Genomic DNA, 56,271 nt, shown 5'->3' on the forward strand with positions numbered 1-56,271 from the left:
GCTACATCTCGCCACGCACCCGTTTCAGGCGCAACCTCATGATAATCAATAACAGAAAATCCGTCGTCCGAAGACCATGGATAAAAAGGCAAAAGATGGACATGAGAAAAAGATTGGGAAAGCCATTTGTTATAAAAACGTGTAAAAACCGGCAGCGCCTTCTCCCCTTTCACTGAAAACTGATCGGCATAGGTAATCAGAACAACATCTTTTTCATCCCATCCCGTTTTACGCTTCTCTGTAATAACAGAAGCGGCCTTTCCAATATTTTCCATCAGCACCTTAAACTGGGCTTCAGAAAACGTTTCCCCGTAAACAAGATTAATGAGTTCTTTAATTTTTGTCTTCATTTCATTTCCCATGGTAGCGGTCCCACGAAGTGGCAATCTACTCCCATGAAAAATATCTGTCAACGGACCGGGAAGGAGAAAAAGGTGTTTGCAAAGCAGCTCAGCGCAATATTGTGAGCTGCCGCAAAGAAAGCACGGGGAAAAGAGAAATGCGGTTAACCGTCGCCAGTCCCTCTTCCGGAAGGGAAAGGGCTAACGCCAGCGGAAATTATTGGGATAAGTAGCGGCGAGAAAGCCGTTTTGCCACCTTTTGCAACAGCGGTTCGAGCGCCACGGCCAGCACCATTCTGACCGGCTTGCGGGCAACGGATTTTATTGCCCACCCCGCCACACCTGCCGGTCCGAACCGTAACGCGGTCAGCAGGACCAGTTTACCTGCGATTTTCAGGCCGGGTTTTACCTTCTGACCGGCCTGTTGCCAGTGTTGTTTCATCTCATCTCTCTCTTAAAGCTGACGAAAACGACTTCTCAGCGTAAAGGTATCCGACGTGACATAGCGTTCCATTTCCCGTAGCCGCTTCTCACCGGCGGCGAGTTGCGCATCAACCGCATTGAGAAGATCGCTGCTGGTGGGGGCACCTTCCGCAGCCAGTTCTCCTTCCGGCATCGGGTCAAGGACAAACGACAGGACGATGTATGCCACCAGGGTAATAAACGCCAGTCCGAAGAAGATCGATAGCACCGTGACCACGCGCACCAGTTTTACCGGGACATCAAGATAATGAGCCAGCCCGGCACAAACGCCGCGCACCATGCCCTGCTGCGGAATACGCCACAACTTTTTGTTCAGATTCAGTCCAGACATTAACGGTCCCTCCAGTTTGGATGTTCAGCATCCAGGATGGCTTCCAGCGCCTGAATGCGTTCGCGCATTTTGTTCGCCTCATCGGAGAGCTGAACCAGACGCTGTTGTTCACTCTGGGAAAGTTCGCCCCGTGAAGAACGGTTGCTGTAGTGCAGCCATAGCCAAATCGGCAAAACGAACAGCACGAAAATTGTCAGGGGAATGGCCAGAAAAAGCGCGCTCATGTGTACTCCTTGTCTTACGATGCGGCACGCTCAGGTGCCGCAGGAATTATTATTGGTTGTCTTGCTTCATTTTGGCTTTCAGTGCCGCCAGCTGCTCGCTGATTTCATCATCGGCCTTCAGGTCGGCGAACTGTTGATCCAGTGACTTCTGCTTACCGATGCCGTGGCTTTCGGCTTCCGCTTCCATCTGGTCGATACGACGTTCAAACGATTCAAAACGCGCCATCGCTTCATCAAGCTTACCGCTGTCCAGCTGGCGACGCACGTCGCGGGAAGAGCTTGCCGCCTGGTGACGCAGGGTCAGCGCCTGCTGACGCGCGCGGGTCTCGCTCAGTTTGTTTTCAAGCTCACCAATCTCTTTCTTCATACGGGTGAGTGTGTCATCCACCAGCGTCACTTCATGCTCGAGCGTCGCGACCAGCTCTGCCAGCTTCTGTTTTTCGATCAGCGCCGCGCGGGCCAGATCCTCTTTGTCTTTGCGCAGCGCAAGTTCCGCTTTTTCCTGCCATTCGTTCAGCTGAGCGGTAGCTTGTTCAATACGACGCGTAAGCTGTTTTTTTCCGCCAGCGCACGGGCGGAGGTAGAACGCACTTCAACCAGCGTGTCTTCCATCTCCTGAATCATCAGGCGAACCAGCTTCTGCGGATCTTCCGCCTTCTCAAGCAGTGAGTTGATGTTGGCGTTCACGATGTCGGCAAAACGAGAAAAAATACCCATAATCAAATCCTCATAGTTCTGTTATCGGGCTATGCCCTGCTGCACAGATAATACAAACATCATGCCAACTTTTTATCTTATTGATTTCACTGAGACTGATTGATTTTCATGCAGTAAAGAACTATTCTTGCCTGGTGAATATCGCTAAGGAGTGGTTAATTTCATCATGCCTGGATACAAAGACAATTTACTCGGCGAAGCAAACAGTTTTCTGGAAGTGCTGGAACAGGTTTCTCGCCTGGCGCCGCTCAACAAACCGGTACTGATCATCGGTGAACGCGGAACGGGGAAGGAATTGATAGCTAACCGTCTGCACTATTTATCCGGGCGCTGGGACGGCCCCTTAATTTCCCTTAACTGCGCGGCGCTGAATGAAAACCTGCTCGATACCGAGCTTTTCGGCCATGAAGCGGGCGCGTTTACCGGTGCCCAGAAGCGCCATCCCGGACGCTTTGAGCGCGCCGACGGCGGTACGCTGTTTCTTGATGAGCTGGCCACCGCGCCCATGCTGGTGCAGGAAAAACTGCTGCGCGTGATTGAATACGGCGAGCTGGAGCGCGTCGGCGGTAGCCAGCCGCTGCAGGTCAACGTGCGCCTGGTGTGCGCCACGAACGCCAACCTGCCGGAGATGGTGGCGGAGGAGAAATTCCGTGCCGACCTGCTTGACCGCCTGGCCTTTGACGTCGTTCAGCTTCCTCCGCTGCGCGAGCGCAAAAGCGACATCATGCTGCTGGCAGACCAGTTTGCGATTCAGATGTGCCGCGAGCTCGGACTGCCGCTGTTCCCCGGCTTCAGCGATTATGCACAGGAGACGCTGCTTGCTTACCACTGGCCGGGAAATATCCGCGAACTGAAAAACGTCGTGGAGCGTTCCGTCTATCGCCACGGCAGCAGCGAGACAGAGCTGGACAACATCATTATCGACCCTTTTCAACGCAGCGTACCGTCTCTGACCGTGCCAACGTCTTCAGGCGATCACCCTACTCTCCCCCTTGATTTACGCCAGTTCCAGCACGACCAGGAGAAACAGCTGCTGGAGCAAAGCCTGAAGACGGCGAAATATAACCAGAAACGGGCGGCTGAACTGCTGGGTCTGACCTACCATCAGTTAAGGGCATTGCTTAAAAAGCATCAAATGCGCTGACAATATCAGCACTTACCATAGACATTTTTACGAAGCAGGCGTAAGTGCGATACACTTTGCAGATCGAACCTAAAAACCTTAAAAATTATGCGTCTGGTTTTATCGTCCTTTTTTGCACTTGGTCTGTTTAGCAGCCTGGCCTTTGCCGCGCCCGGGCTAACGCCGCAGCCTGACATTCGTGACAGCGGCTTCGTCTATTGCGTAAGCGGCCAGGTGGATACCTTCAACCCGCAAAAAGCGGGCAGCGGCCTGATTGTGGATACCCTTGCCGCGCAGCTTTACGATCGTCTGCTTGATGTTGACCCGTACACCTACCGTCTGGTGCCTGAGCTTGCGGAAAGCTGGGAAGTGCTGGATAACGGCGCTACCTACCGTTTTCACCTGCGCGATGACGTCGCGTTTCAACGCACACCGTGGTTTACCCCCACGCGCAAGCTGAACGCAGATGACGTGGTCTTCACCTTCCAGCGTATCTTTAACCGCAACCACCCGTGGCATAACGTTAACGGCAGCAATTTCCCCTATTTCGACAGCCTGCAGTTTGCCGACACCGTGAAAAGCGTGCGCAAACTGGACAACCGCACGGTTGAATTCACGCTGACGCGCCCGGATGCCTCCTTCCTCTGGCACCTGGCAACCCACTATGCATCCGTCATGTCGGCCGAATACGCGGCGAACCTGACGAAAAAAGATCGTCAGGAACTGCTCGATCGCCAGCCGGTTGGCACCGGTCCGTTCCAGCTGGCCGAATATCGCGCCGGTCAATATATTCGTCTGCAGCGCCATGAACACTTCTGGCGCGGTACGCCGCTGATGCCGCAGGTGGTGGTGGATCTAGGCTCTGGCGGAACGGGACGTCTGTCGAAATTGCTCACCGGGGAATGTGACGTCCTTGCCTGGCCCGCGGCCAGCCAGCTCACGATTTTGCGCGACGATCCGCGCCTGCGTCTGACGTTACGCCCCGGCATGAATATCGCGTATCTGGCCTTTAACACGGATAAACCGCCGTTGAATAACCCTGCCGTTCGGCACGCTCTGGCGCTGGCCATTAACAACCAGCGCCTGATGCAGTCGATCTACTACGGCACGGCGGAAACCGCCGCCTCAATTTTACCGCGCGCCTCGTGGGCCTATGACGGTGAAGCTAAAATTACGGAATACAATCCGGCAAAAGCGCGTGAACAGCTGAAAGCGCTGGGGGCAGAAAACCTGACGCTGCAGCTTTGGGTGCCCACCAGTTCCCAGGCGTGGAACCCCAGCCCGCTCAAGACCGCCGAACTGCTGCAAGCAGATATGGCGCAGGTGGGCGTGAAAGTGATCATTGTACCGGTTGAGGGCCGTTTCCAGGAGGCGCGCCTGATGGACATGAATCATGATTTAACCCTGACCGGCTGGGCGACCGACAGTAACGATCCGGACAGCTTCTTCCGGCCGCTACTGAGCTGTGCGGCGATAAACTCGCAGACCAACTACGCCCACTGGTGTAACCGGGAGTTTGACGCCGTGCTGCAAAAAGCGCTGGCTTCCCAGCAGCTGGCCTCACGTATTGACGCCTATGATGAAGCGCAGAAGATCCTCGCCCAGGAACTGCCGGTGCTGCCGCTGGCCTCTTCCCTGCGTCTTCAGGCCTATCGTTATGATATTAAAGGTCTGGTACTGAGTCCGTTCGGCAACGCCTCGTTCGCTGGCGTGTCGCGTGAAAAAGAACAAGAGGTGAAAAAACCATGATTATTTTTACCTTACGTCGGCTCCTTTTGCTGCTGGTGACGCTCTTTTTCCTGAACTTTGTCGGCTTCAGCCTGAGCTATTTCACGCCCCATGCCCCGCTTCAGGGTTCGTCGCTGTGGGATGCCTGGCTCTTCTGGTTTAACGGGCTGCTGCACTGGGATTTCGGCGTGTCCAGCATTAACGGGCAGCTGATTTCCCAGCAGTTGAAAGAGGTGTTCCCGGCCACGATGGAGCTGTGCATTCTGGCCTTCGGCTTTGCCCTGATGGTCGGGATCCCCGTGGGCATGCTCGCCGGGATCTACCGCAATAAATGGCAGGATAAGTTTATCAGCGCCCTCGCCCTGTTCGGCTTCTCCATCCCGGTATTCTGGCTGGCGCTGCTGCTGACGCTCTTCTTCTCGCTGACGATGGGCTGGCTGCCGGTTTCGGGGCGTTTTGACCTGCTCTATACGGTTAAAACGGTGACGGGTTTTGCCATTATTGACGCGTGGCTGTCCGATTCGGTATGGCGCCACGAGATGATCGTCAGCGCCCTGCGCCATATGGTACTGCCGGTGCTGACCCTGGCGGTTGCGCCGACAACCGAAGTGATCCGCCTGATGCGCCTGAGCACCATTGAGGTATTTGACCAGAACTACGTCAAAGCCGCCGCCACGCGCGGGTTGTCACGTCTGACCATACTGCGCCGCAACGTCCTGCACAACGCGCTACCGCCGGTTATTCCGCGTCTGGGATTACAGTTTTCCACCATGCTGACGCTGGCCATGATCACCGAAATGGTCTTTAGCTGGCCAGGTCTGGGCCGATGGCTGATTAACGCCATTCGCCAGCAGGACTACGCCGCTATTTCTGCGGGTGTGATGGTGATTGGTTCGCTGGTGATTATTGTCAACGTGTTGTCCGATATTCTGGGTGCTATGGCTAACCCATTGAAGCATAAGGAATGGTATGCCTTACGATAGCGTATACAGTGAAAAGCGCACGCCCGGCGTGCTGCGTACCGTGTGGCGTAAATTCTATGGTGACACCACGGCAATGATCGGCCTTTATGGCTGTGCCGGTCTGGTGTTGCTGTGCGTCTTTGGCGCGTGGTTTGCACCGTACGGCATTGACCAGCAGTTCCTTGGCTATCAGCTGCTGCCACCGTCCTGGTCGCGCTACGGTGAAGTCTCTTTCTTCCTGGGAACGGACGACCTCGGACGTGACGTGTTGAGCCGCCTGCTGAGCGGTGCAGCCCCGACGGTTGGCGGCGCATTTGTGGTGACGCTCGCGGCAACGATCTGCGGGCTGGCGCTCGGTATTTTTGCAGGATCCACGCATGGCCTGCGCTCGGCGGTGCTTAACCACATTCTGGATACGCTGCTGTCGATTCCGTCCCTGCTGCTGGCGATCATTGTGGTTGCCTTTGCCGGTCCGCATCTGTCGCATGCCATGTTCGCCGTCTGGCTGGCTATCCTGCCCCGCATCGTGCGCTCGGTTTACAGCATGGTGCATGATGAACTGGAAAAAGAGTATGTCGTCGCAGCCCGTCTGGACGGCGCGACGACCTTCAACATTCTGTGGTTTGCCGTGCTGCCTAACATCGCCGCCGGGCTAGTCACTGAGATCACCCGCGCTCTGTCGATGGCGATCCTGGACATCGCGGCGCTCGGCTTCCTCGACCTCGGCGCGCAGCTGCCGTCGCCCGAATGGGGTGCGATGCTCGGTGACGCGCTGGAGTTAATTTACGTGGCACCGTGGACGGTTATGCTGCCGGGTGCGGCCATTATGGTGAGCGTGCTGCTCATCAACCTGCTGGGCGACGGTATTCGCCGTGCAATTAATGCGGGGGTGCAATAATGCCGCTTCTTGATATTCGCAACCTCACCATTGAATTCAAAACCGGTGAAGGCTGGGTTAAAGCCGTCGATCGCATCAGCATTACCCTCGCCGAGGGTGAAATTCGCGGGCTGGTGGGTGAATCCGGCTCAGGCAAAAGCCTGATCGCCAAAGCCATCTGCGGCGTGGCGAAAGACAACTGGCGCGTGACGGCAGACCGTATGCGTTTTGATGATATCGATCTGCTGCGCCTCTCCCCCCGCGAGCGGCGTAAGCTGGTCGGGCATAACGTCTCGATGATTTTCCAGGAGCCGCAGTCCTGTCTCGACCCGTCCGAACGCGTGGGTAAGCAGCTGATGCAGAACATCCCCGGCTGGACCTATAAAGGCCGCTGGTGGCAGCGCGTTGGCTGGCGCAAGCGTCGCGCCATCGAGCTTTTACACCGCGTCGGGATCAAAGATCACAAAGATGCGATGCGCAGCTTCCCTTATGAGCTGACCGACGGCGAATGTCAGAAAGTGATGATTGCCATCGCGCTGGCTAATCAGCCGCGTTTGCTGATTGCGGATGAGCCCACCAACGCGATGGAACCCACCACGCAGGCGCAAATCTTCCGCCTGCTGTCGCGTCTCAACCAGAATAACAACACCACCATTTTGCTGATCAGCCATGACCTGCAAATGCTCAGCAAATGGGCGGATAAAATTGACGTGATGTACTGCGGGCAAACGGTCGAAACCGCGCCGAGTGAAGACCTGATCACCGCGCCGCATCATCCGTATACGCAGGCGCTTATCCGTGCGATTCCGGATTTTGGCAGCGCGATGCCGCATAAAAGCCGCCTGAATACCCTGCCGGGGGCGATTCCGCTGCTGGAATCCCTGCCGATAGGCTGTCGTCTGGGGCCGCGGTGTCCCTATGCTCAGCGTAAATGTATCGAGACGCCACGCCTGACCGGGGCGAAAAATCATCTTTACGCCTGTCATTTCCCGCTGAACATGGAGAGAGAGTGAAATGGTCGAAACCTTACTGGAAGTCCGCAACCTGAGTAAGACCTTTCGCTACCGCACGGGGCTGTTTCATCGCCAAACTGTCGACGCGGTGAAGCCGCTGAGCTTTACGCTGCGTGAAAAACAGACGCTGGCGATCATTGGCGAAAACGGTTCCGGGAAATCCACCCTGGCGAAAATGCTCGCTGGCATGGTTGAACCGACCGCAGGCGAAGTGTTAATTGACGATCATCCTCTGACGTTCGGGGATTACTCTTTCCGCAGCCAGCGCATCCGCATGATCTTCCAGGATCCGTCTACCTCGCTTAATCCACGCCAGCGCATTTCGCAGATCCTCGATTTTCCGCTGCGTCTGAACACCGACCTGGAGCCAGAGGCGCGCCGTAAGCGCGTATTTGAAACTCTGCGCATGGTTGGGCTGTTACCGGATCACGAAAGCTACTACCCGCATATGCTGGCCCCCGGCCAGAAACAGCGTCTGGGTCTGGCGCGTGCGTTGATATTGCGGCCAAAAGTGATCATTGCTGATGAAGCGCTTGCCTCGCTGGATATGTCGATGCGCTCTCAGCTGATTAACCTGATGCTGGAATTGCAGGAAAAACAGGGGATCTCGTATATCTATGTCACCCAACATCTGGGAATGATGAAGCATATCAGCGATCAGGTGATGGTCATGCACCAGGGAGAGGTTGTCGAGCGCGGGAGCACGGCGGATGTGATGGCCTCCCCGCTTCATGAGCTGACAAAACGACTGATAGCCGGTCATTTCGGTGAAGCATTAACCGCCGATGCATGGCGCAAAGACCGGTAAACAAACGTAGCACCGCTCAATAAGGATTAAATAGCCTTTACACGCTATTTAATCCTTTAAATTTCCGTCTCCATCCCTGCTCCATCTTTTAAGCAATATCAATCAACAGTTCTTCTCCAGAATATCCGGACATTACGGAGGAGAAGAAATGAACAACGCCACTTACGCTCTCAAATATACCGAGTATCTCATCAGAAAATGCCGTTCATTCTTAATGACGGACCTGCACTTTCATACTGTGAGGCTCAAGAAAACATCCGGGAAAAAACCCGACATTCAATCACCCACGACGTTGAGTGAAAAAATATGTCATCGTCTGGTCTATGACCATAATAACCTCTACACGATGCTTGCCGATAAACTCGCCGTTCGGGCATACGTTTCCTCCAGAACAAAGCGCGTGAAAACGGTGCCATTAATTGGCGTTTATACCAGGGCGTCGCAGATTGATTTTTCCGTGCTCCCTGACAAATTCGTCCTTAAGTGCAACCATGACAGTGGCAGCACTATAATATGTACAAACAAAGCGCAATTTAACGACAAGAAAGCGCGTAAAAAACTGAGCCTCGCGTTAAAGAAAAATTTGTACTACACCACGCGTGAGTGGCAGTACAAAAACATTACGCCGAGTATACTTTGCGAGCCATTCGTCGATCTCTTCGATGATGCTGACAGGAATACGACGCCCGAAATGCTGAGGATCCATTGCTTTCATGGCGTCGCCCACTATGTTGAAGCGGATTTTACGGATGATAACGGCAACGGTTTTATCAACGTTTACGACAGGCACTGGAACTTACAACCCTTCCAGATGGAGTATCCGAATACTTCAGTAAATCCAGACGAACCGGTCTTGTTCCGACAAGCGTTGCTGGCATCCCAGGAGCTGGCGGATGGCATTGACTACTGCCGCGTTGACCTCATGCTAAAAAAAGAAGACATCTATTTCAGTGAAATAACCTTAAGCCCGAGACGCGGTAAACTGACGATTACCCCGCAGGAATGGGATGCTAAGTTAGGAAAAATATGGCATTTATCGCCGGCAGGAGCATTTGACCTGCCGCTGAAACTTACGAGTCGGGCCAGGTAAGTTTAAATATCGAGTGGCTTTGCGTCGATAAGGTATAGGTAACATCGCCACCATGCGCCAGCATGATGGCTTTTACTACCGACAAGCCCAAACCACAGCCTTCCGGGTTCAACTGCCTGGCGCCATTATCGCGCTGAAACGGCTGAAATAAGAAATCATGAAACTCCCTGGGGATGCCCGGCCCCCCGTCCTGAATAAGGATATAATTGCCTTTATCAGAAACGCCATTTTTCACGATGAGTTTGCGCGAGGTTGAATAGTGTAAGGCATTGTCAAATAAAACGGTCAGACACTGATTGATGCGTAACGGATCGAATACGCATTGCTGATCCCTCAGTTCTGTATTGACGGTAAATGCCTTACGGCTGAACTCGGGCATGAAGGTATCGAGCGCGTCCTGTATTGTCCCTTTTAAATCCGTTCTGGACTGGTATAGCGTATATCCCGCCCCGCCATCCGAACTGACAACCCGGAGATCTTCAATCAGGCGGGTTAACCCTTCCGTCTGTTTGAGAAGATTATTAAACAGCACCGGGTCCGGGGTAAAAACACCGTCAACCAACCCCTGAAGCCGTCCGCGCAAGATCGTGACCGGGGTTCTCAGCTCATGCGCAATAGCCGCATTCCAGGATTTCCTCTGAATATCCAGCGTCTGTAATTTTTCCGCCATTTCATTGAAATCCGTCACAAGGTGATTGATCTCACCCAGCCTGGAACTGGCACAGAATGCCCGGGCATCCAGATCGCCCTGAGAAATCTTTTTCAGGCTGGACGCGACCGCGTTTAGCGGGGTGAGTATTCGCGATGACAGTTTGACCGTGAAAAAGAGGGCAATAATCAGGCTGATCGTCGTCGCGGTCCCAATCCATGCCCAGTCCCACATCGTCATCTGTTCATCATCGCCTGCAGCAGGGCCGCCCGGGAGGTGATCCAGAATAAAGGAGTAAAAAAACCAGGAGCCCAGGATGGCGATGGCAATTATCGTAAACGTCAGCAACAGCATATACGTTAAGATCTGACGACTCAGGACAGACTCTTTATTCATTTCTTTTCCCCAAGCCGGTAGCCCATGCCTCTGATGCTCTCGGGAACACCGTAAAGACCGGCAAGCTCCAGTTTTTTACGCAACTTGCTCATATGGCTATCGACCGTTCTGTCGAGCGTATCGCCTTCCGGCAGACACGCGTTGAGTAACTCTTCACGGGAACAGACCTTTCGCGGATAACGCACCAGCCAGGTAAGTAATTTAAATTCGGTCGTCGTTAATACCGGGGAGATAACCTCTTCGCCCACGGTGACTTCCACGTAGAAATCATCCGGATAGACCGTAATAAAGGGCGTTCTGAGCGGCAGGGAACCCGCCTGCTGAAGCGCAGGTTTTGTCCTGCGCAGCACCGCCTCAACCCGTGCGACAACCTCAGAGGGGTTAAAGGGTTTGATTACGTAATCATCCGCCCCGAGCCTCAGACCCATAAGCTTATCGACGTCCTGATCGAGAGCGGAAACCATAATGACGGGGACAGCACTTTCATGGCGAAGCGTAGTAAGCACGCTCCAGCCGTCACACACGGGCAGGTGAATGTCCAGCAAGATGAGATCCGGTTTATGGAGGCGATTAAGCGTTATCGCCTGCTCGCCCTGCCTGGCCCTCAGCGTTTTCATTCCCGAACGCTCTAAGTAGCTCATCAGTATATCGGCGATTTCGTCTTCATCTTCAACAACCAGGATCAGCGTATTTTTGTTCATATTATCTCCGCGGGTGAAATCCCTTTAAGCACGCTATCAGATATCTTTAGCACAATAAGACACAGCCTCCGGGAAAAAGTGCCGTAGTCACGAAAATTTCCCGGTTGATTTAAATGCCCGGTTATTTCTCCACACAGCCTACACATTCAGTCAATAAAGACTCGACAATGTCCGTTCAAAATCGCTATTGAGGCATAACGCGTTGTGCATTGCGCGCTGCAAATTACCACTGTTTCTTAAAGATTTTATGAAGTTGGCTGCAATAATGAACATGGAACTTTCAAAATATTTCTCTCCTAAAAAACTGGGCATATATTCCCTGTTTCTCCTGCTGTCGTGGGGATTACTTTATACCTGGCTGGTGCTGGTACACAGAGTGGATGAAAAAGTCGCCTCGACGCTGCTCTCTTCCCCTATTATCTATGGCTGCATCGCGTTGTCGGTGGTCTCACTGATCATCCAAAATAAAGCTGGTGCGCTAACTGAGCTATTTGTCGTCGCCTTCTGGCTGATGGTGATTTTTGTTTATCTCATTATTACGTTCACCGTGCTGTTAAACGCGATGCCCGATATCGAGGATCTGGTCTTTTATTACGAATGTTATTTGATCATTTTTTTTGGCGGATCACCGCTGTACCTCATTATGAGAATGATTTGAGCCCTTGATCCACACGGCCTCCATAAACCGCCCACTTCCGCTAAACAGGTGCGCGGTAGAGTCTCTATCTCACTCTTTTGCACAAAAATAACTCAATGCCTCATTTTTTTATCGAACGTCCCATTTTCGCCTGGGTAGTGGCGCTGTTTATCGTCCTGACGGGTCTCCTGTCTATTCCTCGTTTGCCGGTTGCGCAGTATCCGGCGGTGGCACCGCCAGGTATCATCATTTCCGTCAGTTACCCGGGGGCCAGCCCCGATATCATGAATACGTCGGTGGTGTCGTTAATTGAGCGAGAAATCTCTGGAGTCGATAACTTGCTCTATTTCGAATCATCCAGTGACACAACCGGCTCAGCATCGATTACCGTCACGTTTAAACCCGGCACGGACATCAAGCTGGCACAGATGGATCTACAGAATCAGATTAAGATCGTCGAGCCTCGTCTTCCTCAGGCGGTAAGACAAAATGGCATTAACGTCGAGGCCGCTAATTCTGGATTTTTAATGATGGTGGGGCTGAAGTCCACCAACGGTCAATTAGAGGAAGCCGACTTAAGCGACTATTTTGCCCGAAGCGTTAGTGACGAGCTTCGTCGCGTGCCCGGCGTAGGGAAAGTTCAGCTGTTTGGCGGCGAAAAAGCGCTGCGTATCTGGCTGGATCCAATGAAGCTCCACAGCTACGGCCTTTCGGTGAGCGATGTGCTTACTGCTGTTGGCCAGCAAAATGCCCTGGTTTCGCCCGGTAAAACGGGAGATGAGCCCGCATCAGAAGGACAAGGGGTAACGTATCCCATCACCGTAAAGGGACAGCTCTCCTCGGTCGAGGCGTTCAGGAATATCACCCTGAAATCTGACGCATCCGGCGCCCGCCTGAAATTATCCGACATTGCGCGGATTGAATCCGGCCTGCAAAGCTACGCTTTTGGTATCCGTGAAAATGGCGTGCCCTCGACGGCGGCGGCAATCCAGCTGTCGCCAGGCGCCAATGCAATGAGTACGGCTTCAGGCGTGCGTGCGCGCATCGACGAGCTTTCCCGGGTGTTACCCGACGGAATGGTGTTTACGGTTCCTTTCGATACCGCACCGTTTGTGAAACTTTCTATCGTGAAGGTTGTTCAGACATTTGTGGAAGCGATGGTCCTCGTCTTCCTGGTTATGCTGCTGTTTCTGCACAAGATACGCTGTACGCTTATACCGGCGATTGTTGCTCCCGTCGCACTTCTTGGCACCTTTACGGTGATGTTATTGAGCGGATACTCCATCAATATTCTGACGATGTTCGGCATGGTGCTGGCGATAGGGATTATCGTTGATGATGCCATTGTGGTTGTGGAGAACGTTGAACGACTGATGGAGGAAAAAAGTCTGTCCCCACGGGACGCTACCCGGCAAGCCATGCAGGAGATCACCCCGGCGATTATCGGGATCACGCTGGTGCTCACCGCCGTCTTTATCCCCATGGGGTTTGCTGAAGGATCAGTCGGGATTATCTACCGGCAATTTTGTATTTCCATGGCAGTCTCCATACTGCTGTCCGCGTTTCTTGCCCTGACGCTGACGCCTGCCCTGTGCGCTACGCTACTCAAGCCGCATCAGGGAGAAAAGAGCGGAGGTGGGCGGTTCGCGGCAAGGTTTAATGCGCGCTTTCATAGGCTTACCACCTGTTACGAAGCCGGGCTGGGTGCCGTTCTGAAGCGAACCGGGCGTATGCTGCTCCTGTACGTTGCGCTTTGTGCTGCGCTGTTTTTGGGTTTGTCTTCATTACCGTCGTCCTTTCTGCCGGACGAAGATCAGGGCTACTTTATGTCTTCAATCCAGCTGCCTTCAGATGCCACGATGCAGCGCACCCTTAACGTGGTTAAAAAGTTTGAAGAGGAAATTGCGGCCCGGCCGGATATTGAAAGCAATATTATGATCCTGGGGTTTGGGTTTTCGGGTTCCGGGCCAAATTCGGCGATGGCCTTTACCACCCTGAAAGACTGGAAAAATCGACGGGGCTCGACGGCCCAGGATGAAGCCGAACATATACAGGCCAGCATGACGAACGTTACTGATGCCGTCACGATGAGCCTGCTCCCGCCGGCCATTTCGGATATGGGTACCTCCTCAGGCTTCACCTGGTACGTGCAGGACAGAGCAGGACTGGGCTACGAGGCGTTAAAGCGCGCTGCCGACGCGCTGGTCCTGCAAGCCAATCAGCGTCCTGAACTGAGTGACGTCTATATAGACGGTCTGCCGGAAGGAACCAGCCTTGCGCTCCAGGTTGACCGGGAAAAGGCGGAAGCGATGGGCGTCTCATTTGATGAAATCAACCAGACGCTCTCCGTTACCCTGGGCTCAAATTACGTTAATGACTATACGAACAACGGCCGCGTTCAACAGGTGATTATTCAGGCCGATGCGCCCTACCGAATGCAGCCTGAGCAGATACTGAAACTATCAGTGAAAAACCGGATGGGTGAGATGGTGCCGTTATCAACGTTCGTGACGATCTCCTGGAACGTTGCGCCGCAGCAGTTGACGCGCTATCAGGGTTATTCTGCTCTTCGCATTACGGGAAATGCGGCGTCAGGAGTATCCAGCGGCACCGCAATGAAGGTTATGGAGAGTTTGTCCAGAGAGTTACCTCAGGGCATGGCGGGCGAGTGGGCCGGGAGTGCATTGCAGGAGAGAAAATCGGAATCTCAGCTTCCGGGCCTTATTGTCCTGTCGATACTGGTCGTATTTATGGTGCTCGCCGCCCTGTATGAGAGCTGGTCTATTCCTTTTGCGGTCATGCTGGTCGTACCGTTGGGTCTTATCGGCGCGGTGATAGCGGTGTTTGTTGCCGGCATGACGAATGACGTTTTCTTTAAGGTCGGCCTGATTACGCTTATCGGCCTGTCGGCCAAGAACGCCATTCTGATTGTTGAATTTGCCAGGCTGCTCCATCGCCAGGGGCAGCCCCTGCTGGCGGCAACCATTCATGCCGCCAGCCAGCGCCTGCGTCCGATTCTGATGACATCGTTAGCCTTCAGCTTAGGGGTTGTTCCGTTGATGCTGGCCAGGGGGGCGAGCGACAGTACGCAGCATGCCATCGGTACCGGCGTATTTGGCGGCATGATTAGCGGTACGCTTCTCGCGATCTTCTTCGTACCGGTTTTCTTTATCGTCATTGCGCGTTTCGTCGACAACATCAGGAAAGCGTGAATACCCTGGTGGAATCACGCTGCCTCTCTGGTTGGATGAGGCGAAGCTGTTGCCGGGTGATATACTGGACGAATGCTGAAATTTTGAGCCCCCGCGAGTCCGCGGTGCATTCTTCGGGGCAGGCGTCTTCGGAGAAGTGCGAGAAATATCGTGACACAAGGGGCTGTGAGTGGGCTATAATTTCGAGCTAATTTCGAATGATTTTGAAATACTGCCTGTAACGCTATGAATTACAAGGCAAAATTAGCAATGAATATAAGGATTAAAGCTATGGGTTTTCTTTCCGGTAAGCGCATTCTGGTGACTGGCGTTGCCAGCAAACTGTCCATCGCATACGGCATCGCACAGGCAATGCATCGCGAAGGCGCTGAGCTGGCGTTCACCTACCAGAACGACAAGCTGAAAGGCCGTGTTGAAGAGTTTGCCGCGCAGCTGGGTTCCAGCATTGTTCTGGAATGTGACGTTGCACAAGACGAAAGCATCGACGGCATGTTTGCTGAACTGGCAAAAGCATGGCCTAAATTCGACGGTTTCGTTCACTCCATCGGCTTCGCTCCTGGCGACCAGCTGGACGGCGACTACGTGAACGCGGTTACCCGTGATGGCTTCAAAATCGCGCACGACATCAGCTCCTACAGCTTCGTTGCGATGGCGAAATCCTGCCGCGCGATGCTGAACCCGGGCGCAGCCCTGCTGACCCTGTCCTACCTGGGCGCTGAACGTGCTATCCCTAACTACAACGTTATGGGTCTGGCTAAAGCGTCTCTGGAAGCGAACGTACGCTACATGGCGAACTCAATGGGTCCTGAAGGCGTGCGCGTTAACGCCATCTCTGCAGGTCCTATCCGCACCCTGGCCGCTTCCGGTATTAAAGATTTCCGTAAAATGCTGGCACACTGCGAAGCGGTTACCCCGATTCGTCGTACCGTTACCATTGAAGATGTGGGTAACTCTGCAGCATTCCTGTGCTCTGACCTTTCCGCGGGTATCTCCGGCGAAGTGGTTCACGTTGACGGCGGCTTCAACATCGCTGCAATGAACGAGCTGGAAATTAAATAAGCTGTGACTCTCTTCCCGCCCGGGAAGAGAGTATTTCCCCCCGCGTCACCCCTTCGTTATTCCGTTCTGCTATTTGTTATCACCTAACAATATTTTTCCCTTTATCTGCCTTACGCCAGGATATTGATCGCCATTTTGAGATCAAGGAACGCACATGGAACAACGCCGTTTTTCCGGCAAAGGCCACTGGTATCACGAAACCCAGTCAAACCACGCGCAGACGGATGTTCTGCCCCTGGTGCCCGAAGCCGCTAACGTCGACGATCGTTTTTTGCTCGATTTAGCCTTGCCTGATGAGATTGTCGCCGCCTGTTCTGGCTGGCTTACCCCTGCCAGAGCCTTATGCCACCAGCTGTTTCCGCTCTCGATCCCCGTGAACCGCCTGCATACGCTCAGCGCTTACGATCGGCTCAGTACCGCGCTAACGGTCGCACAGGCCTGTGGCGTTCAGCGGCTCTGTAACCATTACGCCGCCCTCCTCGCCCCGCTTCCCGGCCCGGACTCCTCGCGCGAAAGCAACCGCCGCCTGGCACAGATCACCCAGTATGCCCGCCAGCTCGCCAGCTCTCCTGATGTCATTGATGATAAAGCGCAGAACCAGCTTGATGAGGTGGGTCTGTCCACGTACGACATCGTGGTGATTAACCAGATTATCGGGTTTATCGGTTTTCAGGCGCGCGTGGTCGCGATTTTTCAGGCGCTGTTGGGACACCCTGTTCGCTGGTTGCCAGGCCATCATATTCAGCCGCACACGCTTCCCGCGAGCCACGATGCATGGGTGCCGCTTTTGCCCGTCGTGGAGCTGCGCTATGCGAGTGCGCATCAGCTTGAGTCGCTGTCTCGCTGGCAGGCCGAACCCGCGCTGGAGGCGCTGACGCCGGTGCTTTGCCATGAGCCGTCGCTGCTCGACCTGACCGGAGAGATCCTGTTAAACAGCCGCGCAGAGATCCCGCAGACGTCACCCGCACTTTCGGCGGCGGTCGAACTGCTGACCCGCTCTCCGGACCGCTTCAGCGCCGCGCAGTTTACCCCGCTCACGGATCAAGGACTCCAGGGCGAATATGCCATCACGCTGCTTACCCAAAGTGCGTTTGATGGCTGGCTCAATCGTCTGAAAGTAGCGTTTGGTAAAGAGGAATAACCACACTCATTACCCAAAGACCGCTTGCTGAGACAGTGAGAATCGCGTAAAACTGTCAGCCGCTCAATGGCTACGAAAATAGAACATTATGTTTCAGGACAACCCGCTGCTAGCGCAGCTTAAACAGCAACTGCATTCCCAGACGCCGCGTGCAGAAGGGGTCGTAAAAGCCACGGAAAAGGGCTTTGGCTTCCTTGAAGTTGACGCGCAGAAAAGCTACTTCATTCCGCCACCGCAGATGAAGAAAGTGATGCATGGCGATCGCGTCATGGCCGTCATTCATACCGAGAAGGATCGCGAGTCCGCTGAACCAGAAGAACTGATCGAACCGTTCCTGACCCGTTTTGTGGGTAAGGTGCAGAGAAAAGACGATCGGCTTTCTATCGTGCCGGATCATCCCCTGCTGAAAGATGCCATTCCCTGCCGCGCCGCCCGTGGCGTTGAGCATGATTTTAAAGAAGGTGACTGGGCCGTAGCAGAAATGCGCCGTCATCCTCTGAAAGGCGATCGCGGTTTTTATGCTGAGTTGACTCAATTCATCACCTTTGGCGCCGACCATTTCGTGCCATGGTGGGTCACGCTGGCACGCCACAATCTTGAAAAAGAAGCGCCGAACGGCGTAGCGACCGAGATGCAGGACGAAGGTCTGACGCGTCGCGATCTCACCGCGCTGGAGTTTGTCACCATCGACAGCGCCAGCACCGAAGATATGGACGATGCGCTCTACGCTGAAGAGAGCGACGATGGCAAACTGCACCTGACCGTTGCCATTGCCGATCCCACCGCCTGGATTGCCGAAGGTAGCAAGCTGGATGACGCGGCGAAAATCCGCGCCTTCACAAACTACCTGCCGGGCTTCAACATTCCGATGCTGCCGCGCGAATTGTCAGACGATCTCTGCTCGCTGCGTCCAAATGAAGTGCGCCCGGTCCTTGCCTGCCGCATGACCATTGCTGCGGATGGCGCGATTGAAGACGATATCGAGTTCTTTGCTGCCACTATCGAATCGAAAGCCAAGCTGGCCTACGATAACGTGTCCGACTGGCTTGAAAATACCGGTAGCTGGAAACCTGAATCAGACGCCATTGCCGCGCAGATCCGTCTGCTGCATCGCATCTGTCTCAACCGCAGCGAGTGGCGTCAAACCCATGCGCTGGTGTTCAAAGATCGTCCGGATTATCGCTTTGTTCTGGGTGAGAAAGGCGAAGTGCTGGATATCGTGGCCGAACCGCGACGCATTGCGAACCGCATTGTTGAAGAAGCGATGATTTCCGCCAACATCTGCGCCGCACGCGTGTTGCGCGACAAGCTGGGCTTTGGCATTTACAACGTCCACACCGGGTTTGATCCGGCGAACACCGAAGCGCTGGCGGCCCTGCTGAAGAATCACGATGTGCATGTTGATCCGGAAGAAGTGCTGACCCTGCCAGGCTTCTGCAAGCTTCGCCGCGAACTGGACGCGCAGCCGTCGGGCTTCCTGGACAGCCGCATTCGTCGCTTCCAGTCATTCGCGGAAATCAGTACCGAGCCGGGCCCGCACTTTGGTCTTGGCCTCGAAGCATACGCCACCTGGACATCGCCAATCCGTAAGTATGGCGATATGGTTAACCACCGTCTGCTGAAAGCGATTATCAAAGGCGAAACCGTTGCTCGTCCTCAGGAGGACACCACGCTGCAGATGGCCGATCGCCGCCGTCTGAATCGCATGGCGGAACGTGACGTTGGAGACTGGCTGTACGCTCGCTTCCTGCAGGATAAAGCCGGGACGGATACCCGTTTCGCCGCGGAGATCATCGATATCAGCCGCGGGGGAATGCGCGTCCGCCTGGTCGATAACGGTGCTGTCGCGTTTATTCCTGCGCCGTTCCTGCATGCGGTTCGTGACGAAATGGTCTGTAGTCAGGAAAACGGTACCGTGCAAATTAAGGGTGAAACAGTTTACAAGGTCACCGACGTGATTGACGTCACTATCGCCGAAGTTCGCATGGAAACCCGCAGTATTATCGCGCGCCCTGTCGCCTGATAACCGGTTCAATTGTCGGTCCTTTCCTTCGCGGAAAGGCCGACAATTTTTCTGTTTATCCCCGCCACAAAATCATTATTTTTCCTTACTATTTTCAGTCTCCCTTCGCCCAAATTCGCCATAATTATCTACAGTAAAAGAGTGTTGTTATATTCGGTTACGTGAATTTTTATACGCTCCGTATCCTTTTTTGCCTGACTCGTTTTATTATAAGAAATTAGGGAAAAACAATAAGTTCACTTCGGTTTTGCCGCTGTTTCTCAACGGAAAAGTCGACTGCAAATGAATAATTTGTGCGCTAATGAAAGCTGCGGGAGAAAACATGATGGACGATCTGGAGCCGAATTTGCTGTTTCGCTACATGGGGACTTACAGCCCGTGGTGGCGCTTGTCAGCTGACAGCAACGCTCTGCACCTTTCCACCAGCGAAAATGCCGATGTCACTCAGGTCGTGGCGCTGGACGATGAACAGGCCGATCTCATCCGTCATTTAACCGTTATTACCTCCAGTATTTCAATGTCGCTCTCCCTCTACGGTGAAGATGTTCCGGTTCATCTTGTGGGCCGTAAAATTACCCGTAACGAGTGGGCCGGAACCGCTTCTGCCTGGAACGATACCCCCTCCGTGGCACGCGATCTGGCTCAGGGGCTCTCTTTCGCGGAACAGGTTGTCTCAGAGGCTAACTCCGTCATTGTTATTCTCGATCGGCACGGCAATATCCAGCGTTTTAATCGGCTTAGCGAAGAGTACACCGGCCTGAAAGAACATGAAGTCATTGGCCAGAACGTCTTTAAGCTGTTTATGAGCCGCAGCGAAGCGGCAGCTTCAAAGCGCAATATTACCGGTTTTTTTCGCAACGGCAGCTCCTACGAAGTCGAACGCTGGATCAAAACGCGTAAAGGGCAACGGCTGTTTCTGTTCAGAAACAAATTCGTACACAGCGGCAGCGGTAAAAATGAAATTTTCCTTATCTGTTCCGGTACCGATATTACCGAGGAGCGCCGCGCTCAGGAGCGGCTGCGCGTGCTGGCCAATACCGATACCATCACCGGCTTGCCAAACCGTAATGCGATCCACGACCTGATTTCTGACGCCATCGCCAACCGCGGGGACACGCAGGTGGGCGTGGTGTATCTCGATCTGGATAATTTTAAAAAGGTCAACGACGCTTACGGGCATATGTTTGGCGATCAGCTGTTACAGGCCGTTGCCCTCGCCATTTTGAGCTGCCTGGATGAGGAACAGGTGCTGGCGCGACTTGGCGGTGATGAGTTTATCGTCATGGCCACCAATACCTCTCAGGGCTCTCTGGAGGCGATGGCATCGCGCATTTTAACCCGTCTGCGCCAGCCGTTCCGCATCGGTTTGATTGAGATTTATACCGGCTGCTCCCTGGGCATCGCCCTCGCCCCTCAGCATGGCAACGACCGGGAAAGCGTCATTCGTAACGCCGATACCGCCATGTACACCGCCAAAGAGAACGGCCGGGGCAAGTTCTGCGTCTTCTCGCCCGAGATGAACCAGCGCGTGTTTGAGTATCTCTGGCTGGATACCAACCTGCGTAAGGCGCTGGATAACGATCAGCTCCTGATTCACTATCAGCCGAAAATCACCTGGCGCGGGGAAGTCAGAAGCCTTGAAGCGCTGGTCCGCTGGCAATCACCAGAACGGGGTTTGATCCCGCCGCTGGAGTTTATCTCTTATGCCGAGGAGTCGGGGTTGATTGTGCCGCTGGGCCGCTGGGTGATGCTCGATGTGGTTCGCCAGGTGGCGAAATGGCGTGATAAGGGAATAAACCTGCGCGTGGCGGTGAACGTCTCTGCACGCCAGCTGGCCGACCAGACTATTTTCAGTGACTTAAAGCAGGCGCTGAAGGATCTGAATTTTGAATACTGCCCTGTCGATGTCGAATTAACCGAAAGCTGTCTTATCGAGAACGAAGAGCTGGCGCTGTCCGTGATCCAGCAGTTCAGCCGACTCGGGGCGCAAATTCATCTGGATGATTTTGGCACCGGCTACTCTTCCCTTTCTCAACTGGCCCGCTTCCCTATCGATGCCATTAAACTCGATCAATCGTTTGTCAGGGATATTCATAAGCAGTCCATCTCCCAGTCTCTGGTGCGCGCTATCGTCGCGGTGGCGCAGGCGTTAAATCTGCAGGTGATTGCCGAAGGTGTGGAAAGCGCAAAAGAAGACGCCTTTCTCACCAAGAACGGCGTCAACGAACGGCAGGGTTTTCTGTTTGCTAAGCCGATGCCCGCTGCCGCATTCGAGCGATGGCTAAAACGATATCAAGCGCGAAATCAACGTTAACTGGCTTTACGCAACCCTGCCGCGTGATGGCGGTTTTGCAGCGTGACCAGACGCTCCATGTAGGCGATATCTTTCGGCTCAAGGCAGAAAGCGGCGTCAACCCAGTCTTCCGTAATATCCATCAGTTCACTGCGGGGCAATTGCAGAACGCGCGTACGGGCGCGCAGCATCGCCCTTACGCCATTCAGTTTTGGCCGCAGCGTATCGATGAAGGTTCGGGTGGAGACATAGCTTTGTCCGGGTTCAAACAAGACATCCACCAGCCCGTGCTGTTCATACCATTCAGCCGTATGGGATTCCCCTTTATAGATGAGTTCCTCCGCCAGCTTCATGCCAGAACGGCGTGCAACCAGGGAATATCCCCCCATACCCGGAAACAGGTTGAAGGCAATCTCCGGAAAACCCAGACGGGCATCGCGCTGAGCCAGGACGAAATGGTGCGCCAGAGCGGCCTCAAACCCGCCCCCTAACGCACTGCCTTCGACCATCGCCAGAGAGATGGCCCCCGTGTCAAACCCCCGTGAGGCCGCATGGACGCAATCAACGCAGGCGCGAGCGTACGCCCGTAACGCCTCCCGACGTCCGTTCTGAATGCACTCGACGAAGAACTGTAAATCACCGCCCACATTGTACATATCGGGAACCAGCGAACCGGTTACCCAAAAATCAACCGCAAAGCCAGACTGGCGAACCAGCCATGAGAAGTTCATGATCTCCTCAATTAACGCATGGTTAAAACAAGGCCGTGGCTGGGCCCGCAACATCATCCAGACGGTGTGACGCTCCGCTTCGTAATACCCTGACAGCTGCGTGAACCGTTCAGTATCGGTAAACAGTGTGCAGGTAGGCTGATTGATAACTGTCATAGTCTAATTCCTCTTATAAAAAAGCGCCTTGCGCGCCGTTTTAGACTAATCCACTCAATAAGCCCACTGCATGAGGGGGAATAAATTTATCACTTACGTTTATGTAATTTAGTTATTGCATTTTTTCCCTTCTCTTTTGATCCTAATTTCTGCATCATTGAAAATATTAACTTTTCGCGCCTGGGGTGAGATTATGTCTACTATTGACGCACAAGCTGTAGCACAACGAATTGATACCGTGCTGGATATCCTGGTGGCGGGCGATTATCACTCTGCTATCCGTAATCTCGAGATCCTGAAGTCTGAACTTCTTGCTCAGAATGGTGCTGACAACGCGCCTGAAAACAGACAGCCAAAAGCGCCGTGGGAAGTTTAACCCCACCGTCTCCGACCTCGTTTCGCTTTATTAAATGGATGCTATGAATTCCCGACAACAACTCATTTTGCAGATGGTCATCGATCAGGGACGCGTAAGCGTAGTCGATCTCGCTAAAACCACCGGCGTGTCTGAAGTCACAATCCGTCAGGATCTTAATCTACTGGAAAAACAGAGCTACCTGCGTCGCGCGCACGGATATGCTGTCCCGCTGGACAGTGATGACGTTGAGACGCGCATGATGAATAACTACGCGCTCAAACGTGAACTGGCGGAATTTGCCGCGTCCCTGGTGAACAACGGCGAGACCGTTTTTATTGAAAACGGCAGCAGTAATGCTCTTCTGGCACGCACGCTTGCCGATCAAAAGGACGTTACTATCATCACCGTCAGCAGCTATATCGCGCATTTGCTCAAAGAGACGCGCTGCGAGGTGATTCTGCTCGGGGGTATTTATCAGAAAAAAAGCGAAAGCATGGTAGGCCCGCTGACCCGTCAGTATGTCCAGCAGGTTCATTTCAGCAAGGCCTTTATTGGGATTGACGGCTGGCAACCGGAGACAGGTTTCACCGGTCGGGATATGATGCGCTCTGACGTTGTGAATGCGGTGCTGGAAAAAGAGTGTGAAGCCATTGTGCTCACCGACAGCTCTAAATTTGGCGCCGTTCACCCGTATACGATGGGCCCCGCTTCACGCTTTAGCCGCGTGATTACCGACGAAAGATTGAGCGACGCGCACCGTAATAAACTGGAAGATGACGGACTGATCGTCAATATTATTAAAACAACCGCCTGAGTTCCCTCCGCGCCCGAATTTCGGGCGCATACGCCCTTCTTTCTCTGAGATGATTCTTAACCCTGCTTTAAGAGTTTTTACCTGTTTAACCCGCCTTAAAGTCGTAAAATTAATGTTAGCGATATAACAGGAAGTGACTATCACCTGCGTGATTACGTAACGCCTGCGCGACCAGCTTTCACGGAGAACAGAATTAAGTATTCGATTCGTCTATACTTAACGTGTACATCTTTCCGTGAATCGATAATTCAGGAGAAAGTATTATGACCTTAACCAGCAAAAAATTAGCCGCCGCTGTTCTGGCAATCACTGTAGCAATGTCCCTGAGCGCATGCTCTAACTGGTCTAAACGTGACCGTAACACCGCTATTGGTGCCGGTGCCGGTGCTCTCGGTGGTGCAGTATTAACGGATGGTAGTACGCTGGGTACATTAGGTGGCGCTGCTGTCGGTGGTATTATCGGTCACCAGGTTGGCAAATAATTATTATCTTAGCCTTCCTCGATATTGCGATATTTAAACGCATTTCAGGTCTGACATACGCACGTATATAACACGAGCCACGGCATCTGCCGTGGCTCATTTATTTTAGCCGCCTGCCAGTTTGACTTTCAGGCCTTTAGCTTCCAGCAGCGATTTTATTAAATCGCGTTTATCGCCCTGGATTTCAATAATGCCATCTTTCACGGCACCGCCGCAGCCACATTTCTTTTTCAGCTCGGCCGCCAGCGTAGTCAGTTCAGCATCATCCAGGTCAATGCCGGAGATCAGGCAAACGCCTTTCCCTTTTCGTCCGCTGGTCTGGCGCTGGATCCGAACGATGCCGTCCCCCTTAGGACGTTCCACTTTCGCTTTCGGTTCGTCTATACGCCCACTCTCGGTTGAATAGACCAGACGACTGTTGGAATCGGTCATTACGCCCCCTTTTTCAGCGATGCGTTGATAGCCTTAAGCGTCTCAGCAGGGTTTGCAGACTGCGTCACTGGACGCCCGATGACCATATAGTCAACGCCCGCCGCCAGCGCCTGCTCAGGCGTCATAATGCGGCGCTGATCGCCCACGTCGCTGCCTGCAGGGCGGATCCCCGGCGTGACCAGTTTAAAATCCCGGCCCAGCGTTGATTTGAAACGTACCGCTTCCTGCGCGGAGCAGACGACGCCATCCAGGCCACACTGCTGCGTCAGACGCGCGAGACGTTCGGCATGTTCCGCAGGTGACAACGTCACGCCAAGGTCGCGTAAATCACTTTCGTCCATACTGGTCAGCACGGTGACTGCGATCAACAGCGGCGCATCTTTACCGAACGGCAGGAGCGCCTCACGGGCGGCGGTCATCATTCTTGCCCCACCCGACGCATGGACGTTGACCATCCATACGCCCAGCTCTGCGGCTGCGGCAACGGCGTGGGCCGTAGTATTCGGAATATCATGGAATTTGAGGTCGAGGAAAACGTCAAAGCCGCGCTGTTGCAGATCGCGAACGATTTGCGGTCCAAACAGCGTGAACATCTCTTTGCCAACTTTCAAACGGCAGTCGCGAGGGTCGATACCGTCGACAAACGCCAGTGCGGCGTCACGCTTATTGTAATCAAGCGCAACAACAACAGGAGAATCCGTAATTACGCGGGAAGTGGAGGATGTAACAGACGTCATGACCAGCCCTTTTCGTCTATGGGCGCGCAGCGGCGCGGAACAGATAAACGGCCAGCATTCTACCTGCCGACGCCGCAAATTGACAGGATCCATTTACGCGCCTGCCAGGCCGGCAAACCGCACGGAGTAAAGGATACGGTAAAAATCATCAGTATGTTGTAACTAAAATGGGGCGTTTTAAAAAATCACTGCCCGTCCAGACCACGAATGGGCTTGATGGTGGACCAGGCACGGCAGGAAGGACAGTGCCAGTAGAGCGTATACGCGGTAAAACCACACTTCTGGCAACGATAGCGCGGCTTGCTGCGCACCTGCTCGCCAACCATGTCGCGCAGGACCATCAGGCTCTCTTTGGCGCGCCCTTCTTCAGCATCGTTCAGGTGGTAATCCATCAACTTATGGAACACCCGCATGGTCGGATGACGCTGCAGCTGGCGCGTAATATACACCTGCGCGGTGTCGCTTCCCTCATACTGCTCAACAACGTCTGAGAGCATCAGTTCAGCGGTGGCGCCGGTATTTTCTTCCACGCAGCGACGCAGGAATGCTACCCACTCTTCCTGCTTGTCCAGCTGTTGATAGCAGGTTTGCAGCATTTCCAGCGTTTCACTGACCAGCTCTTTATCCTGGTCGATAACCCGCAGCAGGCTTTCAACGGCTTTGGCATAGTCGCCATTCGCCATAAAGACGCGCCCCATCATGATGGAGATTCGCGCGCTGTTGCGGTCCGCGGCGGCGCCTTTCTTCAGCAGCGCCATGGCTTTATCCATGTCGTCGTTACCCATCTGCTGAAGCGCAAGCTCACAGTAGAAATGGGCTATCTCAACGCGCTGCTTATCTTTACCCAGCTTCACCAGACGTTCAGCCGTATCAATGGCTTTCTGCCAGTCGCTGGTGGCCTGATAAATCTGCAGGAGCTGCTGCAGCGCGCCGATGCGGAAATCTGTTTCATCCACCAGCTGCGCGAACATATCTTCTGCGCGATCGTACAACCCCGCGGCCATGTAATCACGCCCCAGCTGTTGCACCGCAAGGAGACGTTGATCGTAGGTCAGCGAGGCGCTTTCCATCAGGGTCTGGTGAATACGAATGGCGCGATCGACCTCGCCGCGCGAGCGGAACAGGTTACCCAGGGTGAGATGCGCTTCAACCGTCCCTGTATCCTCTTTCAGCATATCGAGGAACAGGTCTACCGCTTTGTCCTGCTGATTGCTCAGGAGGAAGTTCACCCCCGCAACGTAGTCGCGGGAGAGCCGGTTGGCCTCATCCTGTTTTGTTTGTTGCGCACTTCTGCGGCCCATATACCAGCCATAGGCTGCGGCTACAGGCAAAAGCAGAAACAACAACTCCAGCATAGTCGATTATTCCTTCACGACCGGCACACCAGAGCTTTCCGGGATGTCAGACGCAGGGGCAATGTTATTTTCGAGTCGCTTAATTTTACGTTCAGCGCGCGCAAGAGAAACACGGACTTTCAACCAGAACAGACCGCAAACCAGCCAGCCAATGGCAAAGCCAGCAGCAAATAAGACCGCCAGCAGGCTCGAGACGCGATACTCACCCTGAGCCAGCAGATAGTTAAACGTCACCTGCTGATCGTTTTGTGCACCCAACGTGACTGAAATGACAAAAATCGCCAATACCAGTAAGAAAATGAGTAAATATTTCACATTACTTCCCGTTATGTGGTTCAAGCGAATAAAGTGTGTTCAACTCACCGCAATCAGCCTTATAAACTACCATTTTAGCGACGGGCGCGAAACGGAAAAAGTGACGCGCCAGTCATGTATCTATGGGCATAATACGGTTTATCAACCGTCAGGCGTCCGTTTGGTCCCTTTCGGCTATTTCTTCTTTCTCTTCTGGCGGTGGTGTAAGCGGGCCGCAGAATCGTTCAGCGAGCCAGGTCGCCAGCGTCACCAGCAGCCATGAGATAAGCGTGGCAACGACCAGGTCCCGCGGCCAGTGCATCCCCAGCAGTAAGCGGCTGCCCATAACCCCTGTCGCCCAGACCAGTAAAATCACGAGCGTGACCGTTCGACGCCTTGGCCACAGCAGCCCCACCCCCAGTAACGCCCAGCTGGCCGCAAACATGGTGTGACCGGAAGGAAACGCGAATCCCGTCTCTTTCTGCCAGTGTTTACGCAAGAATTTCGGGATATCCTGCTGTTCCGCAAGCTGTTCTTTCACCAGGGTTCCGCGATCTTTACGCTTTAAATTGTAGAACTCATCCACCGGAACATGATGCGTTTTTTCCAGCCAGACGACAAAAGGACGCGGTTCCTGAACGCGATCTTTTACCCAGGACTTCACGCCCTGACCAACAAGGATAGCGCCTCCGAGGATCGCAAAAAGCATCAGCGCCGCACGCAAACGAAAGCGCAGGCACCACAGAAACCAGGCGCAGAGGAGGACATGGGTAATAATTCCCCACGGCTGGGTGACCGTTTCCGTTATCCAGTATAACGTTTTCAGCCACGTGGCATTCTGCCCCGGCTGCCACATCCAGCCTGAGAGCCATACGGCCAGGGGCATAATCAGTAAAATGGCCGCGCCTGCTGCCGTACGTCTGGCGATTGAAAGCATGTCTTCTCCTTTTTCGCTAAGCCTCACAATCATAACTGAAATTCATTCGATGGGTGGATATGTCGGATCGTGCGTTTAACGTTCATATAGCATGGTGCCTATTAGGCGAACCTGCTGAGCTTGTGGCAAAATGAACTGATACAGAAAGCAAAACAGGGCAAAGGCACGAAACGTGTCAGCCTACTCTGGAGAATCACATGCAGCTTAAACGTGTGGCAGAAGCCAAACTGCCAACCCCATGGGGCGATTTCCTGATGGTGGGTTTTGAAGAACTGGCAACCGGACAGGATCATGTCGCGCTGGTGTATGGCGATATTTCAGGGCAGACGCCGGTGCTGTCCCGCGTCCATTCAGAGTGTCTTACCGGCGACGCGCTGTTCAGCCTGCGCTGTGATTGTGGTTTCCAGCTGGAAGCCGCCCTGTCTCATATTGCAGAAGAAGGCCGCGGCGTGCTGCTTTATCACCGTCAGGAAGGTCGTAATATTGGTCTGCTGAATAAAATCCGCGCTTACGCGCTTCAGGACCAGGGCTACGATACGGTGGAAGCAAACCATCAGCTCGGCTTCGCCGCTGACGAACGCGACTTCACCTTGTGCGCCGATATGTTCAAGCTGCTGGGCGTGGACGAAGTTCGTCTGCTGACCAATAACCCGAAAAAAGTGGAGATCCTGACCGAAGCGGGGATCAACATCGTTGAGCGTGTACCGCTGATTGTCGGCCGTAACCCGAAAAACGCCCACTACCTGGATACTAAAGCTGCCAAAATGGGCCATCTGCTGAAAGAGTGATAAAAAAAGCCCGGCACGCGTGCCGGGCTCGTTCATCAATCCAGCATCTTACGAATCACGTAATGTAAAATGCCGTCGTTCTGGTAGTAGGTCAGCTCGGTTGCCGTATCAATACGACACCGGCAATCCAGCACCTCGGTTTTGCCGTCTGCCCGCGTTAACGTTACCGGCACCGTTTTACCCGGCTGCAGGTTTTGCAGGCCGCTAATGTCAATCTGCTCTTCCCCGGTCAGGCCCAGCGTTTTACGCGTCACGCCCTGCGGGAACTCAAGCGGCAGGATCCCCATACCAATCAGATTCGAGCGGTGAATACGTTCGAACGATTCGGCGATGACCACGCGAACGCCAAGCAGACGCGGACCTTTCGCCGCCCAGTCACGGCTGGAGCCGGAACCGTACTCTTTCCCGGCAATCACCGCCAGCGGCGTACCTGCCTGTTGATATTTGACCGCCGCATCATAAATCGACACCACTTCCGTCCCCGGCAGATAGCGCGTCATGCCCCCTTCCACGCCCGGTACCATTTCGTTACGAATGCGGATGTTGGCAAACGTTCCGCGCATCATGACTTCATGATTACCGCGGCGCGATCCGTAGGAGTTAAAATCACGGCGTTCGACGCCCCGGCTTTGCAGATAACGACCCGCCGGGCTATCGGCTTTGATACTCCCCGCCGGAGAGATGTGGTCAGTTGTGACAGAATCCCCCAGCATCGCCAGGATACGCGCGCCGTGAATATCCTTAAGCGGCGCCGGCTCGGCCAGCATCTCATCAAAGAACGGCGACAGACGAATATAGGTCGAGTCATCCTGCCAGTCATAGGTATCAGAGCCAATGACGTTGATGGCTTTCCATTCCGGCGTGCCTTCAAAGACCTCCGCATATTCTTTGCGGAACATCTCGGTTGAGACCTTTTCAACGGCCAGCGCGATTTCACGCGAAGATGGCCAGATATCTTTTAGATAGACAGGGTCATTCTTGCGATCGTGCCCAATCGGATCGGTCACCAGGTTGATATTCATGTTCCCTGCCAGGGCATAAGCAACCACCAGCGGCGGTGAGGCCAGCCAGTTGGTTTTTACCAGCGGGTGAATACGCCCTTCAAAGTTTCGGTTGCCGGACAGGACCGCACCTACCGTCAGGTCACCCTGCTTAATCGCCGTTTCAATGGGTTCAGGCAGTGGACCAGAGTTACCAATACAGGTCGTACAGCCGTAGCCCACGAGGTTAAAGCCCAGCTCGTCAAGGTACGGCGTCAGTTTGGCCTGCGCCAGGTAATCCGACACCACTTTGGATCCCGGGGCCAGCGAGGCCTTGACCCATGGCTGAGGTTTTAGCCCAAGCTCTACCGCCTTTTTAGCCAGCAGACCGGCTGCCATCAATACGCTGGGGTTGGACGTGTTGGTGCAGGAGGTAATGGCGGCAATCACCACCGCACCATCCGGAAGCTGATACTGATGTCCGTTCAGAACATAGTCGACGGGACGATGGTCCTTCTGCGCCACGTTTACTTCCAGCGCATTGCTGGCGGCAAAGGCTTTTGGCACGTCACTCAGCGCAACCCTGTCCTGCGGGCGTTTCGGCCCTGCGAGGCTCGCTTCGACGCTTCCCATATCGAGTTCAAGCGTGCTGGTGAAAACAGGCTCATCGCCCGGATTGCGCCACATGCCCTGCGCTTTGGTGTACGCTTCCACCAGCGCGACCTGCTCTTCGCTACGTCCGCTAAGACGCATGTATTCCAGCGTCACATCATCAATAGGGAAAAAGCCGCAGGTTGCACCGTATTCCGGCGCCATATTGGCAATGGTGGCGCGGTCGGCCAGCGGCAGTGAATCCAGTCCGTCCCCGTAGAATTCGACAAACTTGCCTACCACACCATGCTTACGCAGCATCTGGGTGACAGTAAGCACCAGATCGGTGGCGGTAATGCCTTCAGACAGCCTGCCGGTGAGCTTGAAGCCCACCACATCCGGGATAAGCATGGATACCGGCTGGCCGAGCATGGCCGCTTCCGCTTCGATACCCCCGACGCCCCAGCCCAGCACGCCCAGACCGTTGATCATAGTGGTATGGGAGTCCGTGCCCACCAGCGTGTCCGGATAGGCGACCCACTCTTTATCCTGCAATTCGCTCCAGACGGCTTTACCCAGATATTCAAGGTTAACCTGGTGACAAATACCGGTACCTGGCGGGACCACGCTAAACCGGCTGAATGCCTGCTGCCCCCACTTCAGGAACACGTAGCGCTCGTGGTTACGCTCCATCTCCAGACGCACGTTCTCGCCAAAGGCGTCGTCATCACCAAAGCGATCGACGGTTACGGAGTGGTCAATGACGAGGTCAACAGGGGAAAGCGGATTCACTTTTGCCGTATCTCCGCCGAGACGCTTAACGGCCTCGCGCATTGCGGCTAAATCAACGACGGCAGGAACGCCGGTAAAGTCCTGCATCAGCACCCTTGCCGGGCGGTAGGCGATTTCTCTGTCGGCATGGGCTTTTTCAAGCCACCCTGCCAGCGCCTGGATATCATCGAGGGTGACAGAGTCACCGTCCTGCCAGCGCAATAGATTTTCCAGTAAAACTTTCAATGACTTGGGTAAACGCGAAATGTCCCCAAGCGTTCTGGCAGCCAGCGGCAGGCTGTAGTAATGCCAGGTTTTGTTTTCTGCCTGTAATGTGTCCTTACTGGCTTCGCGTAGGGTTAACGACATAAGCTCCTCCTTAATCACAGAGATGCCCTGACAATCATCAGGGCCGTAATTAAAGATAACACAAAGATGTCGTAACGTTTTGATAACAACCCAAATTGATAAATTTAGGATTGGTCCAGAACAGGAAAACAAAAAACCCCGCCGTAGCGAGGTTTTACAATTTAGTGGAGGGCCAACCAGATGAGTTGACTCCAGAACAGAATCGACACGGTAAAAACGCCGATCCATGACCAGTATTTGTGAGACGTCATGTTATTCATCATAGGGACACCAGGCATTATTTATAAAACGTTCCGAGGTTTGACCTCAGTGCTATATTGCTGATGTGTATTTATTAAAGAGTACAAAAGTGCAGAGTCGATATTCAGACTATTTGCATCATTACGCAATTTACTAAATTATTGTTTTTTGGGTTCGTCTTCTGCGAACACATCAATAAACGCTTGCTGCTGCGGCGTCAGTTTCCAGGACGCGGGTACAACAGTCGCAGGTGCTTTACGCCCTCTGTGGCCATTGTCACGATGCTGACACATCTGTTTTACCGAAGCTGTACGTACCGTCACTGCCATATTTAACCCCAATATTTCCAGGCCAGGAGAGCAACCACCACCCAAAACAGGGTAGAGACGAGAAAGACCGCCAGCCAGGCTTTACGCTTGAGCGCAGGATCCCTTTGCGGTTCTTCACTTCCTGAAGGCATTGCTAACCTCATACAATCGACATCGCTTATCATTTAGGACCAAACAATTGGTACAATTAATCATCTGTTGAGATAAATCCTAAAGAAACTTTAGCCGAAAAGCCAGTGAATTTACGCACCGGGAGGTATGAAATATTCAATCTTTTGACCAGAAATAAATAATTGAAAAGAAAAATTTGCGAAGGCGTAAATTAGTTTCTACTTTTGTCGCCAATTCACGACATTATAACCTTACGGATTAAATGGATAATGACATTATATGACAGGGGACACGTAGATGATGATAATTCTAATTTAGCTTTGAGGCGTTATTTCGGTATCTTTCCCTGAGGGAAAGATACCGGGTGTGATTATTTTTCGGGGAGTTTGATGTCTTTAAACATCTCTTCAATATCTTCATTTGAGCGTAATGCCACGGCGGTATCAACCACATCACGCGTTAAATGAGGGGCAAAGCGCTGAATAAAATCATACATATAGCTGCGCAGGAAGGTGCTGCGACGGAATCCAATCTTTGTGGTGCTATGACTGAAAACATCGTGCGCATCAAGACGCACCAGGTCAGGGTCTGACACCGGATCCACCGCCATGCTGGCAATGACGCCCACCCCCAGACCAAGCCGCACATAGGTCTTAATCACGTCTGCATCCGTCGCGGTAAAGACAATGCGCGGCGTTAGCCCTGCCCGGTTAAAGGCCGTATCAAGCTCGGAGCGGCCGGTAAAGCCAAACGTATACGTCACCAATGGATACTGGGCCAGCTCTTCGATAGAGACCGAGCCTTTACCCGCCAGGGGGTGATCCGGGGTCACCACGATGGAACGGTTCCAGTGATAGCATGGAAGCATGACCAGATCGTCATAGAGGTGAAGCGCTTCGGTGGCGATGGCAAAGTCTGCATTACCCTTGGAAACGGCTTCAGCAATTTGCGTTGGCGAGCCCTGGTGCATATGCAAAGAGACGCGGGGATAACGCTCGATAAAGCCTTTGATGACACCGGGAAGCGCATAGCGCGCCTGGGTATGCGTCGTGGCAATATACAGCGAACCTTTATCCGGCCAGGTGTGTTCCCCTGCCACTGACTTAATCGCATCGACTTTAGAGAGGACTTCCCGCGCAATGCGGATGATTTCCTGACCCGCGGGCGTCACCTGAGTGAGATGCTTACCGCTGCGGGCAAATATCTGGATACCTAACTCATCCTCCAGCATACGAACTTGTTTGCTGATACCCGGTTGCGAGGTATACAACCCCTCGGCGGTAGAAGAGACGTTAAGGTTATGATTCACCACCTCAACGATATAACGAAGCTGCTGTAATTTCATGCCAGACCATCCGATTTAGCGCATGCGGTCAATCGCTTAAGACGATTTAATAATAAGAAACAGGTTAACTATAACCACTATATCATTTATAGCCTGACTGTATAGTACGGAACAAAAAATAATAACAAGGCAATAAAAAAGGGCCGGAAATCCGGCCCTTTTACAGGTAAGTTACGGTAAGGGAAGATTATTTCTTGCCTTCAACCCATTTGCCATCGACAAAGAAAGCTGACCATCCGGTCGCTTTACCCTCTTTCTCGGCCGCAACATACTGCTGCTTGGTTTTACGGCTAAACCGTACCACGGTTTTGTTGCCTTCCGGATCCTGCTGTGGCGCATCGGCCAGATAACGCAGTTTCTCAGGCAGACGATCGCGGAAGCGATGCAGCTCTTCCACCAGCGGCGCGCGCGTTTCACGCGATTTCGGGAAGGTGTTGGCGGCCAGGAAGACACCCGCAGCGCCGTCACGCAGCACAAAGTACGCGTCAGATTTCTCGCACGGCAGTTCTGGCAGCGGAACCGGATCTTCCTTCGGCGGAGCCACTTCACCATTACGCAGAATTTTGCGCGTGTTTTTACACTCGTCGTTGGTACAGGCCATGTACTTACCGAAACGCCCCATTTTAAGGTGCATTTCAGAGCCACACTTCTCGCACTCTACAATCGGGCCGTCATAGCCTTTAATGCGGAACTCGCCCTCTTCGATCTCATACCCGTCACACGTTGGGTTATTACCGCAGACGTGCAGCTTACGTTTTGGATCGATCAGGTAGCTGTCCATTGCCGTGCCGCATTTTTTGCAGCGGCGTTTGGCACGCAGAGCGTTAGTTTCCGCATCGTCACCTTCCAGCACGTTGAGAACTTCGTTCTCAGGCACCAGGTTGATGGTGGTTTTGCAGCGCTCTTTTGGCGACAGCGCGTAGCCGGAGCAGCCAAGGAACACGCCCGTCGTGGCAGTACGAATCCCCATCTTGCGACCACAGGTTGGGCAGTCGATGCTGGTCAGAACCATCTGGTTAGGCAGCATGCCACCCTCTTCAGGATCCTTCTCCGCTTTCTCAAGCTGGTCGGTAAAGTCGCTGAAGAAGCTGTCGAGGACCTTTTTCCATTCCGCCTGATGGCTGGCAACCTGGTCGAGGCTGTCTTCCATTTGCGCGGTAAAATCGTAGTTCATCAACTCGCGGAAGTTAGCTTCGAGACGATCGGTGACGATCTCACCCATTTTTTCCGCATAGAAACGACGGTTTTCAGCGCGTACGTAACCACGGTCCTGAATCGTAGAGATGATGGACGCATAGGTCGACGGACGGCCAATACCGCGTTTTTCCAGCTCTTTCACCAGGGACGCTTCACTGAAGCGCGCAGGCGGCTTGGTGAAGTGCTGGGCTGGCACGAGATCAACCAGCGAGAGCTCATCCCCTTTGTTCACTGCCGGCAGAGTTCGGTCTTCATCACCTTTACGCAGCGCAGGCATCACTTTCGTCCAGCCGTCGAAACGCAGGATACGGCCACGCGCTTTGAGACGGAAATCACCCGCACCAACGGTCAGCGTGGTGGAGTCATACTGTGCCGGGGTCATCTGGCACGCCACGAACTGGCGCCAGATCAGCTGATACAGCTTCTGCGCGTCGGCTTCCATGTCTTTCAGTGATTCCGCTAACACAGAGACATCAGAAGGACGAATCGCTTCGTGTGCTTCCTGAGAGTTCTCTTTGCTGGCGAACTGGTTAGCGCTTTCCGGCAGGTATTTCTTACCGAAGTTGTCGCTGATGTAGCCGCGCACCATGTTGACCGCGTCCTGGCTCAGGTTGGTTGAGTCGGTACGCATGTAGGTGATGTAGCCCGCTTCATACAGGCGCTGAGCCATCATCATGGTCTTCTTCACGCCGTAACCCAGACGCGTGCTTGCAGCCTGTTGCAGCGTTGAGGTAATAAACGGCGCACCCGGCTTGCTGCTGGTCGGTTTGTCTTCACGTTCCAGCACCTGGTAGCGTGCTTTTTCCAGCAGCGCTACGGCGGCCATGGTCTGGTCGCGGTTTTCTGGACGGAAAGGCTTATCGTTCTGATGGCTGACCTGCAGCGGCAGAGCGTCACCGCCCGGCGTGGTCACATTAGCGTCAACTTCCCAGAACTCTTCCGGCACGAAGGCTTTAATCTCGCGCTCACGCTCAACGACCAGACGCACGGCGACGGATTGCACACGCCCTGCTGACAGGCCACGGGCAATCTTCTTCCACAGCAGTGGAGAAACCATGTAGCCCACAACGCGGTCCATAAAGCGACGTGCCTGCTGTGCGTTTACACGGTCAATATTCAGTTCGCCCGGCTTCTCAAACGCCTGACGAATCGCATTCTTCGTAATTTCGTTAAACACTACACGACTGTAGCGTTTGTCATCACCACCAATCACTTCCCGCAGGTGCCACGCAATGGCTTCCCCTTCGCGGTCAAGGTCGGTTGCGAGATAGATGTGGTCTGCTTTTTCAGCCAGCTGCTTCAGCTCGTTAACGACTTTTTCTTTCCCGGGCAGCACTTCATATTGTGCGTCCCAGTTATGCCATGGGTTAACACCCATGCGGTTGACAAGCGCGCTACGTTCATCCTTTTTAGGCTTTTTAGCCCCTTTGGTGGAGGTAGAGTCTGCGCTCTTTTTGCTGGCTGAGCCACTGGTCGGCAAATCGCGGATATGACCCACGCTGGACTTAACCACGTAGTCATTACCCAGATACTTATTGATCGTTTTGGCTTTTGCCGGGGACTCAACGATGACGAGAGCTTTACCCATATTCACCTTTACCTAATTTAATTCTTCCAGGAATACGCCGCACGTTGATTTCCCTTCCGCTGACGACGAGCCAATGATATTGCGACTGCGTCAGGAGATATCAACCCCTTTGTCTTACCGGGCGTTAAAGAAAAGACGCCCAGGTGATTGAGTTCTCGGGTATTTTTCTCACATCTCGTGTAATTCGTGACGAATTCCCGGTTGAATGTCAAGCAATTCTGTTGCCAGAATGACGAAAGCGCACACTCTACCTGATAAAATTCGTTACGCAACTTTATTAGCATGCAAAAGCAAATCCCGCCAGCCAGGTCCCTGTACCTTATCCCCTCACATTACAGGGAAAATTTGCCCCCAAAGCGCCCTCGGCGTAGACTATTGTCACTGTTTAAGGAGTGGATTATGCAGAATACGACCCAACCTATTGACCGAGCCTCTCTGCTTATCGAAGCAAACAAGCTTATCCGTGACCACGAAGATACGCTGGCGGGCATTGAAGCCACCGGCGTAGAGCAGCGTAATGGCGTGCTGATTTTCAGCGGCGAATACTTCCTTGATGAACAGGGCTTGCCGACCCCGAAAAGCACCGCCGTGTTTAACATGTTTAAATACCTGGCGCATACGCTTTCCGAGAAATATCACCTGGTCGATTAACGCAAAACGCGAGGCATGTGCCTCGCGTTTTTGTTTACAGCAGCGGTTTTTGTCCGCGCTGTAGCCAGCGCAGCAGCAGGCGGTCCGCGCTTTCTGCCGCACTGTTGGTAAAGCGGTCAAGAAGCCGCTTACGCTGGGTAAAGCGCACGCCCACCAGTTCCCGGCCTTCCATCAGGTTGAGCAGCAGATCGTCGCTGGTTCCGACTTCATCCACCAGCCCTTTCTCCTGCGCCTGGACGCCGTACCAGTGCTCGCCTGTCGCGACTTGTTCAATATCGAGCGTCGGGCGCATACGATGTACAAAATCTTTAAAGAGGTGATGCGTTTCGTTGAGATCTTCACGGAACTTTTGACGCCCTTCTTCCGTATTTTCCCCCAGAAGCGTCAGGGTACGTTTATACTGACCCGCCGTGTGAAGTTCGATATCAATCTCTTTATTTTTCAGGAAGCGGTTAAAGTTCGGAATTTGCGCGACCACGCCGATCGAGCCAATAATAGAAAACGGTGCGGCCACAATTTTGTCCGCCACGCAGGCCATCATGTAGCCTCCGCTGGCCGCCACTTTATCCACGGCCACGGTCAGCGGGATCTGTTTTTCACGCAGACGCTGCAGCTGTGAGGCGGCCAGTCCGTAACCGTGAACCACCCCGCCCGGGCTTTCAAGACGCACGACAACCTGATCCTGCGGTGTCGCCACGGCCAGAACGGCAGTCACTTCTTCCCGCAGAGAGGAAACCTCATGCGCATCCATACTGCCTTTAAAATCGAGCACATAGACACGCGGCGTGGCCTTATCCTGCGGCGCATTGAGCTTCGCTTTTGCCTTTGCCGCTTTGGCTTCCTGTTTATGCTTTTTCTTCTGCGCTTTCAGCCAGAGTTTCTGTTGATGACTATCAAGCAGCGCCAGAGACATATCTTCCTGCATCTCTTTATACTGCTCACTCAGGCGGGTGATGCGTAACTCCCCTCGCTGACGCTTGCGCTGCGTCAGGTTGACAATCAGAACGGCAACCACCGCAATGGCAATCACCACCGTCGCGATTTTGGCCAAAAACAACCCATATTGAGAAAGTAATTCCACGCGTTCCACCTTGATTTAACCACGAATCTTTCACGGCAGTGTACATCAGCCCTGCCCATGCGTCTCGCTCGTGACATTACCTCTGCGAGCCGCCTTCAGGAATCCCCATACTGGCGTTTAAATATTTGCAAATTGTTAATTTTACAGTAATGCGTCCTGTAGACTGATTGAATTATTAGGCTAATTCGGGCATAAAGCCGAAAAGTCATCATAAAGGCGCCATTGCATCACCGGTCGCCTGAGGAGTCACCGTGCATTATCAACCGCAAAAAAATCTGCTGCAAAACCGGATTATTCTTGTCACCGGTGCCAGCGACGGGATTGGCCGCGAGGCGGCCCTGACCTACGCCGATTACGGCGCGAACGTTATTCTGATCGGGCGCAACGAAGAAAAACTGAAAAACGTCGCTCAGGAGATTGAGGCTGTATGCGGCACACCGGCCCCGTGGTATACACTCGATTTGCTGACCTGCACGCCCGAAGTATGCCAGGAATTAGCCCGGCGCATCAGCGCCCACTATCCGAGACTCGACGGCGTACTGCATAACGCCGGTTTGTTAGGCGAAGTGCGTCCGATGGATGAACAGGATCCTGATATCTGGCAGCAGGTGATGCAGGTCAACGTCAACGGGACGTTTTTCCTGACCCAGGCACTGCTTCCTTTATTACTCAAATCGGATTCAGGTTCACTGGTGTTCACCTCCTCCAGCGTTGGCCGTGAGGGACGCGCAAACTGGGGAGCCTATGCCGTATCAAAATTCGCGACCGAAGGCATGATGCAGGTGCTGGCGGAGGAGTACCAGAGCCGCCATCTGCGCGTAAACTGCATCAACCCGGGCGGTACGCGCACCAAAATGCGCGCCAGTGCGTTCCCGAGCGAAGATCCGCAGAAGCTGAAAACCCCGGCAGACATTATGCCGCTCTATCTCTGGCTGATGGGCGACGACAGCCGCCGCAAAACCGGGATGACCTTTGACGCCCAGCCGGGCCGTAAACCAGGAATTTCGCAATGAGTGAAGAACGTCATCAGCAGCGCCAGCAGCGTCTGAAAGAACAGGTCGATGCGCGCGTCGCGGCGGCACAGGACGAGCGTGGGATCGTCATTGTCTTTACCGGCAACGGCAAGGGGAAAACCACCGCCGCATTCGGTACGGCGACACGCGCCGTCGGACACGGGCAAAAAGTGGGCGTGATCCAGTTTATTAAAGGCACATGGCCCAACGGCGAGCGCAATTTGCTGGAGCCTCACGGCGTCGAGTTTCAGGTAATGGCAACCGGGTTTACGTGGAATACCCAGAACCGGGAAACGGATACCGCCGCCTGTCTCGCCGTCTGGGAGCATGCAAAGAGAATGCTGGCCGATCCCTCGCTGAATATGGTTCTGCTGGATGAGATAACCTATATGGTCGCCTACGACTACCTGCCGCTGGAAGCCGTGCTGGATGCTCTGAAGAACCGTCCTGTACACCAGACGGTTATCGTCACGGGGCGCGGATGTCATCGGGATATTCTGGAGATGGCCGATACCGTCAGCGAGCTGCGTCCGGTCAAACATGCGTTTGATGCGGGTATCAAAGCGCAAATTGGCGTTGATTACTAAAGAAAAAAGCCCGGTGAGTTCACCGGGCTTTTACATTAACCGTTGTTATTACGGCTGCCGGAGCGGCGACTGCTGCTCACCTGGCTGTGGCGCTTCACCGCGCGACGGATCTGATTCGCCTTCATGCGACGACGATCTTTTTCCACCGCCACTTTTGAGGTGGTTTCCGGCGTCAGGCCGACCAGCTCGCGCAGGTAGTTGGTTTGGGTCAGATCCAGTTCGGTATAACCACCGCGTGGCAGACCTTTCGGCAGCAGGATATCGCCGTAACGGACACGGATAAGACGGCTAACCTGTACGCCTACCGCTTCCCAGAGACGACGCACCTCGCGGTTGCGGCCTTCGGTCAGGGTCACGTTGTACCACTGGTTGATGCCTTCCCCACCGGTAAATTTGATGGTTTTGAACGCCGCAGGACCGTCTTCCAGCTGAACGCCACGCGACAGATCGCGCAGTTTATTCTCATCAACCTGGCCAAATACGCGCACCGCGTATTCACGTTCTACTTCACGGCTTGGGTGCATCAGACGGTTTGCCAGTTCACCATCGGTGGTAAACAGCAGCAGACCGCAGGTGTTCACGTCCAGACGACCAACGGCAATCCAGCGAGCGCCGCGCAGTTTAGGCAGACGGTCAAACACCGTCGGACGACCTTCCGGGTCGTTGCGGGTGCACAGCTCGCCTTCCGGCTTGTAGTAAGCCAGCACGCGACAGATTTGTTCAGCGGACTCTTTCACGGAGATAAGATGACCGTCGATGCGGATCTTCAGCCCCGGTACGATTTCAACGCGGTCACCCAGCGTGGCGATTTTACCGTCCACACTCACGCGACCCGCTTCAATAATGGCTTCGATTTCACGGCGTGAGCCGTGGCCGGCACGCGCCAGCACTTTCTGTAACTTCTCGCTCATTGAGCTTCCTCAGGTGTCGCCTTCACAGGCGTCTGGTGTGCATTCTAAAACAACGAGTTAGCACCAATAACAACTTAACTCACTGATATATAACTATTTCATGGTACACAGCATGGCAAACAATATGTCACACAGGCTGTCACACACAATGATTCGTGGGCGCACATACTACACTAACTTTAGACTAAATGATTCAACAAGTTTTGTTCGTCTGACTCTCGGTACTGATAACCTTCTATTACGAAACGTAGTTTTGCTTATGTCTAATACTTGTTGCGCTTGTAACCATTGCTTGTAAAATTACCGCTACGATTATATCCATAATAAATAGAGGGATTTATGAAGCAGTACACCAACAACCTTACACCAGAGATGCTGGCAGCCTTTGACAAGTCACCATTTACAACCGAACAACTCGCCGGAATGAACGACGAACCCCGTTCTCTCATCGAAAAACAAAACGCCTACAATCTCGCTCATCCCGTTACAGCTGCTTATCTGATCGCTACTGAGGGCAGCTTGACACGTAATGGTGGGAAAGTTTTCAGTGAATATAACGGACAGCAGATCAAACTTGATGACGGCACAATGCTAAACGTGTCTCGTGTTGGCGATGAAGTGCGTTACCCAGATGGAACGACCGCGAAGATCACCAATGGTGCGGGAAAAACTCCAGGTGAATCAATCGCCCTTGTTGGTAGCTCGCTTGATAACGGCGATGAAATTATTAGCTGCCCACAAAATGCCGGAAAAAGGGTAGTCCGAGCAGGGGAATCGTTGCCAGAAAACTTTCTAAAATAAGGCGGTCACTATGGCATCGGTTAACAGAGGCTGCACAGTTCACGGTAAGAACGTTGGTCTGCACGGAGATAAAACTTCTACAGGCGCACAGTGTATTGCCGCCCGCTCCGGTATGTCTGTTATGGGCTTGTGGAAACTCTATATCGGCGATAAGACCACTCCTTGCCCGAAATGCGGGAAAGTGGGGGTACTTGTGAGCGGTGATCCTCGCTGCTCAAATAGTGCCGCGGTCGCCGTGGATGGTGCAGAAATCCTCTGCGGGTGTCCACAGGGTACTAATTTTCTTATCGCTCCTGGTACCATTGAGGTTAATACCCCTTCCTGGGTTATAGCGCCTGTAGAGCCAGTGCAGCACGCACAGGTAGCGAAGAAACAAAACAGCTTTGCTGACACCTGCAAGCCAGAAGATAACCCGTTATTGAACGGCGTTTACATCTGGACTGAAATCACCGACGCAGGACACGCTTTCGTTTCGGTGCATGAGAATAACTCGCTCTACGTTTACACCTACGGGCGCTTTGGTAGGAAAGGCCCCGCTACATTAACGGGCGATGGGATTCTTAACTTCCTAACTGGCGATGATGCGCGTCTTTACTACCGTGAAGAACTCTACAAGTACCATGCGAGAGTATTCCAGATCGATGACGTTACACCTGACGAAACCCGCAGGATTTTTGAATCTCTATGGAACTCAGGTAAAACACCAGTTTTGACTGCTGCGATGGGAGATCGTACCAAGCGGCGCGGAAAAGTGATTGACGTTTACGATCTGACTGGCAGTAACTGCACAACCCACACAGTGCAAGTGATTAGAGAGGCTGGGACTAAAATCTTCGATACCAGTTACACATCAACAACAACGCAACTTCGTATCGATAATGAAGAAGAGTTCACTATTCCTGTATCTTTACAGCGTTACCTTACGGAGAAGAGCGGCGATCTGTCTTCAATGAACGTTATGGAAGTTACCAGCACATTCAGAGAACAGTATCTGAACATCGAACACTTCAAGCCGAACTCTGAAAGTCTCACAGGACGAGTGGAGGAAGGACTTGCTAACAGTGCGTCAACAGTTGGATCATCTACGGGTTATTCTGGTGGCACGATTGGCGGCGTTTTAGGTGGATCGTATGACATTGACGAGTAGAGCAAAGGCGATTTTTCGGTGGGGAGGCATTGCTTTAGTTTTCGCCATCTACGCTATCGCCCTGATGATCCCAGTGCTTGATTTTGGGTTAACCCGGAAATACAACGGCCCCCCTTCAACAGGTGAGATGGAAGCCCGTCTATGTGAAGCGATCATAGATGACTTATCGCGTTCAGTGGATAACCTCTTAATAACAGCATTTTTCGGTAGTGCCATCTGCCTTGTTTTAGTTTTGCTCATCTCCAATAAAGTGAGATAACCGCCAAAGGCTGGAAAGATCCAGCCTCCGCTCTCCCCTTAATGTCAGGCATTAAAAACCTTATTTACAAGAAAGGCTTTACATCACCCACGCCTTCACGAATCACTTCCGGTGCATCTTCGGTTAAGTCGACCACGGTGGTCGGCTGCTGGCCGAGATAGCCGCCGTGAATAATCAGCTCGACCACCTTCTCCAGACGATCTTTGATCTCTTCCGGATCGGACTCGGTAAATTCACTTCCCGGCAGCATTAGCGAGGTAGAGAGCATCGGTTCGCCGAGGGTTTCCAGCAGCGCCTGCGCAATCGGGTTCGACGGCACGCGCATGCCGATAGTCTTACGCTTTTCCTGCAGCAGGCGGCGCGGCACCTCTTTCGTCCCTTTCAGGATGAAGGTGTAGTTGCCCGGCGTGTTGTTCTTAATCAGGCGAAACGCCACGTTATCGACATACGCATAGGTCGACAGCTCAGAGAGATCGCGGCACATCAGGGTAAAGTTATGGCCGTCCGGCAGCTGGCGAATACGACAAATGCGTTCCATCGCCCCTTTATCTTCAATTTTGCAGCCCAGCGCGTAGCCTGAATCGGTCGGGTAGACAATCACGCCGCCTTTGCGGACGATCTCCACGGCCTGGTTGATCAGACGTGGCTGCGGGTTATCCGGATGGATATAGAAAAACTGACTCATACTTCCCTCTCTTCAATTTGCTGCGGCTGTTCCCAGAGCTGCCAGACCGGCTCAACGCCAGCGGGCAGCCAGAGCTTGCGCCCCAGTTCAATCCAGGCGCAGGGCTGATGGAAATCAGACCCCTGTGACCCAAGCAGGCCGAACTGGCGGGCATAGGTCGCGAGCTGCGCGCGCTCGTTGGGCGCCTGCTGACACTGGGCGACTTCCATCGCCTCGCCACCGCATTCGGCAAAGTGCGCCAGCAGTCTTTTCAGCCATTTAGCAGAAAGATTATACCGCCCCGGATGGGCCAGTACGGCCTTACCGCCAGAATGATGAATCACATCAATAGCTTGTTTTATTGTACACCACTGTGGCGGAACGTATCCGGTTTTCCCGCGCGCCAGATACTTTTTAAAAACATCCGCCATGGTCGTCGCTTTGCCTGCTTCTACCAGAAAACGGGCGAAATGACCGCGGGTGACTGCCCCGCCGTTCGCCAGCTTTTGCGCACCTTCCAGCGCGCCCGGAATATGCGCCTTTTCCAGACGCTCGCCGATCATCTCTGCGCGCTGGTTGCGGCGCGTTTTTTGTTCTTGCAAAAAGGCAATAAGTGCCGGATGGTCTATATCGATGTTCAGGCCAACGATATGAATCTCATGGTTTTCCCAGACGGTCGAAATCTCAACGCCGGACACCAGATTTAGCGCCAGCACGCTGCGGGCGATCTCAGCGCGCGCCGCCGGAATGGCATCTGTCGTATCGTGATCGGTTATCGCCAGCGTACCGACGCGCATTTCAACGGCACGATGAACCAGGGCTTCGGGTGTCAGCAGGCCATCAGAGGCCTGAGTATGGCTGTGTAAATCATAAATAATGGCGTAGGTGGTATCGCTCAAAGCACTTCCCATAACAGGTTGGAGACATCCGAAAACCCCATGATACCGACTTCACGCGAAATTCTGAAATCAAGGGTTGACAACACGCCATCGAACTAGTTAACTAGTACGCAAGTTCACACGAGAAAGGTATCTGAAAATGACAGCACATTTCACTCTGCACGGTTGGTGGCGTACTTCCTGATCATCGGGCAGTGTCACGCGTCTGCGAAATGCAAACAGATACCCGCCCGCTACTCAGCGGGCTTTTTTTTGAACAGAATAAATGAGAACACCAACATGCAAACAGCCAAACCTCATCTCGAATTGCTGACCTGCGAGGCGGCCTATCGCCACAACCCCACCGCGCTGTTTCATCAGGTGTGCGGGGCACGTCCGGCAACGCTGCTACTGGAATCTGCAGACATCGACAGCAAAGACGATCTCAAGAGCCTGCTGCTGGTCGACAGCGCGCTGCGCATTACCGCTTTAGGTGACACTGTCACAATTAAGGCGCTGTCAGACAACGGCGCATCGCTGCTGCCGCTGCTGGATGCCGCCCTGCCTTCAGGCATTGAAAACGAACGTCATCCAGAAATGCGCATTCTGCATTTCCCGCCGGTGAGCCAGCTGCTGGACGAAGACGCGCGCCTCTGCTCCCTGTCCGTTTTCGATGCCTTCCGCCTGCTGCAGAACCTGGTTACCGTGCCGGAAGACGAGCGTGAGGCGATGTTCTTTGGTGGGCTGTTTGCTTATGACCTGGTCGCCGGATTTGAAGATTTGCCGGAAACCGAACAGGGTAATCGCTGCCCGGACTATTGTTTCTATCTGGCTGAAACCCTGCTGGTGATCGACCATCAGAAACAATACACCCGTATCCAGGCCAGCCTGTTCACGCCTTCGACAGCTGAGAAAAACCGTCTTGAGCACCGCATCGCGCAGCTCCAGCAGCAGATGACGGAAGCGCCCCCTGCGCTTCCGGTGCAGCGGGTGGAAAAAATGACCTGCGATGTGAACCAGACTGACGATCAGTACGGCGCCGTGGTTCGCCAGATGCAAAAGGCGATTCGCGCCGGGGAAATTTTCCAGGTGGTACCGTCCCGTCGCTTCTCACTGCCCTGCCCGTCGCCGCTCGCAGCCTACGACGTGCTGAAAAAAAGCAACCCTAGCCCGTACATGTTCTTTATGCAGGACAACGACTTCACGCTGTTCGGCGCCTCGCCGGAAAGCTCGCTGAAGTACGACGCCACCAGTCGTCAGATTGAGATCTACCCGATTGCCGGGACCCGTCCGCGCGGACGTCGCGCCGATGGCTCTCTGGATCGCGATTTGGACAGCCGTATCGAACTGGAAATGCGTACCGATCATAAAGAGCTCTCCGAGCACCTTATGCTGGTCGATCTGGCGCGTAACGATCTGGCCCGTATTTGTACCCCGGGCAGCCGCTACGTGGCGGACCTGACTAAAGTCGACCGCTATTCGTTCGTGATGCACCTGGTCTCTCGCGTAGTGGGCGAGCTGCGCCACGACCTCGACGTGCTGCACGCCTATCGCGCCTGCATGAACATGGGCACCCTGAGCGGTGCGCCGAAAGTACGCGCCATGCAGCTGATTGCCGCGGCCGAAGGACGCCGTCGCGGAAGCTACGGCGGCGCAGTGGGCTACTTCACGGCCCACGGTGACCTCGATACCTGCATCGTGATCCGCTCCGCCTATGTCGAAGACGGCATTGCCACCGTCCAGGCGGGTGCCGGAATTGTTCTTGATTCTGTTCCGCAGTCTGAAGCTGACGAAACGCGCAGCAAAGCCCGTGCGGTCCTTCGCGCCATTGCTACCGCACACCATGCACAGGAGATTTTCTGATGGCTGACATTCTGCTGCTCGATAATATCGACTCCTTTACCTATAACCTGGCAGATCAGCTGCGTGCGAATGGCCACAACGTTGTTATCTACCGCAACCACGTCCCGGCGCAGACCCTGATTGACCGTCTGGCAACCATGCAAAACCCGGTGCTGATGCTCTCCCCCGGGCCAGGCGCACCGAGCGAAGCAGGCTGTATGCCGGAGCTGCTGACCCGCATGCGCGGCAAGCTGCCGATTATCGGCATCTGCCTCGGCCATCAGGCAATTGTTGAAGCCTACGGCGGCTACGTCGGCCAGGCGGGTGAGATCCTGCACGGTAAAGCGTCCAGCATTGAACATGACGGCCAGGCAATGTTTGCCGGGCTGCCGAACCCGCTTCCGGTCGCGCGCTATCACTCGCTGGTTGGCAGCAATATTCCCGCCGGGCTGACCATTAACGCCTCGTTTGAAGGGATGGTGATGGCGGTACGTCACGATGCGGATCGCGTCTGCGGCCTGCAGTTCCACCCGGAATCGATCCTGACCTCCCACGGCGCCCGCCTGCTGGAGCAGACGCTCGACTGGGCGTTACAGAAGCTGGAGCAGACCAATACCCTGCAGCCGATTCTGGAAAAACTGTACCAGGCGCAGACCCTGAGCCAGCAGGAGAGCCACCAGCTCTTCTCCGCCGTGGTTCGCGGCGAGCTGAAGCCTGAACAGCTGGCGGCCGCGCTGGTGAGCATGAAAGTCCGCGGCGAAAGCCCGCAGGAGATCGCCGGTGCCGCTACGGCCCTGCTGGAAAATGCCGCCCCGTTCCCGCGCCCGGACTATCAGTTTGCCGATATTGTTGGCACCGGGGGAGACGGCAGTAACAGCATCAATATCTCCACTGCCAGCGCCTTCGTGGCGGCGGCGTGTGGTTTAAAGGTCGCAAAACACGGTAACCGCAGCGTTTCCAGCCGGTCTGGTTCTTCCGATTTGCTCGCCGCATTCGGTATTAATCTCGATATGAACGCCGAGCGTTCCCGTGAAGCGCTGGATGACCTGGGCGTCTGCTTCCTGTTTGCGCCGAAGTATCACACCGGTTTCCGCCACGCGATGCCGGTTCGTCAGCAGCTTAAAACCCGCACGCTGTTTAACGTGCTCGGCCCGCTGATCAACCCGGCGCACCCGCCGCTGGCGCTGATCGGTGTCTACAGTCCGGAACTGGTACTGCCGATTGCCGAGACGCTGCGCGTGCTGGGTTACCAGCGTGCCGCCGTGGTGCACAGCGGTGGTATGGACGAAGTGTCACTGCATGCGCCAACGCTGGTAGCCGAACTGCGCGACGGTGAAATCCTGAGCTACCAGCTGGAAGCCGCTGACTTTGGTTTAACCCCGTATCACCAGGAAGCGCTGGCCGGCGGTACGCCGGAAGAAAACCGTGACATTCTGACGCGCTTATTACAAGGTAAGGGAGAGGTCGCTCATGAGGCCGCCGTTGCTGCCAACGTCGCCATGCTGATGCGTTTGCACGGTGAGGAAGACCTGAAGGCCAACGTTCAAAAAGTTCTGGATGTACTGCGCTCCGGTGCAGCTTACGATCGCGTTACCGCACTTGCGGCAAGAGGGTAAAGAATGCAGACCGTTTTAGCGAAAATCGTTGCCGATAAGGCCATCTGGGTGGAAGCCCGCAAGCAACAGCAGCCGCTTGCCAGTTTCCAGAACGACGTCGTACCAAGCCAACGTCGTTTCTATGATGCCCTGCAGGGTGCGCGCACCGCGTTTATTCTTGAGTGCAAAAAAGCCTCCCCGTCAAAAGGCGTTATTCGTGACGATTTCGACCCGGCACGTATTGCCGGCATTTATAAGCATCATGCGTCAGCCATCTCCGTGCTGACGGATGAGAAATATTTCCAGGGCAGCTTCGATTTTCTGCCGATCGTCAGCGGCATCGCGCCGCAGCCGATCCTGTGCAAAGACTTTATTATCGATCCGTATCAGATCTGGCTGGCGCGCTTTTACCAGGCCGACGCCTGCCTGCTAATGCTCTCGGTACTTGACGACGAGCAGTACCGCCAGCTTTCCGCCGTGGCGCACAGCCTGAACATGGGCGTGCTGACCGAAGTGAGTAATGAAGAAGAGCTGGAACGCGCGATTGCGCTGGAAGCCAAAGTGGTTGGCATTAACAACCGCGATCTGCGTGACCTGTCCATTGACCTGAACCGCACGCGCCAGCTGGCGCCGCGTCTGGGCGCTGGCGTCACGGTCATCAGCGAATCCGGCATTAACAGCTACGCCCAGGTGCGCGAGCTGAGCCACTTCGCCAACGGTTTCCTGATTGGCTCCGCCATGATGGAACATGACGATCTCAATGCGGCAGTACGTCGCGTGCTGCTGGGTGAAAACAAAGTCTGCGGCTTAACCCGCGAACAGGACGCCCAGGCCGCGTATGAAGCCGGAGCGATTTATGGCGGGCTGATTTTTGTGGATTCCTCTCCTCGCGCGGTCAGCGAAGAGCAGGCGCGTAAGGTCATCGCCGCGGCACCACTCAGCTACGTGGGCGTGTTCCGCAACGCAGATATTGCAGACGTTGCGGCAAAAGCCGACGCGTTATCTCTGAGCGCGGTGCAGCTTCACGGCGATGAAGATCAGGCCTATATCGATGCCCTTCGCGCCACGCTGGCACCGCAGGTACAGATCTGGAAAGCGCAACGCGTTGACGATACGTTGCCCCCGCGTAACCTGAACCACGTGGATAAATACGTCCTCGATAACGGCCAGGGCGGAACCGGCCAGCGTTTTGACTGGTCTCTGCTGAACGGCGAAAAGCTGGACAACGTTCTGCTGGCGGGCGGATTAAGCCCGGACAACTGTGTAGAAGCCGCGAAAACCGGCTGCGCAGGCCTCGATTTCAATTCAGGCGTAGAGTCCCAGCCGGGTATTAAAGATGCCAGCAAACTGGCCTCGGTTTTTAAAACTCTGCGTGCATATTAAGGAAGAGAAGATGACGACATTACTTAACCCGTATTTTGGTGAGTTCGGTGGGATGTACGTCCCGCAAATCCTGATGCCCGCGCTGCGCCAGCTGGAAGAAGCGTTTGTGAGCGCGCAGAAGGATCCGGCGTTTCAGGCGGAATTTACCGACCTGCTGAAAAACTATGCAGGCCGCCCAACGGCCCTGACCAAATGCCGCAACCTGACGGAAGGCACGAAAACCACGCTGTATCTGAAGCGTGAAGACCTGCTGCACGGCGGCGCACATAAGACTAACCAGGTGCTGGGCCAGGCGCTGCTCGCGAAGCGTATGGGTAAAACCGAAATCATCGCCGAAACCGGCGCAGGCCAGCACGGCGTGGCCTCGGCGCTCGCCAGCGCCCTGCTCGGCCTGAAATGCCGCATCTATATGGGGGCGAAAGACGTTGAGCGTCAGTCTCCGAACGTCTTCCGTATGCGGCTGATGGGTGCGGAAGTGATGCCGGTGCACAGCGGCTCCGCGACGCTGAAGGATGCCTGTAACGAAGCGCTGCGCGACTGGTCTGGCAGCTACGAAACCGCGCACTATATGCTCGGTACCGCGGCGGGCCCGCACCCGTTCCCGACCATCGTGCGTGAATTCCAGCGTATGATCGGGGAAGAGACCAAAGCGCAGATCCTCGAAAAAGAAGGTCGTCTGCCGGATGCGGTCATCGCCTGCGTCGGCGGCGGATCTAACGCCATCGGTATGTTCGCAGACTTTATCGACGACACCAGCGTGGGTCTGATTGGCGTCGAGCCTGCGGGTCACGGCATTGAATCGGGTGAACACGGCGCGCCGCTGAAGCATGGCCGCGTGGGGATCTACTTCGGCATGAAATCCCCGATGATGCAGACCGATGAAGGCCAGATTGAAGAGTCTTACTCTATTTCTGCCGGCCTCGATTTCCCGTCCGTCGGGCCGCAGCACGCCTATCTGAACAGCACCGGTCGTGCGGACTATGTCTCCATTACCGATGACGAAGCGCTGGAGGCGTTTAAAACGCTGTGCCGCAGCGAAGGGATCATCCCGGCGCTGGAGTCTTCACACGCTCTGGCCCATGCGCTGAAAATGATGAAAGACAATCCGGAAAAAGAACAGCTGCTGGTGGTGAACCTTTCCGGTCGCGGTGACAAAGATATCTTCACCGTTCACGATATTCTGAAAGCACGAGGGGAAATCTGATGGAACGCTACGATAACGTATTTGCAGAACTGAAATCCCGCCAGGAAGGCGCGTTCGTTCCCTTCGTCACCCTGGGCGACCCTGGCCCTGAACAGTCGCTGAAGATCATCGACACCCTGATTGAAGCCGGTGCCGATGCGCTGGAGCTGGGCATCCCGTTCTCTGACCCGCTGGCGGATGGCCCGACCATTCAGAATGCGACGCTGCGCGCGTTTGCCTCGGGCGTCACGCCGACCCAGTGCTTCGAGATGCTGGCGGCGATCCGTCAGAAGCACCCCACTATCCCGATTGGCCTGCTGATGTACGCCAACCTGGTATTCAACCGCGGTATCGATGAGTTTTACGCCGAGTGCGCACGCGTGGGCGTCGACTCCGTTCTGGTCGCCGACGTGCCGGTTGAGGAGTCTGCGCCATTCCGTCAGGCGGCAATGCGCCACAACGTCGCCCCGATTTTCATCTGTCCACCGAACGCTGATGACGAACTGCTGCGCCAGATAGCCTCTTACGGACGCGGGTATACCTACCTGCTCTCCCGCGCAGGCGTGACCGGTGCCGAGAATAAAGCCGCGCTGCCGCTGCATCACCTGGTGGAGAAGCTGGCCGAGTACCATGCCGCGCCTCCGCTGCAGGGTTTCGGGATTTCATCCCCGGATCAGGTCACCGCAGCGATTGAGGCGAAAGCAGCAGGTGCCATCTCCGGCTCTGCGATTGTGAAGATCATCGAAAAGAACGTGGACAAGCCAGAGCAGATGCTGGTCGAGCTGAAAGCGTTTGTGACTGCAATGAAAGCGGCGACGCGTAAAGCCTAACCTTCGACCGTCTGGCATCCCAGCCAGACGGTCCTCTTTTTACACACTCTCTTCATTTCCAGCATTCATATCAGTTGCAATAAATAGCACACTAATACTTAATTCACCCCTTCACTAAACAAGTAGTCAACAATATCTCTTTGTCGATTTACATACTGCAAAGAATGTATAAAGTATGCGTATATCTGTTATTGCAAAAAATATTTGGTCAAAATGTTAAGAAGTTTAATTTGTGGATGGGAAGAGTGTGACCTGAGTATTTATCGTCAGGCTTATTCTGTTTATGGCGGAAGTGTATGCACACACCCGGATGTGCTAACTTACCTGGCAAACAAACGAAAAAAAGACATTCGTTTTTTCTGTAGAAAAAAAGATGGTATTATTGTCTCATCAACTTACTCCATCAGTGGATCCCTGAATCTCTATTCAAAATCGCACCCGTTTGTTTTTGAGGATATAATATTACCCAGCGCCCCTCATTCAAAATTTTTCCTTCCCGTCAGGACAAAAAAACTTTCGCCATTACAGAAAAATGCGTTCATCAATTCATTCAGCAGTAAAATGCTGAATGATGAGATATGTCATATGAAATCTGTATTTTCTCCAAAAACGATTAAGAAAAGAAATGGCGAAAGGAATCGTTTCCTCAAGCTTGGAGGGGAAATACTGGATGTGAATACTCTTTCTGCTGAGGAAATTTGCGACAGTTACATAAACTTATTTAATGCTCGCTGGCGCGGTAAGATATCACCCTATCCAAGAGATAACCTGCTGGATGCTATTGAAAATCTGAGGCATATGGTTTTTGGCTCCGCGCTCGCATTCAATAAAAAAATCATAGCAATTGATTTAATATTCAAAACTGAATGCCCCGAATGGATCTATTTCGATGACATCAATGGTGGATATGATCCCCAATATAATGACATTGGTGCGGGGAGCGTCTTGCTCTGGGAAAATTATAATCGCGCCCGAGAGCTGTGTGAGCGGGATGAGAAACAAATCATATTCTCATTGGGAAAAAACTTCGCCGGAATGGAGTATAAAAAACAGTGGTGTAATATCATTCCTCTGAGACGTGTATTTTGATGAAATTTTATGACGTACCTTAGCTGTACGTCTTATAAAAAATAAGACTACGGCCACTCGGATCTTTGCAAACTTCTTAGTCCATTATCTGCTGAGCACTTTTCATGGTGACATTTTTGTTTGCAATTTCTCTTGCGGCCTCTTTAAGGGCTATATTCATCGCCACCGTTGTTACTGGCTTTGCAACGCCTTTTACGCGATTTGATTTACTCTGAAAAACATAGATATCCAGGGGGTTAGCTAGCTTTCTTTTATTAAATAATTGCCGCAGTATCTTGCACAGTCTCACTGTCCGCGACTCAAATTTTGGTGTTGCCGCGAGATACAACAGATCATCGTTAATATCACTGTATTTTATGTTTACAACCCGGCAGCTTTCAGTACGTAAAAAAAATAACGTCAACCATAAATCACCCCACGTCTTTGAAATTCGGTACAACTTCTGATGAATGACCATGAATTCATCAGTGGTTATAGAATCAGTTTTCGCCATTGAAAACGCCTGCATCGAGCTTTAGCATGCCTTAACATAACATTAACTATTTAAATATTTATTCAACGCCTGTGCTGTCGCATCCTGAAGCCAGGCGTGGCTGAATAAGCCGCTCGGTTTAGTGATAAAAGTCATGAAAAAGGGATGTATTTTAGAGAAAGGCATCAGTGAGGTTTTAGAGTAAGGAAAAAAGTTATATATTCCAGTCCGTTAATTCCACATATTCCTTCTGAGTTCAGAGGCTTCTTCATGTCATGGCAATTCTTCAAACAGACTTACCTGGTTAAGTTCTGGTCACCTGTTCCGGCCGTTATCGCGGCAGGCATTCTCTCTACTTATTATTTTGGCATTACCGGTACCTTCTGGGCCGTAACCGGCGAGTTCACCCGCTGGGGTGGCCAACTGCTGCAACTCGCTGGCGTACATGCCGAAGAGTGGGGCTACTTTAAACTCATTCATCTGGACGGTACGCCGCTCACCCGCATCGACGGGATGATGATCATCGGCATGTTCGGCGGCTGTTTCGCGGCGGCGCTGTGGGCAAACAACGTTAAGTTGCGTATGCCCAAAAGCCGGATCCGTATTCTGCAGGCGATTATCGGCGGCATAATTGCCGGATTCGGCGCGCGCCTGGCGATGGGGTGCAACCTTGCCGCCTTCTTTACCGGGATCCCGCAGTTTTCTCTTCACGCCTGGTTCTTTGCTGTCGCCACGGCCATTGGCTCTTACTTTGGTGCAAAATTCACTCTACTGCCGCTGTTTCGCATTCCAGTGAAAATGGTAAAAGTCAGCGCAGCGTCTCCGTTAACCCAGAAGCCCTCTCAGGCACGCCACCGTTTCCGCCTCGGAATGCTGGTCTTTTTCGCCATGATCGCATGGGCGCTCTGTACCGCTCTGAACCAGCCCAAACTCGGTCTGGCGATGCTGTTCGGTGTGGGTTTTGGTCTGCTCATTGAACGCGCGCAGATCTGCTTCACCTCCGCGTTTCGCGATATGTGGATCACCGGGCGCACGATGATGGCGAAGGCGATTATCGCCGGGATGGCGGTCAGCGCCATCGGCATCTTCAGCTATGTTCAACTGGGCGTCGAACCGAAAATCATGTGGGCCGGCCCTAACGCGGTCATTGGCGGCCTGCTGTTCGGCTTCGGGATCGTGCTGGCTGGCGGGTGTGAAACCGGCTGGATGTATCGCGCCGTCGAAGGCCAGGTGCATTACTGGTGGGTGGGGCTGGGAAATGTGATTGGTTCTACGATCCTGGCGTATTACTGGGATAACTTGTCTCCCGTCCTGGCCACCAGCTGGGACAAGGTCAACCTGCTGAATACCTTCGGGCCTCTCGGCGGCCTGTTGGTCACCTACGCCCTGCTGCTGGTCGCTTTTTTACTGGTCGTCGCACAGGAGAAACGCTTCTTCCGCCGTGCCACTGTCAAACCTGAAACGCAGGAGAACGTCGCATGAAAGAGATCGTGCCTGATTACCGTCTGGATATGGTCGGTGAGCCCTGTCCTTATCCGGCGGTTGCTACGCTTGAAGCACTACCGCAGCTTAAGAAAGGTGAAATTCTGGAGGTGGTCAGCGACTGCCCGCAGTCCATCAACAACATACCGCTGGATGCGAAAAACCACGGTTATACGGTGCTGGATATCCAGCAGGATGGCCCCACCATTCGCTATCTGATTCAAAAATGATCGCTAAGGGTCTCGTAAGGGGCCTTTATCGTATTGAATTATAAGACATCTTGATCCACGGCAAAAACGCAGTTTTCGACTTAAGTAAAATCTCATTTCCCTTTTGAAGGAGGTTTTCGCGGTTTGATGTATTTACGAGCTTTACTGGTTTTCGCCTTATTGATTCCCTTCCATGCACTGTCCCTGAATTTCTCTTCTACCTTCCTGCGCCTTAATTGTCCGCAAAGAGGACTTGTCGAAGTTATTCTTCACGTTTATGACCACACCCAGGAACGATGGCACGGTCATTTTGAAACCGGCGCGGGGCACAAACGTGCGGGTGATACCGAAATTATCCCGTTTGCCAACGGCGATATTCTCTTCCATTCCCTGTCGAGCGACGCTTTCAGCTATTTATATGATGGGGAAACGATCCTGAGGCATTGCGTAAAGCTTGATGAGCGGCCGGTTTATCCGTCGTTTTGAAGTGAGCAAAGCAAACTGGCCACCCTGTGGCCAGTTTGACGGGGGATCAGAAACGATAACCCGCAGAGAACATGAACACCCACGGATCCAGGCGAGTATTGATACTTTGCTGCTGACCGCCCGCCTTGAAGCGTACGTCCGTATCAATATCCATGTACCAGACCGAGGCGTTGATCAGCCAGTCGCGGTTAATCAGGTAATCCAGACCGACCTGTCCCGCCATGCCCCACGAATCTTTCAGGCTGAGATCCGTCAGACCCGCCTCTTTACCGGTATCGTTGAATTTCTCATCAAAGAAGGTGGTGTAGTTCACACCGGCGCCAATATAAGGGCGCACCTTGCTGCTTGAGTCACCAAAGTACCATTGCGCCATCAGCGTTGGCGGTAAATGGTGAACCGTGGCGATATCACCGGTCGGCCCGAGACCCACGCGATGACGGAACGGCGTTGCTGCCAGAAGCTCAACACCAACATTATCCGTCGCCATATAGGTGAACGTTAAACCTAACTGGGTGTTATTACTGACGCTAAAACCGCCCATACCCAGCACGTTATCCGATCCTTCAGTTGGGCGAACCGTAGCCGAACCGGCACGAATAAAGAATTCGCCTGCTTCATGCGCATACGCGCCGCCAGAGAGACTGCTTAATACAAGGGCTGCCACCGCTAATTTTTTCATATCCGCTCCATCGTTGTGGTTTTAATCGCGGGTGAGAATATACTCACAAAAGGGTAATAAGTGATCTGCCACAGATCACATTAAAACCAGTAACTTAACATTCATTGATCTGGATTAATTTTTTGTTACGCATCCAAAACCAATAAGTTGTTTCCATGTCAATTTTTGGCATTTCACGGTTACAAAATTTTCCCTTTTCCCCCTCTTGCTCTTCCTCTGGCGGCTGGATAATTTATCGCTTCACAAGTTGATTTGATGCGTTCTTCTTTTGCAGGTGTGCCATGAGTGATATTAACCCGTGCATGACGTGCGGAGCCTGTTGTGCGTATTTTCGAGTCTCTTTCTACTGGGCCGAAGCCAGCGATGGCGGCGGTACCGTTCCGGTTCATCTTACTGAGCCGTTAACCCCCTTTCTGCGCTGCATGAGCGGCACAAACCAAAAGCAGGCTCGCTGTGTTGCGCTACAGGGCGAGCCTGGGGTCTCTACCCGGTGTTCTATCTATGAGGATCGCCCCAGCCCGTGCCGGGAATTTGCCATGTCGGGGGAAGATGGGCAGGTCAACGAAGCCTGTAACCGCGCCCGCGCGCGCGTTGGATTACCGCCGCTTTACAAAGA

The 56,271-nt window shown here is 53.7% G+C and carries 57 protein-coding genes, 1 pseudogene and 1 other annotated feature (2 of these 59 cut by a window edge); of the genes and pseudogenes, 34 read left to right on the forward strand and 24 right to left on the reverse strand.

All coding sequences use genetic code 11. From position 1 onward, the window contains the following. The 5 genes and pseudogenes from ACMGG5_RS18960 to pspA all read right to left on the reverse strand — a co-directional run. Positions 1–350, reverse strand: the beginning of a protein-coding gene (locus ACMGG5_RS18960; RefSeq protein WP_420278358.1) for a sugar phosphorylase. It extends 1,336 nt beyond the left edge of the window; 350 of the gene's 1,686 nt are visible here — the first part of the coding sequence; it begins with the start codon at positions 348–350; its stop codon lies beyond the left edge, outside the window. 208 nt (positions 351–558) lie between these two features. Continuing rightward, positions 559–783, reverse strand: coding sequence for a phage shock protein PspD (gene pspD / locus ACMGG5_RS18965; protein ID WP_023312043.1), 225 nt, complete (start codon positions 781–783; stop codon positions 559–561). A gap of 12 nt (positions 784–795) precedes the next feature. Further along, complete coding sequence (gene pspC, locus ACMGG5_RS18970) at positions 796–1,155, reverse strand: envelope stress response membrane protein PspC (protein WP_008501237.1); 360 nt, start codon at positions 1,153–1,155, stop codon at positions 796–798. Further along, positions 1,155–1,379, reverse strand: a complete 225-nt coding sequence (pspB, locus tag ACMGG5_RS18975) for an envelope stress response membrane protein PspB (RefSeq protein WP_023312045.1) — start codon at positions 1,377–1,379, stop codon at positions 1,155–1,157. The genes pspC and pspB overlap by 1 nt, the downstream gene beginning before the upstream one ends. 49 nt (positions 1,380–1,428) lie before the next feature. Next, a pseudogene (gene pspA, locus ACMGG5_RS18980) lies at positions 1,429–2,096 on the reverse strand (phage shock protein PspA). A 166-nt stretch (positions 2,097–2,262) separates the two neighbouring features. Between pspA and pspF the strand changes: the two are divergent. The 7 genes from pspF (at position 2,263) to ACMGG5_RS19015 (ending at position 9,697) form a co-directional block, all read left to right on the forward strand. After that, positions 2,263–3,240 carry a phage shock protein operon transcriptional activator gene (pspF, locus tag ACMGG5_RS18985; RefSeq protein ID WP_420278359.1) on the forward strand — a complete coding sequence of 326 codons (978 nt, stop codon included), beginning with the start codon at positions 2,263–2,265 and terminating at the stop codon, positions 3,238–3,240. Positions 3,241–3,327: 87 nt separating this feature from the next. After that, on the forward strand, positions 3,328–4,968 hold the full coding sequence (gene sapA / locus ACMGG5_RS18990) for an ABC transporter substrate-binding protein SapA (protein WP_023312048.1): 1,641 nt from the start codon (positions 3,328–3,330) through the stop codon (positions 4,966–4,968). Next, positions 4,965–5,930: a putrescine export ABC transporter permease SapB gene (gene sapB / locus ACMGG5_RS18995; protein WP_024907137.1), complete on the forward strand. Its 966-nt coding sequence runs from the start codon at positions 4,965–4,967 to the stop codon at positions 5,928–5,930. Before sapA ends, sapB begins: the two co-directional genes overlap by 4 nt. Further along, positions 5,917–6,807, forward strand: coding sequence for a putrescine export ABC transporter permease SapC (gene sapC / locus ACMGG5_RS19000; protein ID WP_024907136.1), 891 nt, complete (start codon positions 5,917–5,919; stop codon positions 6,805–6,807). The genes sapB and sapC overlap by 14 nt, the downstream gene beginning before the upstream one ends. Beyond that, positions 6,807–7,799, forward strand: a complete 993-nt coding sequence (sapD, locus tag ACMGG5_RS19005) for a putrescine export ABC transporter ATP-binding protein SapD (protein WP_008501228.1) — start codon at positions 6,807–6,809, stop codon at positions 7,797–7,799. Before sapC ends, sapD begins: the two co-directional genes overlap by 1 nt. A 1-nt stretch (position 7,800) precedes the next feature. Then, positions 7,801–8,607, forward strand: a complete 807-nt coding sequence (gene sapF / locus ACMGG5_RS19010; protein WP_023312051.1) for a putrescine export ABC transporter ATP-binding protein SapF — start codon at positions 7,801–7,803, stop codon at positions 8,605–8,607. A 148-nt stretch (positions 8,608–8,755) separates the two neighbouring features. Next, positions 8,756–9,697 carry an ATP-grasp fold amidoligase family protein gene (locus ACMGG5_RS19015; protein WP_420278360.1) on the forward strand — a complete coding sequence of 314 codons (942 nt, stop codon included), beginning with the start codon at positions 8,756–8,758 and terminating at the stop codon, positions 9,695–9,697. Here ACMGG5_RS19015 and ACMGG5_RS19020 read toward each other — a convergent pair. Beyond that, positions 9,678–10,742, reverse strand: coding sequence for an ATP-binding protein (locus ACMGG5_RS19020; protein WP_248271896.1), 1,065 nt, complete (start codon positions 10,740–10,742; stop codon positions 9,678–9,680). The two genes, ACMGG5_RS19015 and ACMGG5_RS19020, sit on opposite strands and share 20 nt — an antisense overlap. Further along, the gene (locus tag ACMGG5_RS19025; RefSeq protein ID WP_024907133.1) at positions 10,739–11,443 is read right to left on the reverse strand and encodes a response regulator; all 705 of its coding nucleotides are present in this window, start codon (positions 11,441–11,443) and stop codon (positions 10,739–10,741) included. Before ACMGG5_RS19025 ends, ACMGG5_RS19020 begins: the two co-directional genes overlap by 4 nt. Before the next feature lie 271 nt (positions 11,444–11,714). Here ACMGG5_RS19025 and ACMGG5_RS19030 point away from each other — a divergent pair, with 271 nt between their 5' ends. The 6 genes from ACMGG5_RS19030 (at position 11,715) to pdeR (ending at position 21,829) form a co-directional block, all read left to right on the forward strand. Then, positions 11,715–12,101 (forward strand): hypothetical protein, encoded by a 387-nt coding sequence (locus ACMGG5_RS19030; protein ID WP_024907132.1) that lies wholly within the window; start codon positions 11,715–11,717, stop codon positions 12,099–12,101. Between the two features lie 95 nt (positions 12,102–12,196). After that, positions 12,197–15,292: a multidrug efflux RND transporter permease subunit gene (locus ACMGG5_RS19035; protein WP_420278361.1), complete on the forward strand. Its 3,096-nt coding sequence runs from the start codon at positions 12,197–12,199 to the stop codon at positions 15,290–15,292. A 270-nt stretch (positions 15,293–15,562) separates the two neighbouring features. Then, positions 15,563–16,351, forward strand: coding sequence for an enoyl-ACP reductase FabI (gene fabI / locus ACMGG5_RS19040; protein ID WP_420278362.1), 789 nt, complete (start codon positions 15,563–15,565; stop codon positions 16,349–16,351). A gap of 154 nt (positions 16,352–16,505) precedes the next feature. Next, positions 16,506–17,492, forward strand: a complete 987-nt coding sequence (locus ACMGG5_RS19045) for a CMD domain-containing protein (protein WP_024907130.1) — start codon at positions 16,506–16,508, stop codon at positions 17,490–17,492. Positions 17,493–17,580: 88 nt separating this feature from the next. After that, positions 17,581–19,515 (forward strand): exoribonuclease II, encoded by a 1,935-nt coding sequence (locus ACMGG5_RS19050; RefSeq protein ID WP_370883570.1) that lies wholly within the window; start codon positions 17,581–17,583, stop codon positions 19,513–19,515. 322 nt (positions 19,516–19,837) lie between these two features. Further along, complete coding sequence (gene pdeR / locus ACMGG5_RS19055; RefSeq protein ID WP_267214947.1) at positions 19,838–21,829, forward strand: cyclic di-GMP phosphodiesterase; 1,992 nt, start codon at positions 19,838–19,840, stop codon at positions 21,827–21,829. Here pdeR and ACMGG5_RS19060 read toward each other — a convergent pair. Continuing rightward, positions 21,826–22,695, reverse strand: coding sequence for a crotonase/enoyl-CoA hydratase family protein (locus ACMGG5_RS19060; protein WP_032647560.1), 870 nt, complete (start codon positions 22,693–22,695; stop codon positions 21,826–21,828). The genes pdeR and ACMGG5_RS19060 overlap by 4 nt on opposite strands. Before the next feature lie 193 nt (positions 22,696–22,888). On the opposite strand from ACMGG5_RS19060, the gene ACMGG5_RS19065 reads away from it, so the two are divergent. The 3 genes from ACMGG5_RS19065 (at position 22,889) to osmB (ending at position 24,349) form a co-directional block, all read left to right on the forward strand. Next, positions 22,889–23,071: a hypothetical protein gene (locus ACMGG5_RS19065; protein ID WP_024907126.1), complete on the forward strand. Its 183-nt coding sequence runs from the start codon at positions 22,889–22,891 to the stop codon at positions 23,069–23,071. Positions 23,072–23,114: 43 nt separating this feature from the next. Further along, the gene (locus ACMGG5_RS19070) at positions 23,115–23,867 is read left to right on the forward strand and encodes a DNA-binding transcriptional regulator YciT (protein WP_048991911.1); all 753 of its coding nucleotides are present in this window, start codon (positions 23,115–23,117) and stop codon (positions 23,865–23,867) included. 263 nt (positions 23,868–24,130) lie between these two features. Then, positions 24,131–24,349, forward strand: a complete 219-nt coding sequence (gene osmB, locus ACMGG5_RS19075; RefSeq protein ID WP_008501216.1) for an osmotically-inducible lipoprotein OsmB — start codon at positions 24,131–24,133, stop codon at positions 24,347–24,349. Positions 24,350–24,454: 105 nt separating this feature from the next. Here osmB and yciH read toward each other — a convergent pair whose 3' ends face one another. From yciH to pgpB, 5 genes are all read right to left on the reverse strand, one after another. Beyond that, positions 24,455–24,781 carry a stress response translation initiation inhibitor YciH gene (yciH, locus tag ACMGG5_RS19080; RefSeq protein ID WP_032647566.1) on the reverse strand — a complete coding sequence of 109 codons (327 nt, stop codon included), beginning with the start codon at positions 24,779–24,781 and terminating at the stop codon, positions 24,455–24,457. After that, complete coding sequence (gene pyrF, locus ACMGG5_RS19085; RefSeq protein ID WP_024907123.1) at positions 24,781–25,518, reverse strand: orotidine-5'-phosphate decarboxylase; 738 nt, start codon at positions 25,516–25,518, stop codon at positions 24,781–24,783. The genes yciH and pyrF overlap by 1 nt, the downstream gene beginning before the upstream one ends. 185 nt (positions 25,519–25,703) lie before the next feature. After that, entirely contained in the window at positions 25,704–26,873 is a 1,170-nt protein-coding gene (gene lapB, locus ACMGG5_RS19090; RefSeq protein WP_023335944.1) for a lipopolysaccharide assembly protein LapB, read from the reverse strand. 6 nt (positions 26,874–26,879) lie between these two features. Further along, a complete protein-coding gene (locus tag ACMGG5_RS19095; RefSeq protein ID WP_023312067.1) occupies positions 26,880–27,188 on the reverse strand; it encodes a LapA family protein in 309 nt (102 codons plus the stop codon). Between the two features lie 148 nt (positions 27,189–27,336). Then, positions 27,337–28,104: a phosphatidylglycerophosphatase B gene (gene pgpB / locus ACMGG5_RS19100; RefSeq protein ID WP_032647569.1), complete on the reverse strand. Its 768-nt coding sequence runs from the start codon at positions 28,102–28,104 to the stop codon at positions 27,337–27,339. Between the two features lie 197 nt (positions 28,105–28,301). On the opposite strand from pgpB, the gene ribA reads away from it, so the two are divergent. Continuing rightward, on the forward strand, positions 28,302–28,892 hold the full coding sequence (gene ribA, locus ACMGG5_RS19105) for a GTP cyclohydrolase II (RefSeq protein WP_008501210.1): 591 nt from the start codon (positions 28,302–28,304) through the stop codon (positions 28,890–28,892). Between the two features lie 35 nt (positions 28,893–28,927). On the opposite strand, the gene acnA is transcribed toward ribA, so the two are convergent. From acnA to topA, 5 genes are all read right to left on the reverse strand, one after another. Then, positions 28,928–31,603: an aconitate hydratase AcnA gene (acnA, locus tag ACMGG5_RS19110; protein WP_157189308.1), complete on the reverse strand. Its 2,676-nt coding sequence runs from the start codon at positions 31,601–31,603 to the stop codon at positions 28,928–28,930. A 161-nt stretch (positions 31,604–31,764) separates the two neighbouring features. After that, entirely contained in the window at positions 31,765–31,863 is a 99-nt protein-coding gene (gene ymiC, locus ACMGG5_RS19115; protein ID WP_032623144.1) for a small membrane protein YmiC, read from the reverse strand. A gap of 311 nt (positions 31,864–32,174) precedes the next feature. After that, positions 32,175–32,315: a YmiA family putative membrane protein gene (locus ACMGG5_RS19120; protein WP_213327741.1), complete on the reverse strand. Its 141-nt coding sequence runs from the start codon at positions 32,313–32,315 to the stop codon at positions 32,175–32,177. Between the two features lie 338 nt (positions 32,316–32,653). After that, the gene (gene cysB / locus ACMGG5_RS19125) at positions 32,654–33,628 is read right to left on the reverse strand and encodes an HTH-type transcriptional regulator CysB (RefSeq protein ID WP_024907120.1); all 975 of its coding nucleotides are present in this window, start codon (positions 33,626–33,628) and stop codon (positions 32,654–32,656) included. A gap of 187 nt (positions 33,629–33,815) precedes the next feature. Beyond that, a complete protein-coding gene (gene topA / locus ACMGG5_RS19130; RefSeq protein ID WP_024907119.1) occupies positions 33,816–36,413 on the reverse strand; it encodes a type I DNA topoisomerase in 2,598 nt (865 codons plus the stop codon). A gap of 399 nt (positions 36,414–36,812) precedes the next feature. Between topA and ACMGG5_RS19135 the strand changes: the two genes are divergently transcribed. Further along, positions 36,813–37,064: a YciN family protein gene (locus ACMGG5_RS19135; RefSeq protein WP_023312072.1), complete on the forward strand. Its 252-nt coding sequence runs from the start codon at positions 36,813–36,815 to the stop codon at positions 37,062–37,064. Positions 37,065–37,098: 34 nt separating this feature from the next. On the opposite strand, the gene sohB is transcribed toward ACMGG5_RS19135, so the two are convergent. Next, on the reverse strand, positions 37,099–38,145 hold the full coding sequence (sohB, locus tag ACMGG5_RS19140; protein ID WP_024907118.1) for a protease SohB: 1,047 nt from the start codon (positions 38,143–38,145) through the stop codon (positions 37,099–37,101). Positions 38,146–38,396: 251 nt separating this feature from the next. Here sohB and ACMGG5_RS19145 point away from each other — a divergent pair, with 251 nt between their 5' ends. Then, the gene (locus ACMGG5_RS19145) at positions 38,397–39,158 is read left to right on the forward strand and encodes a YciK family oxidoreductase (protein ID WP_024907117.1); all 762 of its coding nucleotides are present in this window, start codon (positions 38,397–38,399) and stop codon (positions 39,156–39,158) included. After that, complete coding sequence (gene cobO / locus ACMGG5_RS19150; RefSeq protein WP_024907116.1) at positions 39,155–39,745, forward strand: cob(I)yrinic acid a,c-diamide adenosyltransferase; 591 nt, start codon at positions 39,155–39,157, stop codon at positions 39,743–39,745. The genes ACMGG5_RS19145 and cobO overlap by 4 nt, the downstream gene beginning before the upstream one ends. Positions 39,746–39,780: 35 nt before the next feature. Here the strand turns inward: cobO and rluB are convergent, their stop codons facing one another. After that, entirely contained in the window at positions 39,781–40,656 is an 876-nt protein-coding gene (gene rluB, locus ACMGG5_RS19155; RefSeq protein WP_023312076.1) for a 23S rRNA pseudouridine(2605) synthase RluB, read from the reverse strand. A gap of 339 nt (positions 40,657–40,995) precedes the next feature. Here rluB and ACMGG5_RS19160 point away from each other — a divergent pair, with 339 nt between their 5' ends. The 3 genes from ACMGG5_RS19160 to ACMGG5_RS19170 are packed head-to-tail and all read left to right on the forward strand — an operon-like array spanning position 40,996 to position 42,863. Next, positions 40,996–41,457, forward strand: coding sequence for a hypothetical protein (locus ACMGG5_RS19160; protein WP_420278363.1), 462 nt, complete (start codon positions 40,996–40,998; stop codon positions 41,455–41,457). Between the two features lie 10 nt (positions 41,458–41,467). Continuing rightward, positions 41,468–42,604 (forward strand): PAAR domain-containing protein, encoded by a 1,137-nt coding sequence (locus ACMGG5_RS19165; RefSeq protein WP_420278364.1) that lies wholly within the window; start codon positions 41,468–41,470, stop codon positions 42,602–42,604. Continuing rightward, a complete protein-coding gene (locus ACMGG5_RS19170) occupies positions 42,588–42,863 on the forward strand; it encodes a hypothetical protein (RefSeq protein ID WP_420278365.1) in 276 nt (91 codons plus the stop codon). The genes ACMGG5_RS19165 and ACMGG5_RS19170 overlap by 17 nt, the downstream gene beginning before the upstream one ends. Positions 42,864–42,927: 64 nt before the next feature. On the opposite strand, the gene ACMGG5_RS19175 is transcribed toward ACMGG5_RS19170, so the two are convergent. Together ACMGG5_RS19175 and rnm are read right to left on the reverse strand one after the other, a co-directional pair. After that, complete coding sequence (locus ACMGG5_RS19175; protein ID WP_003856793.1) at positions 42,928–43,548, reverse strand: L-threonylcarbamoyladenylate synthase; 621 nt, start codon at positions 43,546–43,548, stop codon at positions 42,928–42,930. Further along, entirely contained in the window at positions 43,545–44,426 is an 882-nt protein-coding gene (rnm, locus tag ACMGG5_RS19180) for an RNase RNM (protein WP_420278366.1), read from the reverse strand. Before rnm ends, ACMGG5_RS19175 begins: the two co-directional genes overlap by 4 nt. 139 nt (positions 44,427–44,565) lie before the next feature. On the opposite strand from rnm, the gene trpL reads away from it, so the two are divergent. The 7 genes from trpL (at position 44,566) to ACMGG5_RS19215 (ending at position 52,327) form a co-directional block, all read left to right on the forward strand. Then, on the forward strand, positions 44,566–44,610 hold the full coding sequence (trpL, locus tag ACMGG5_RS19185) for a trp operon leader peptide (protein WP_106993556.1): 45 nt from the start codon (positions 44,566–44,568) through the stop codon (positions 44,608–44,610). Next, positions 44,587–44,680, forward strand: a sequence feature (Trp leader region). (Overlaps the previous gene by 24 nt.) A 25-nt stretch (positions 44,681–44,705) precedes the next feature. Next, a complete protein-coding gene (locus ACMGG5_RS19190; RefSeq protein WP_048990764.1) occupies positions 44,706–46,268 on the forward strand; it encodes an anthranilate synthase component 1 in 1,563 nt (520 codons plus the stop codon). Then, a complete protein-coding gene (trpD, locus tag ACMGG5_RS19195) occupies positions 46,268–47,863 on the forward strand; it encodes a bifunctional anthranilate synthase glutamate amidotransferase component TrpG/anthranilate phosphoribosyltransferase TrpD (RefSeq protein ID WP_032647582.1) in 1,596 nt (531 codons plus the stop codon). Before ACMGG5_RS19190 ends, trpD begins: the two co-directional genes overlap by 1 nt. A 3-nt stretch (positions 47,864–47,866) precedes the next feature. After that, positions 47,867–49,225 carry a bifunctional indole-3-glycerol-phosphate synthase TrpC/phosphoribosylanthranilate isomerase TrpF gene (gene trpCF, locus ACMGG5_RS19200; protein WP_157189312.1) on the forward strand — a complete coding sequence of 453 codons (1,359 nt, stop codon included), beginning with the start codon at positions 47,867–47,869 and terminating at the stop codon, positions 49,223–49,225. 10 nt (positions 49,226–49,235) lie between these two features. After that, positions 49,236–50,429 carry a tryptophan synthase subunit beta gene (gene trpB, locus ACMGG5_RS19205; protein ID WP_420278369.1) on the forward strand — a complete coding sequence of 398 codons (1,194 nt, stop codon included), beginning with the start codon at positions 49,236–49,238 and terminating at the stop codon, positions 50,427–50,429. Then, complete coding sequence (gene trpA, locus ACMGG5_RS19210) at positions 50,429–51,238, forward strand: tryptophan synthase subunit alpha (RefSeq protein ID WP_090416689.1); 810 nt, start codon at positions 50,429–50,431, stop codon at positions 51,236–51,238. Before trpB ends, trpA begins: the two co-directional genes overlap by 1 nt. A 213-nt stretch (positions 51,239–51,451) precedes the next feature. Further along, a complete protein-coding gene (locus ACMGG5_RS19215) occupies positions 51,452–52,327 on the forward strand; it encodes a transcriptional regulator (protein ID WP_420278370.1) in 876 nt (291 codons plus the stop codon). A 76-nt stretch (positions 52,328–52,403) separates the two neighbouring features. Here ACMGG5_RS19215 and ACMGG5_RS19220 read toward each other — a convergent pair whose 3' ends face one another. Beyond that, positions 52,404–52,820, reverse strand: a complete 417-nt coding sequence (locus ACMGG5_RS19220; protein WP_024907108.1) for a hypothetical protein — start codon at positions 52,818–52,820, stop codon at positions 52,404–52,406. A 249-nt stretch (positions 52,821–53,069) separates the two neighbouring features. On the opposite strand from ACMGG5_RS19220, the gene yedE reads away from it, so the two are divergent. From yedE to ACMGG5_RS19235, 3 genes are all read left to right on the forward strand, one after another. Beyond that, positions 53,070–54,281, forward strand: a complete 1,212-nt coding sequence (gene yedE / locus ACMGG5_RS19225) for a selenium metabolism membrane protein YedE/FdhT (protein ID WP_090416685.1) — start codon at positions 53,070–53,072, stop codon at positions 54,279–54,281. Beyond that, positions 54,278–54,511, forward strand: a complete 234-nt coding sequence (gene yedF, locus ACMGG5_RS19230; protein WP_003856774.1) for a sulfurtransferase-like selenium metabolism protein YedF — start codon at positions 54,278–54,280, stop codon at positions 54,509–54,511. Before yedE ends, yedF begins: the two co-directional genes overlap by 4 nt. A gap of 126 nt (positions 54,512–54,637) precedes the next feature. Next, complete coding sequence (locus tag ACMGG5_RS19235) at positions 54,638–54,976, forward strand: hypothetical protein (protein WP_063621876.1); 339 nt, start codon at positions 54,638–54,640, stop codon at positions 54,974–54,976. A gap of 46 nt (positions 54,977–55,022) precedes the next feature. Here the strand turns inward: ACMGG5_RS19235 and ompW are convergent, their stop codons facing one another. Next, on the reverse strand, positions 55,023–55,655 hold the full coding sequence (gene ompW, locus ACMGG5_RS19240; protein WP_024907105.1) for an outer membrane protein OmpW: 633 nt from the start codon (positions 55,653–55,655) through the stop codon (positions 55,023–55,025). 281 nt (positions 55,656–55,936) lie between these two features. Between ompW and ACMGG5_RS19245 the strand changes: the two genes are divergently transcribed. Continuing rightward, positions 55,937–56,271, forward strand: partial view of a YkgJ family cysteine cluster protein gene (locus ACMGG5_RS19245; RefSeq protein WP_021240310.1) — the 5' portion only. It continues 70 nt past the right edge of the window; the window shows 335 of its 405 coding nt (coding positions 1–335); it begins with the start codon at positions 55,937–55,939; the stop codon falls past the right edge of the window.

Origin of the sequence: Enterobacter sp. BNK-34 (assembly GCF_048684445.1) — a bacterium.
Classification (GTDB): Bacteria; Pseudomonadota; Gammaproteobacteria; order Enterobacterales; family Enterobacteriaceae; genus Enterobacter; species Enterobacter pseudoroggenkampii.

Bases quoted from the DNA above. Each gene is read 5' to 3' on its own strand.
- pspD (WP_023312043.1), bottom strand. From the start codon at position 783: ATGAAACAACACTGGCAACAGGCCGGTCAGAAGGTAAAACCCGGCCTG.
- pspC (WP_008501237.1), bottom strand. From the start codon at position 1,155: ATGTCTGGACTGAATCTGAACAAAAAGTTGTGGCGTATTCCGCAGCAG.
- pspB (WP_023312045.1), bottom strand. From the start codon at position 1,379: ATGAGCGCGCTTTTTCTGGCCATTCCCCTGACAATTTTCGTGCTGTTC.
- pspF (WP_420278359.1), top strand. From the start codon at position 2,263: ATGCCTGGATACAAAGACAATTTACTCGGCGAAGCAAACAGTTTTCTG.
- sapA (WP_023312048.1), top strand. From the start codon at position 3,328: ATGCGTCTGGTTTTATCGTCCTTTTTTGCACTTGGTCTGTTTAGCAGC.
- sapB (WP_024907137.1), top strand. From the start codon at position 4,965: ATGATTATTTTTACCTTACGTCGGCTCCTTTTGCTGCTGGTGACGCTC.
- sapC (WP_024907136.1), top strand. From the start codon at position 5,917: ATGCCTTACGATAGCGTATACAGTGAAAAGCGCACGCCCGGCGTGCTG.
- sapD (WP_008501228.1), top strand. From the start codon at position 6,807: ATGCCGCTTCTTGATATTCGCAACCTCACCATTGAATTCAAAACCGGT.
- sapF (WP_023312051.1), top strand. From the start codon at position 7,801: ATGGTCGAAACCTTACTGGAAGTCCGCAACCTGAGTAAGACCTTTCGC.
- ACMGG5_RS19015 (WP_420278360.1), top strand. From the start codon at position 8,756: ATGAACAACGCCACTTACGCTCTCAAATATACCGAGTATCTCATCAGA.
- ACMGG5_RS19020 (WP_248271896.1), bottom strand. From the start codon at position 10,742: ATGAATAAAGAGTCTGTCCTGAGTCGTCAGATCTTAACGTATATGCTG.
- ACMGG5_RS19025 (WP_024907133.1), bottom strand. From the start codon at position 11,443: ATGAACAAAAATACGCTGATCCTGGTTGTTGAAGATGAAGACGAAATC.
- ACMGG5_RS19030 (WP_024907132.1), top strand. From the start codon at position 11,715: ATGGAACTTTCAAAATATTTCTCTCCTAAAAAACTGGGCATATATTCC.
- ACMGG5_RS19035 (WP_420278361.1), top strand. From the start codon at position 12,197: ATGCCTCATTTTTTTATCGAACGTCCCATTTTCGCCTGGGTAGTGGCG.
- fabI (WP_420278362.1), top strand. From the start codon at position 15,563: ATGGGTTTTCTTTCCGGTAAGCGCATTCTGGTGACTGGCGTTGCCAGC.
- ACMGG5_RS19045 (WP_024907130.1), top strand. From the start codon at position 16,506: ATGGAACAACGCCGTTTTTCCGGCAAAGGCCACTGGTATCACGAAACC.
- ACMGG5_RS19050 (WP_370883570.1), top strand. From the start codon at position 17,581: ATGTTTCAGGACAACCCGCTGCTAGCGCAGCTTAAACAGCAACTGCAT.
- pdeR (WP_267214947.1), top strand. From the start codon at position 19,838: ATGATGGACGATCTGGAGCCGAATTTGCTGTTTCGCTACATGGGGACT.
- ACMGG5_RS19060 (WP_032647560.1), bottom strand. From the start codon at position 22,695: ATGACAGTTATCAATCAGCCTACCTGCACACTGTTTACCGATACTGAA.
- ACMGG5_RS19065 (WP_024907126.1), top strand. From the start codon at position 22,889: ATGTCTACTATTGACGCACAAGCTGTAGCACAACGAATTGATACCGTG.
- ACMGG5_RS19070 (WP_048991911.1), top strand. From the start codon at position 23,115: ATGAATTCCCGACAACAACTCATTTTGCAGATGGTCATCGATCAGGGA.
- osmB (WP_008501216.1), top strand. From the start codon at position 24,131: ATGACCTTAACCAGCAAAAAATTAGCCGCCGCTGTTCTGGCAATCACT.
- yciH (WP_032647566.1), bottom strand. From the start codon at position 24,781: ATGACCGATTCCAACAGTCGTCTGGTCTATTCAACCGAGAGTGGGCGT.
- pyrF (WP_024907123.1), bottom strand. From the start codon at position 25,518: ATGACGTCTGTTACATCCTCCACTTCCCGCGTAATTACGGATTCTCCT.
- lapB (WP_023335944.1), bottom strand. From the start codon at position 26,873: ATGCTGGAGTTGTTGTTTCTGCTTTTGCCTGTAGCCGCAGCCTATGGC.
- pgpB (WP_032647569.1), bottom strand. From the start codon at position 28,104: ATGCTTTCAATCGCCAGACGTACGGCAGCAGGCGCGGCCATTTTACTG.
- ribA (WP_008501210.1), top strand. From the start codon at position 28,302: ATGCAGCTTAAACGTGTGGCAGAAGCCAAACTGCCAACCCCATGGGGC.
- acnA (WP_157189308.1), bottom strand. From the start codon at position 31,603: ATGTCGTTAACCCTACGCGAAGCCAGTAAGGACACATTACAGGCAGAA.
- ymiC (WP_032623144.1), bottom strand. From the start codon at position 31,863: ATGAATAACATGACGTCTCACAAATACTGGTCATGGATCGGCGTTTTT.
- ACMGG5_RS19120 (WP_213327741.1), bottom strand. From the start codon at position 32,315: ATGAGGTTAGCAATGCCTTCAGGAAGTGAAGAACCGCAAAGGGATCCT.
- cysB (WP_024907120.1), bottom strand. From the start codon at position 33,628: ATGAAATTACAGCAGCTTCGTTATATCGTTGAGGTGGTGAATCATAAC.
- topA (WP_024907119.1), bottom strand. From the start codon at position 36,413: ATGGGTAAAGCTCTCGTCATCGTTGAGTCCCCGGCAAAAGCCAAAACG.
- ACMGG5_RS19135 (WP_023312072.1), top strand. From the start codon at position 36,813: ATGCAGAATACGACCCAACCTATTGACCGAGCCTCTCTGCTTATCGAA.
- cobO (WP_024907116.1), top strand. From the start codon at position 39,155: ATGAGTGAAGAACGTCATCAGCAGCGCCAGCAGCGTCTGAAAGAACAG.
- rluB (WP_023312076.1), bottom strand. From the start codon at position 40,656: ATGAGCGAGAAGTTACAGAAAGTGCTGGCGCGTGCCGGCCACGGCTCA.
- ACMGG5_RS19160 (WP_420278363.1), top strand. From the start codon at position 40,996: ATGAAGCAGTACACCAACAACCTTACACCAGAGATGCTGGCAGCCTTT.
- ACMGG5_RS19165 (WP_420278364.1), top strand. From the start codon at position 41,468: ATGGCATCGGTTAACAGAGGCTGCACAGTTCACGGTAAGAACGTTGGT.
- ACMGG5_RS19170 (WP_420278365.1), top strand. From the start codon at position 42,588: ATGACATTGACGAGTAGAGCAAAGGCGATTTTTCGGTGGGGAGGCATT.
- ACMGG5_RS19175 (WP_003856793.1), bottom strand. From the start codon at position 43,548: ATGAGTCAGTTTTTCTATATCCATCCGGATAACCCGCAGCCACGTCTG.
- ACMGG5_RS19190 (WP_048990764.1), top strand. From the start codon at position 44,706: ATGCAAACAGCCAAACCTCATCTCGAATTGCTGACCTGCGAGGCGGCC.
- trpD (WP_032647582.1), top strand. From the start codon at position 46,268: ATGGCTGACATTCTGCTGCTCGATAATATCGACTCCTTTACCTATAAC.
- trpCF (WP_157189312.1), top strand. From the start codon at position 47,867: ATGCAGACCGTTTTAGCGAAAATCGTTGCCGATAAGGCCATCTGGGTG.
- trpB (WP_420278369.1), top strand. From the start codon at position 49,236: ATGACGACATTACTTAACCCGTATTTTGGTGAGTTCGGTGGGATGTAC.
- trpA (WP_090416689.1), top strand. From the start codon at position 50,429: ATGGAACGCTACGATAACGTATTTGCAGAACTGAAATCCCGCCAGGAA.
- ACMGG5_RS19215 (WP_420278370.1), top strand. From the start codon at position 51,452: ATGTTAAGAAGTTTAATTTGTGGATGGGAAGAGTGTGACCTGAGTATT.
- ACMGG5_RS19220 (WP_024907108.1), bottom strand. From the start codon at position 52,820: ATGGCGAAAACTGATTCTATAACCACTGATGAATTCATGGTCATTCAT.
- yedE (WP_090416685.1), top strand. From the start codon at position 53,070: ATGTCATGGCAATTCTTCAAACAGACTTACCTGGTTAAGTTCTGGTCA.
- yedF (WP_003856774.1), top strand. From the start codon at position 54,278: ATGAAAGAGATCGTGCCTGATTACCGTCTGGATATGGTCGGTGAGCCC.
- ACMGG5_RS19235 (WP_063621876.1), top strand. From the start codon at position 54,638: ATGTATTTACGAGCTTTACTGGTTTTCGCCTTATTGATTCCCTTCCAT.
- ompW (WP_024907105.1), bottom strand. From the start codon at position 55,655: ATGAAAAAATTAGCGGTGGCAGCCCTTGTATTAAGCAGTCTCTCTGGC.